This is a genomic window from Alteromonas nitratireducens (assembly GCF_040812025.1).
GTDB lineage: Bacteria > Pseudomonadota > Gammaproteobacteria > Enterobacterales > Alteromonadaceae > Alteromonas > Alteromonas nitratireducens.
This window is the reverse complement of record NZ_JBFNPK010000021.1, coordinates 1-44946: the sequence shown is the minus strand read 5'-3', so window position 1 is coordinate 44946 and position 44946 is coordinate 1. Positions and strand designations below refer to the sequence as shown.

Annotated in this window: 48 protein-coding genes and 1 rRNA gene; 47 read left to right on the top strand and 2 right to left on the bottom strand. The window is 47.1% G+C overall.

Annotated elements, in window-relative coordinates; all coding sequences use genetic code 11:
- From AB1N33_RS15045 to AB1N33_RS14840, 42 genes are all read left to right on the top strand, one after another.
- The coding region (locus AB1N33_RS15045; protein ID WP_411269965.1) for an IS3 family transposase at positions 1-87 on the top strand (87 nt) is incomplete at its 5' end.
- A gap of 54 nt (positions 88-141) precedes the next feature.
- On the top strand, positions 142-660 hold the full coding sequence (locus AB1N33_RS15040; protein ID WP_411272386.1) for a BLUF domain-containing protein: 519 nt from the start codon (positions 142-144) through the stop codon (positions 658-660).
- 215 nt (positions 661-875) lie between these two features.
- Positions 876-1244 carry a 50S ribosomal protein L14 gene (gene rplN / locus AB1N33_RS15035; RefSeq protein ID WP_411272385.1) on the top strand — a complete coding sequence of 123 codons (369 nt, stop codon included), beginning with the start codon at positions 876-878 and terminating at the stop codon, positions 1242-1244.
- A 12-nt stretch (positions 1245-1256) separates the two neighbouring features.
- Complete coding sequence (gene rplX, locus AB1N33_RS15030; protein WP_411272384.1) at positions 1257-1571, top strand: 50S ribosomal protein L24; 315 nt, start codon at positions 1257-1259, stop codon at positions 1569-1571.
- Positions 1572-1587: 16 nt separating this feature from the next.
- A complete protein-coding gene (gene rplE, locus AB1N33_RS15025; RefSeq protein ID WP_411272383.1) occupies positions 1588-2127 on the top strand; it encodes a 50S ribosomal protein L5 in 540 nt (179 codons plus the stop codon).
- Between the two features lie 13 nt (positions 2128-2140).
- On the top strand, positions 2141-2446 hold the full coding sequence (rpsN, locus tag AB1N33_RS15020) for a 30S ribosomal protein S14 (protein ID WP_411272382.1): 306 nt from the start codon (positions 2141-2143) through the stop codon (positions 2444-2446).
- Positions 2447-2458: 12 nt separating this feature from the next.
- Positions 2459-2851 carry a 30S ribosomal protein S8 gene (gene rpsH, locus AB1N33_RS15015; RefSeq protein ID WP_411272381.1) on the top strand — a complete coding sequence of 131 codons (393 nt, stop codon included), beginning with the start codon at positions 2459-2461 and terminating at the stop codon, positions 2849-2851.
- Between the two features lie 14 nt (positions 2852-2865).
- Positions 2866-3399 (top strand): 50S ribosomal protein L6, encoded by a 534-nt coding sequence (gene rplF / locus AB1N33_RS15010; RefSeq protein ID WP_411272380.1) that lies wholly within the window; start codon positions 2866-2868, stop codon positions 3397-3399.
- A 12-nt stretch (positions 3400-3411) separates the two neighbouring features.
- On the top strand, positions 3412-3765 hold the full coding sequence (gene rplR, locus AB1N33_RS15005) for a 50S ribosomal protein L18 (RefSeq protein WP_411272379.1): 354 nt from the start codon (positions 3412-3414) through the stop codon (positions 3763-3765).
- Between the two features lie 9 nt (positions 3766-3774).
- Positions 3775-4275 carry a 30S ribosomal protein S5 gene (rpsE, locus tag AB1N33_RS15000; RefSeq protein WP_411272378.1) on the top strand — a complete coding sequence of 167 codons (501 nt, stop codon included), beginning with the start codon at positions 3775-3777 and terminating at the stop codon, positions 4273-4275.
- Positions 4276-4281: 6 nt separating this feature from the next.
- Positions 4282-4461: a 50S ribosomal protein L30 gene (rpmD, locus tag AB1N33_RS14995; RefSeq protein WP_262993178.1), complete on the top strand. Its 180-nt coding sequence runs from the start codon at positions 4282-4284 to the stop codon at positions 4459-4461.
- Between the two features lie 3 nt (positions 4462-4464).
- Positions 4465-4899: a 50S ribosomal protein L15 gene (gene rplO, locus AB1N33_RS14990; protein ID WP_411272377.1), complete on the top strand. Its 435-nt coding sequence runs from the start codon at positions 4465-4467 to the stop codon at positions 4897-4899.
- A 5-nt stretch (positions 4900-4904) separates the two neighbouring features.
- Positions 4905-6224 carry a preprotein translocase subunit SecY gene (secY, locus tag AB1N33_RS14985; RefSeq protein WP_411272376.1) on the top strand — a complete coding sequence of 440 codons (1320 nt, stop codon included), beginning with the start codon at positions 4905-4907 and terminating at the stop codon, positions 6222-6224.
- Positions 6225-6249: 25 nt separating this feature from the next.
- Entirely contained in the window at positions 6250-6363 is a 114-nt protein-coding gene (gene rpmJ, locus AB1N33_RS14980; protein WP_013786217.1) for a 50S ribosomal protein L36, read from the top strand.
- A 171-nt stretch (positions 6364-6534) separates the two neighbouring features.
- Positions 6535-6891: a 30S ribosomal protein S13 gene (gene rpsM, locus AB1N33_RS14975; RefSeq protein ID WP_411272375.1), complete on the top strand. Its 357-nt coding sequence runs from the start codon at positions 6535-6537 to the stop codon at positions 6889-6891.
- Between the two features lie 15 nt (positions 6892-6906).
- Positions 6907-7299: a 30S ribosomal protein S11 gene (gene rpsK / locus AB1N33_RS14970; RefSeq protein ID WP_411272374.1), complete on the top strand. Its 393-nt coding sequence runs from the start codon at positions 6907-6909 to the stop codon at positions 7297-7299.
- 24 nt (positions 7300-7323) lie between these two features.
- Complete coding sequence (gene rpsD / locus AB1N33_RS14965) at positions 7324-7944, top strand: 30S ribosomal protein S4 (RefSeq protein WP_411272373.1); 621 nt, start codon at positions 7324-7326, stop codon at positions 7942-7944.
- A 20-nt stretch (positions 7945-7964) separates the two neighbouring features.
- On the top strand, positions 7965-8954 hold the full coding sequence (locus tag AB1N33_RS14960) for a DNA-directed RNA polymerase subunit alpha (protein WP_411272387.1): 990 nt from the start codon (positions 7965-7967) through the stop codon (positions 8952-8954).
- Between the two features lie 41 nt (positions 8955-8995).
- The gene (gene rplQ / locus AB1N33_RS14955; protein WP_411272372.1) at positions 8996-9397 is read left to right on the top strand and encodes a 50S ribosomal protein L17; all 402 of its coding nucleotides are present in this window, start codon (positions 8996-8998) and stop codon (positions 9395-9397) included.
- A gap of 232 nt (positions 9398-9629) precedes the next feature.
- On the top strand, positions 9630-10085 hold the full coding sequence (locus AB1N33_RS14950) for an adenylyltransferase/cytidyltransferase family protein (RefSeq protein WP_411272371.1): 456 nt from the start codon (positions 9630-9632) through the stop codon (positions 10083-10085).
- 23 nt (positions 10086-10108) lie between these two features.
- Entirely contained in the window at positions 10109-11569 is a 1461-nt protein-coding gene (locus tag AB1N33_RS14945) for a glycosyltransferase family 2 protein (RefSeq protein WP_411272370.1), read from the top strand.
- Positions 11566-12804 carry a glycosyltransferase family 4 protein gene (locus AB1N33_RS14940; RefSeq protein ID WP_411272369.1) on the top strand — a complete coding sequence of 413 codons (1239 nt, stop codon included), beginning with the start codon at positions 11566-11568 and terminating at the stop codon, positions 12802-12804. The genes AB1N33_RS14945 and AB1N33_RS14940 overlap by 4 nt, the downstream gene beginning before the upstream one ends.
- A gap of 83 nt (positions 12805-12887) precedes the next feature.
- Positions 12888-14831, top strand: a complete 1944-nt coding sequence (locus AB1N33_RS14935; protein ID WP_411272368.1) for a LicD family protein — start codon at positions 12888-12890, stop codon at positions 14829-14831.
- A 16-nt stretch (positions 14832-14847) separates the two neighbouring features.
- On the top strand, positions 14848-16152 hold the full coding sequence (locus AB1N33_RS14930) for a discoidin domain-containing protein (RefSeq protein ID WP_411272367.1): 1305 nt from the start codon (positions 14848-14850) through the stop codon (positions 16150-16152).
- Between the two features lie 35 nt (positions 16153-16187).
- Positions 16188-17249 (top strand): hypothetical protein, encoded by a 1062-nt coding sequence (locus AB1N33_RS14925; RefSeq protein ID WP_411272366.1) that lies wholly within the window; start codon positions 16188-16190, stop codon positions 17247-17249.
- 162 nt (positions 17250-17411) lie between these two features.
- The gene (locus AB1N33_RS14920; RefSeq protein ID WP_411272365.1) at positions 17412-18515 is read left to right on the top strand and encodes a hypothetical protein; all 1104 of its coding nucleotides are present in this window, start codon (positions 17412-17414) and stop codon (positions 18513-18515) included.
- Positions 18516-18636: 121 nt separating this feature from the next.
- The gene (locus tag AB1N33_RS14915) at positions 18637-21135 is read left to right on the top strand and encodes a glycosyltransferase family 2 protein (protein ID WP_411272364.1); all 2499 of its coding nucleotides are present in this window, start codon (positions 18637-18639) and stop codon (positions 21133-21135) included.
- A gap of 12 nt (positions 21136-21147) precedes the next feature.
- Positions 21148-22209: a glycosyltransferase family 4 protein gene (locus tag AB1N33_RS14910; protein WP_411272363.1), complete on the top strand. Its 1062-nt coding sequence runs from the start codon at positions 21148-21150 to the stop codon at positions 22207-22209.
- Between the two features lies 1 nt (position 22210).
- Entirely contained in the window at positions 22211-22846 is a 636-nt protein-coding gene (locus AB1N33_RS14905; RefSeq protein WP_411272362.1) for an acyltransferase, read from the top strand.
- 8 nt (positions 22847-22854) lie between these two features.
- Positions 22855-24546, top strand: coding sequence for a glycosyltransferase family protein (locus tag AB1N33_RS14900; protein WP_411272361.1), 1692 nt, complete (start codon positions 22855-22857; stop codon positions 24544-24546).
- Positions 24543-25433: a methionyl-tRNA formyltransferase gene (locus AB1N33_RS14895; protein ID WP_411272360.1), complete on the top strand. Its 891-nt coding sequence runs from the start codon at positions 24543-24545 to the stop codon at positions 25431-25433. The genes AB1N33_RS14900 and AB1N33_RS14895 overlap by 4 nt, the downstream gene beginning before the upstream one ends.
- Position 25434: 1 nt before the next feature.
- Positions 25435-26580, top strand: a complete 1146-nt coding sequence (gene rffA, locus AB1N33_RS14890) for a dTDP-4-amino-4,6-dideoxygalactose transaminase (protein ID WP_411272359.1) — start codon at positions 25435-25437, stop codon at positions 26578-26580.
- A gap of 20 nt (positions 26581-26600) precedes the next feature.
- Entirely contained in the window at positions 26601-27953 is a 1353-nt protein-coding gene (locus tag AB1N33_RS14885; protein ID WP_411272358.1) for a methyltransferase domain-containing protein, read from the top strand.
- Positions 27954-28152: 199 nt separating this feature from the next.
- Positions 28153-28788 carry a sulfotransferase family 2 domain-containing protein gene (locus AB1N33_RS14880; protein WP_411272357.1) on the top strand — a complete coding sequence of 212 codons (636 nt, stop codon included), beginning with the start codon at positions 28153-28155 and terminating at the stop codon, positions 28786-28788.
- Between the two features lies 1 nt (position 28789).
- Entirely contained in the window at positions 28790-30532 is a 1743-nt protein-coding gene (locus AB1N33_RS14875; protein ID WP_411272356.1) for a glycosyltransferase family 2 protein, read from the top strand.
- A 106-nt stretch (positions 30533-30638) separates the two neighbouring features.
- Positions 30639-31517, top strand: a complete 879-nt coding sequence (gene rfbA / locus AB1N33_RS14870) for a glucose-1-phosphate thymidylyltransferase RfbA (RefSeq protein WP_411272355.1) — start codon at positions 30639-30641, stop codon at positions 31515-31517.
- Between the two features lie 52 nt (positions 31518-31569).
- A complete protein-coding gene (gene rfbC, locus AB1N33_RS14865; protein WP_411272354.1) occupies positions 31570-32115 on the top strand; it encodes a dTDP-4-dehydrorhamnose 3,5-epimerase in 546 nt (181 codons plus the stop codon).
- Between the two features lie 9 nt (positions 32116-32124).
- Positions 32125-32994: a dTDP-4-dehydrorhamnose reductase gene (rfbD, locus tag AB1N33_RS14860; protein ID WP_411272353.1), complete on the top strand. Its 870-nt coding sequence runs from the start codon at positions 32125-32127 to the stop codon at positions 32992-32994.
- Between the two features lie 4 nt (positions 32995-32998).
- Positions 32999-34084, top strand: coding sequence for a dTDP-glucose 4,6-dehydratase (rfbB, locus tag AB1N33_RS14855; RefSeq protein WP_411272352.1), 1086 nt, complete (start codon positions 32999-33001; stop codon positions 34082-34084).
- 18 nt (positions 34085-34102) lie between these two features.
- Positions 34103-35287, top strand: a complete 1185-nt coding sequence (locus AB1N33_RS14850) for a nucleotide sugar dehydrogenase (protein ID WP_411272351.1) — start codon at positions 34103-34105, stop codon at positions 35285-35287.
- Between the two features lie 70 nt (positions 35288-35357).
- Positions 35358-36782: a mannose-1-phosphate guanylyltransferase/mannose-6-phosphate isomerase gene (locus AB1N33_RS14845; protein WP_411272350.1), complete on the top strand. Its 1425-nt coding sequence runs from the start codon at positions 35358-35360 to the stop codon at positions 36780-36782.
- A gap of 211 nt (positions 36783-36993) precedes the next feature.
- Positions 36994-37596, top strand: coding sequence for a YkgJ family cysteine cluster protein (locus AB1N33_RS14840; RefSeq protein ID WP_411272349.1), 603 nt, complete (start codon positions 36994-36996; stop codon positions 37594-37596).
- A 10-nt stretch (positions 37597-37606) separates the two neighbouring features.
- On the opposite strand, the gene AB1N33_RS14835 is transcribed toward AB1N33_RS14840, so the two are convergent.
- On the bottom strand, positions 37607-38503 hold the full coding sequence (locus AB1N33_RS14835; protein ID WP_411272348.1) for a LysR family transcriptional regulator: 897 nt from the start codon (positions 38501-38503) through the stop codon (positions 37607-37609).
- 98 nt (positions 38504-38601) lie between these two features.
- Here AB1N33_RS14835 and AB1N33_RS14830 point away from each other — a divergent pair, with 98 nt between their 5' ends.
- The 4 genes from AB1N33_RS14830 to nei are packed head-to-tail and all read left to right on the top strand — an operon-like array spanning position 38602 to position 43547.
- On the top strand, positions 38602-40278 hold the full coding sequence (locus AB1N33_RS14830) for an ABC transporter transmembrane domain-containing protein (RefSeq protein ID WP_411272347.1): 1677 nt from the start codon (positions 38602-38604) through the stop codon (positions 40276-40278).
- Entirely contained in the window at positions 40271-41311 is a 1041-nt protein-coding gene (locus AB1N33_RS14825; RefSeq protein WP_411272346.1) for an efflux RND transporter periplasmic adaptor subunit, read from the top strand. The genes AB1N33_RS14830 and AB1N33_RS14825 overlap by 8 nt, the downstream gene beginning before the upstream one ends.
- Positions 41308-42723: a TolC family protein gene (locus AB1N33_RS14820; RefSeq protein ID WP_411272345.1), complete on the top strand. Its 1416-nt coding sequence runs from the start codon at positions 41308-41310 to the stop codon at positions 42721-42723. Before AB1N33_RS14825 ends, AB1N33_RS14820 begins: the two co-directional genes overlap by 4 nt.
- Positions 42724-42728: 5 nt before the next feature.
- A complete protein-coding gene (gene nei / locus AB1N33_RS14815; protein WP_411272344.1) occupies positions 42729-43547 on the top strand; it encodes an endonuclease VIII in 819 nt (272 codons plus the stop codon).
- 25 nt (positions 43548-43572) lie between these two features.
- Here the strand turns inward: nei and AB1N33_RS14810 are convergent, their stop codons facing one another.
- Positions 43573-44364 (bottom strand): hypothetical protein, encoded by a 792-nt coding sequence (locus AB1N33_RS14810; RefSeq protein WP_411272343.1) that lies wholly within the window; start codon positions 44362-44364, stop codon positions 43573-43575.
- Positions 44365-44855: 491 nt separating this feature from the next.
- On the opposite strand from AB1N33_RS14810, the gene AB1N33_RS14805 reads away from it, so the two are divergent.
- Positions 44856-44946 (top strand): 16S ribosomal RNA (locus tag AB1N33_RS14805); the annotation flags it as partial.

The following is a 44946-nucleotide window of genomic DNA, read 5'->3' as shown; positions in this document are numbered from 1 at the left end:
GACTATTACAACAACGAACGTATTAAGCTGAAACTAAAAGGCCTGAGTCCGATACAATATCGAAATCAGGCCTTGGTCGCCGCTTAGAAATGAGTCCAACTTTATGGGGTCACTTCAATGGCCTGCTTTTTTTAAAGCTATATGAGTGCAATTAACTGGCTGATACTATACTTAAAACGTGTACCTTCGCCTGAGTTTATAACAATGGTATTTCAGCTTGCATACCTAAGCCATGCTATCCATCCCATGAAAGACAGCGACCTGGATATTTTGCTGGTAAAAGCGCGTGCCAGAAATCAGTCGAGTAATATTACGGGGTTACTGGTGTATTCTGACCAGACATTTTTTCAAATTCTGGAGGGACCAGAGGATAAAATAAAAGCACTTTTCGCTCGTATAAAGGAAGACCCGAGACATACTGGTGTTATTGAATTAGCACAACGTGTCATTCCCAGTGCGATGTTTAGTCAGTGGAGCATGGGCTTTATCAGAGAAAATACTTTTGCAGAAGTGCCATTGCCGGGGTACACCGACCTCCTGACATCACCCAAAACAGACCGTGAATATATGTTGCCTGCCGACGCTAGCGTCGCAAGTCTTTTTAATGCCTTTTACAACACCTACTGTGATGATCACGGGGCACAGTCAAAGTTACATTAATCAGACTGTATCGCCCTTAGGGAGCGTTTCCCAGGCCAGTTTACTGTCCACCCAAATCGCTTAAAATTAATTCACATTGCGGGTATCACTTCTCAATCTTTTCTGTTATCATTTCGCGCCCTTTTTATGGGGGTATGTATATAAAAGCAGCAAATTGTTGCTTTTAGCAGCGTAAACGACTCGGGAGAGTCTTCATTTATTAGCGGAGCACTAACATGATCCAAATGCAAACTAACCTGGACGTTGCAGATAACAGCGGCGCTCGCAGGGTTCAGTGTATTAAGGTTCTTGGTGGCTCGCATCGCCGTTATGCAGGTATCGGTGACATCATCAAAGTTACTGTTAAGGAAGCAATTCCTCGCGGTAAAGTTAAAAAAGGTGACGTACTGAACGCAGTGGTGGTGCGTACTAGAAAAGGCGTTCGTCGTGCAGATGGTTCTACTATCCGTTTCGATAATAACGCAGCTGTTTTGTTGAACAACAACAAGCAGCCAATTGGTACGCGTATCTTTGGACCGGTAACCCGTGAGCTGAGAAGTGATAACTTCATGAAAATCATCTCACTGGCCCCAGAGGTACTATAAGGAGTCACGATAATGGCTAACAAAATTCGTCGTGATGATGAAGTAGTCGTATTAGCGGGTAAAGACAAAGGCAAAACAGGCAAAGTCCTGAAAGTGCTGAATGCTGATAACCGTGTTGTTGTAGAAGGTGTAAACCTGGTCAAGAAACACCAGAAGCCTAACCCTCAACTGGGTCAAGCTGGCGGTATTATTGAAAAGGAAGCTTCTATTCACGTATCTAATGTTGCGATTGTTAACCCGGCAACGGGCAAAGCGGATCGCGTTGGTTTCCGTGTTGAAGGCGAGAAGAAAGTTCGTTTCTTCAAGTCTAACGGTGAACTTGTTTAATTAATTGGAGAGTACGATGGCGAAACTGCATGATTTCTATAAAGAAACAGTAGTAGCTGAACTTGCGAAGCAGTTCGGGTACAAAAGCGTCATGCAAGTCCCTCGGATTGAAAAAATCACCCTGAACATGGGTCTGGGTGAAGCAGTTGCTGACAAGAAAGTTCTTGAAAATGCACAGGCTGACATGGCTGCTATCTCTGGTCAGAAGCCTGTTGTAACAACTGCCAGAAAATCAGTAGCGGGTTTCAAAATCCGTGAAGGTTATCCGATTGGCTGTAAAGTAACCCTGCGCGGCGAGCGTATGTGGGAATTCCTGGAGCGTTTGATTTCAATCGCTATCCCGCGTGTTCGCGACTTCCGTGGTCTGAATCCTAAGTCATTCGACGGTCGTGGTAACTACAGCATGGGCGTGCGTGAACAAATCATCTTCCCTGAAATCGATTTCGATAAAGTGGATAAGGTTCGTGGTATGGATATTACTATCACTACCAGCGCGAACTCTGATGATGAAGCACGAGCTCTGCTGAGCGCGTTCAACTTCCCATTCAGAAAATAAGGGGTGTAGGGTTATGGCAAAAGAATCAATGAAGGCCCGTGAAGTAAAGCGTGCAAAGCTTGTTGCTAAGTACGCCGAAAAACGCGCCGCACTAAAAGCGATTATCAGCGATGTTAACGCATCTGAAGAAGAGCGTTGGGATGCTGTTCTGAAGCTACAACAACTGCCACGTGACAGTGCCAAAACTCGTCAGCAGAACCGCTGCCGTGTAACTGGTCGCCCACATGGTTACCTACGCAAATTTGGTCTTAGCCGTATCAAGCTGCGCGAAGCAGCGATGCGCGGTGAAGTCCCTGGCCTGAAAAAAGCCAGCTGGTAAGGAGTAGCTGATATGAGCATGCAAGATCCTATCGCGGATATGTTTACCCGCATCCGTAACGGCCAGATGGCACAGAAAGTTTCTGTGACTATGCCTTCTTCTAAGCTTCGCGTTGCAATTTGCGAAGTACTGAAAGCTGAAGGTTATATCACTGACTTCGCAGTCTCTGGTGACGTTAAGCCTGTTTTGGAAGTGACTCTGAAGTACTTCGAAGGCAAGCAAGTCATTGACACAATTGAACGTGTAAGCCGCCCTGGTCTGCGCATCTATAAGAAAAAAGATGAGCTGCCAAAAGTAATGGGTGGTCTGGGCGTTGCTATCGTGTCGACTTCTAGAGGTGTGATGACTGACCGTGCAGCGCGTAATGCGGGCATGGGCGGTGAGATCATCGGTTATGTCGCGTAATCGGAGGAGTTGAGATGTCACGAGTAGCAAAAGCCCCGGTTGACGTAGTATCAGGTGTAGAAATTTCTATCTCTGGTCAGGAAGTCACCGTTAAAGGTAAAAATGGCACACTGACCCGCGTATTCAACGACGCTGTTGAAGTAGTGCAGGAAGAAAACCAGTTAAAAGCGCTTCCTCGTGAAGGTTTCGCTGACGGCTGGGCACAGGCAGGTACTGCACGTGCGATCCTGAACGCGATGGTCCAGGGTGTATCTGAAGGTTTTGAGAAAAAGCTGCAGCTGAATGGTGTTGGTTACCGTGCACAAGCACAGGGTAGCAAACTGAACCTGACACTGGGTTTCTCTCATCCTGTCTCATACGAAATGCCTCAGGGCATTACAGTAGAAACTCCTAGCCAAACTGAAATCGTCGTGAAAGGCGCCGATAAGCAGATGGTAGGACAGGTTGCGGCAAACATCCGCGCGTACCGTCCACCAGAGCCTTACAAAGGCAAAGGTGTTCGTTATGCTGACGAATATGTGCGTCGTAAAGAAGCTAAGAAAAAGTAGGTGGGTGATACGATGGATAAGAAAACAGCTCGCATCCGCCGCGCAACACGCGCGCGCGCAAAAATTCGTGAACTGGCCGCGCATCGCTTGGTTGTAAACCGTACACCTCGCCACATCTATGCTCAGCTTATCGCGCCTAGCGGTGCTGAAGTATTAGCAGCGGCTTCTACTGTTGAGAAAGACCTTGCGAAAGGCCTGAAATCAACAGGCAACACTGAAGCAGCGGCGGCAGTCGGTAAAGCAATCGCAGAGCGTGCAATCGAGAAAGGCATCAAAACTGTCGCTTTCGATCGCAGCGGTTTCAAATACCACGGTCGCGTGAAAGCATTAGCTGATGCAGCTCGCGAAGCTGGTCTTCAGTTCTAGGAGTTTATAATGGCTAAACAAGAAGTTCAGAACGGTGAACTGTTAGAGAAATTGATTGCCGTAAACCGCGTATCTAAAGTGGTTAAAGGTGGTCGTATCTTCAGTTTTACTGCATTGACAGTAGTGGGTGACGGCAATGGCCGCGTTGGTTTCGGTTACGGTAAAGCACGTGAAGTGCCTGCCGCTATCCAGAAAGCAATGGAAAAGGCGCGTCGCAACATGGTTGACGTTGACCTGAATGGTCACACGCTGCAGCACCCAATTAAAGGTCGTCACTCTGGCTCTAAGGTTTACATGCAGCCAGCATCTGAAGGTACCGGTATCATTGCCGGTGGTGCGATGCGTGCAGTCCTGGAAGTAGCCGGTGTGCAGAACGTACTTTCAAAATGTTACGGCTCTACAAACCCAATCAACGTAGTTCGTGCAACCATCAACGCGCTGACAGAAATGAACAGCCCGGCGAAAGTTGCAGCGAAGCGTGGATTGTCTGTAGAAGAGATTTTGGGGTAATCAGACATGGCAACGATTAAAGTAAAGCAAACGAAGAGTGCGATTGGCCGCCTGCCAAAGCACAAAGCGACGCTGAAAGGCTTAGGCCTGCGTAAAATCAACCATGTCCGTGAACTGGAAGATACACCAGCTGTACGTGGCATGATCAACCGTGTTTCGTACATGGTTGAAGTAGTGGAGGAGTAAGACATGCGTTTGAACACAATTGCTCCTGCACCAGGAGCGAAACAATCAGGTAAGCGTACCGGTCGTGGTATCGGTTCAGGTCTTGGTAAAACAGGTGGCGTAGGTCACAAAGGTCAGAAAAGCCGTTCAGGTGGCCGCGTTAAGCCAGGATTTGAAGGTGGTCAGATGCCAATCCAGCGCCGTCTGCCAAAGTTTGGTTTCACGTCACGTAAGGGCATGGTTACTGACCAGGTTACACTGACTGAAATCGCGAAGGTAGAAGGTGATACTGTATCGCTTGAGACTTTGAAAGCCGCAGGTCTGGTTAAGAAAGACATGCAGTTCGTTAAAGTCGTTAAGAGCGGCGAAGTATCGCGCGCGGTAACGGTAAGTGGTTTGAAGGTTACTAAAGGCGCTCGCGAAGCGATTGAAGCTGCTGGCGGTAAAGTAGAGGAATAAGCTAGATGGCTAAACCAGGATTGGATTCAGGCGCAAAAAGCGGCTTGAGTGAGCTGAAATCAAGGTTGTTGTTCGTACTCGGTGCGATCATTGTATTCAGATTGGGTTCGTATGTTCCCATCCCTGGTATTGATCCGGCAGTACTTGCTCAGTTGTTCGAACAACAGAAAGGCACCATCGTTGAAATGTTCAACATGTTCTCTGGTGGTGCGCTTGAGCGTGCATCCGTTCTGGCTTTGGGCATTATGCCATACATTACTGCATCCATTATCATGCAGTTGCTCTCGGTGGTGCACCCACCGATGATGGAGCTTAAAAAAGAAGGTGAAGCAGGTCGTCGTAAGATCAGTCAGTACACGCGTTATCTGACGCTGGTGCTGGCGACGTTCCAGTCAATTGGTATTGCGACCGGTCTGCCTAACCTGATTAATGGATTGGTGATAAGTCCTGGCTTCGGATTTTACTTTACAGCGGTAGTGAGCCTTGTCACAGGAACCATGTTCCTGATGTGGCTGGGTGAGCAAATTACCGAACGGGGTATTGGTAACGGTATCTCGATTTTGATTTTTGCTGGCATTGTTGCCGGTCTGCCAACAGCGATAGGTCAGACCGCGGAACAGGCACGGCAGGGCGACATTAACATGCTGTTCCTGCTGCTGATTGGTGTGATTGTCATTGGTCTGACTTATCTGGTGGTGTTCGTTGAACGTGCACAGCGCCGGATCGTGGTGAACTACGCGAAGCGTCAGCAGGGCCGTAAGGTCTATGCAGCGCAGAGCACGCATTTGCCACTGAAGGTCAACATGGCTGGTGTAATTCCGCCGATTTTTGCCTCCAGCATTATTCTGTTCCCCGGAACCATTGCAGGATGGTTTGGTCAGAATGAATCAACGGCGTGGTTGCAGGATGTCGCTTTAATGCTGTCACCTGGTCAGCCACTGTACGTGATGCTGTACGCTGCTGCGATTATCTTCTTCTGCTTTTTCTACACGGCGTTGGTTTTCAACCCGCGTGACACTGCAGATAACCTGAAGAAGTCTGGCGCGTTCATCCCTGGTATCCGTCCAGGTGAGCAAACATCACGCTACATCGATAAGGTAATGACTCGCCTGACACTGGCTGGCGCACTGTACATAACCTTTATTTGTTTGGTGCCTGAATTCATGCTGATTGCCTGGAATGTGCCGTTCTACTTCGGTGGTACGTCGCTTCTGATTATCGTGGTGGTCATCATGGACTTTATGGCACAGGTGCAGACGCATTTGATGTCCAGTCAATATGAGTCTGTTCTGAAGAAAGCTAACCTTAAAGGCTACGGCCGCTAAGCTTAGCCTACTACGGAGTGATGTAATGAAAGTTCGTGCATCAGTTAAAAAGATTTGCCGTAACTGCAAAGTCATCAAGCGCAACGGTGTTGTGCGTGTGATTTGCACAGAGCCTAAGCACAAGCAAAGGCAAGGTTAATCTACGCGGTTAAAAATACGGCTGAAGTTGCCAGGGCCCGAAACGATAAGTTGACGGTTCTGGTTGCTTTCGTTTTGAGTATTTTCAACCTTTGTTTGCAATTTAGTCGACGGATAAGTATCCTAACGGGCTTTTTAGGTCGTCGACAAAAATTTAAGAGGAGTGCTGTTAATGGCCCGTATCGCTGGCATTAACATTCCTGAACACAAGCATGCCGTAATCGCTATCCAGGCGATCTACGGAATTGGCGCTACTCGTGCGAAAGCCATTTGTGCCGGTGCTGGTGTTGCAGAATCAACAAAAATTAAAGACTTAGACGAAGCTACCATCGATAAGCTTCGTGACGAAGTGGCTAAGTTCACTGTTGAAGGTGATCTTCGCCGTGAAGTGTCTATGAGCATCAAACGTCTGATGGACCTGGGTTGCTTCCGTGGCATCCGCCACCGTCGTAGCTTGCCTCTACGTGGTCAGCGCACTAAGACTAATGCGCGTACCCGTAAAGGTCCTCGTAAGCCAATTAAGAAGTAAGCGGGGGAATAAGTTATGGCAAAAGCACCAGCTCGTAATACGCGTAAACGCGCAAAACGTCAGGTTGCAGACGGTATGGCTCACATCCATGCGTCTTTCAACAACACTATTGTGACTATCACAGACCGTCAGGGTAACGCTCTGGCATGGGCAACATCTGGTGGTTCAGGTTTCCGTGGTTCACGTAAATCTACTCCGTTTGCTGCTCAGGTAGCTGCAGAGCGCGCAGGCGTTGCTGCACAGGAATACGGTCTGAAGAACCTTGAAGTGTTCGTTAAAGGTCCAGGTCCAGGCCGTGAGTCTGCGATCCGTGCGCTTAACGCCACTGGGTACAAGATCACAAACATTACCGATGTGACCCCAATTCCTCACAACGGTTGTCGTCCACCGAAAAAACGTCGCGTTTAATCGACGGACAGTTGGAGAAAGATCATGGCAAGATATTTGGGTCCAAAACTCAAACTAAGCCGTCGCGAAGGAACTGACCTGTTCCTGAAAAGCGGCGTTCGCGCAATCGATTCTAAGTGTAAGATCGATACAGCGCCTGGTCAGCACGGTGCCCGTCGTGGCCGTCTGTCTGACTACGGTGTTCAGCTGCGTGAAAAGCAAAAAGTACGTCGCATGTATGGCGTACTGGAAAAGCAATTCCGTAACTACTACAAAGAAGCTGCCCGTCTGAAAGGCAACACAGGTGAAAACCTGCTGCAACTGCTTGAGCAGCGTCTTGACAACGTAGTATATCGCATGGGATTCGCCAGCACGCGTGCGGAAGCTCGCCAGCTGGTTAGCCACAAGGCGATTATGGTGAATGGTCGCGTTGTGAACATTCCATCATTCAACGTTACTGCCGAAGACGTGGTTTCTGTTCGTGAGAAAGCGAAAAAGCAGGCTCGTATCGTAGCGGCTCTGGAGCTGGCTGACCAACGTGAGAAGCCAACCTGGATTGAAGTAGACAGCAACAAGATGGAAGGTACGTTCAAGCGTATTCCTGAAAGAGAAGACCTGTCTGCGGAAATTAACGAACAGTTGATCGTCGAACTTTACTCTAAGTAAAGCTTAACTAAAGAGGAAGCATTGTGGGTTCTGTGACTGAATTCCTAAAACCGAGATTAGTTGAGATCGAAAACGTCTCTCCTACTCGTGCCAAAGTAACTTTGGAACCCCTGGAGCGCGGCTTTGGCCACACTCTGGGTAACGCCCTGCGTCGTATTTTGCTGTCATCTATGCCTGGATGTGCGGTTACCGAGGTAGAAATTGATGGCGTTTTACACGAGTACAGCACCAAAGAAGGTGTTCAGGAAGACGTCATCGAGATCTTGCTAAATCTGAAAGGTTTAGCGGTTCGCCTTGAAGGCAAAGACGAGGCGACCCTGACTCTAGCGAAATCTGGCGCTGGCCCTGTTGTTGCTGGTGATATTCAGCATGACGGCGATGTAGAAATCGTGAACCCTGACCACGTTATTTGTACGTTGACAGGCGATGCTGAAATCAGCATGCGCATCAAAGTAGAGATGGGACGCGGTTACGTTCCTGCTTCTACTCGTCGCTCCTCTGAAGAAGATGATCGTCCCATTGGTCGTTTGTTAGTTGACGCGTCTTACAGCCCTGTAGAGCGTATTGCTTACACTGTTGAATCTGCGCGTGTTGAACAACGCACAGACTTAGACAAACTGATCATTGATATGGAAACGAACGGCACGCTGGATCCTGAAGAGGCCATCCGTCGTTCTGCAACCATTCTTGCTGAACAGCTCGACGCATTCGTAGATCTGCGTGATGTATCTGAGCCAGAAGCGAAAGAAGAGAAGCCAGAATTCGATCCGATTCTGCTTCGCCCGGTTGATGATCTGGAATTAACAGTACGTTCTGCAAACTGTTTGAAAGCGGAAGCTATCCAGTATATTGGTGACCTGGTACAGCGCACTGAGGTAGAGCTTCTTAAGACGCCTAACCTTGGTAAGAAGTCGCTGACTGAAATCAAAGATGTTCTGGCATCTCGTGGTCTGTCTCTGGGCATGCGCCTGGAAAACTGGCCGCCAGAGAGCATCGCTGAAAAAGATTAATCAGGTTTATAGTAAACTGATTTGTAGAGAAGGATAAAACTATGCGCCATCGTAAGAGTGGTCGTCAGTTGAATCGCAACAGCAGCCATCGTCAAGCTATGTTCCGTAACATGGCCGGCTCACTGGTCAAGCACGAAGTGATCAAAACGACGTTACCAAAAGCGAAAGAATTACGTCGCGTAATCGAGCCTCTTATCACGCTGGCTAAGCAAGACAGCGTTGCAAACCGCCGTCTGGCCTTCGCCCGCACTGGTGATAAAGAGGTTGTAGGTAAACTGTTCAACGAGCTTGGTCCTCGTTACGAAGCTCGCCCAGGCGGTTACACGCGCATTCTGAAATGCGGTTTCCGTGCTGGTGACAACGCGCCTATGGCGTTTGTTGAACTGGTTGACCGTCCGGAAGTAGAAGCTGCTGAAGAAGCGGTAGAAGCTACCGAAGAGTAAGACCTAACGGTATTTACGTAAAAACCCGGCCGTGTGCCGGGTTTTTTGTTTGTCCTTGTGTCATACGTTATATAGCCTTAAAGCACTTATTGTGTCACTTTTATGACATGCCGTTTTACGCTATCCTTGCCGGGCATTAAAAGGGCTCCGAGAATACTCCACATACAGCATAAGCCGGATACCATTTTCTTACACGCAGACGAATATGCTGGATGAAGAAGGAATTTGATCAATGAAAACCGTAGTGACTTACGGCACGTTCGACTTGTTTCACGTTGGCCATGTCAGATTATTAAAGCGCCTTAAAGCATTGGGCGACCGGCTTGTTGTCGGATTGTCAACCGATGAGTTCAATCACGTTAAAGGTAAAAAAGTCATCATTCCTTTCGAAGACAGAAAGGAAATATTGCTTGCCTGTCAGTACGTCGATGATGTCTTTCCGGAAACTTGTTGGGAACAGAAGAGAGACGACCTTATCAGGGAAAACGCTGATATCTTCGCAATTGGAGATGATTGGGCTGGTAAGTTCGACGATTTAGACGATATTGTTAATGTACTTTATCTCCCTCGGACAAAAGATATTTCAACGACAGAATTGAAAACAGTTCTGAGAGAAATAAATGAAGAAAAGTTGCGGGAAGTACGTAATGTCACGTCACACCTTCTCGACCTGGTTAACCAGATATAGGTAAAAACACGTTAAAGGCTGCCATGAAGGCAAAACTAAAAAGTATTATCAAAACTCGTTTCCCGGGGTTAGCTGGTAAGCTGTCCGGTAACCGCATACTTAACATCGACTTTGTGCTGGTGCAGGACAACAATGTGTTACTGTGCGGCTGGCTGGCGGACAAAACGGCTCCACTTCATGGTGTGTCGATGACCGCGAACGGTAAGCCGCTTGCAACCTTCTCGTTCGACCGTGACGACGTGGCAGCCGGTCTGCAGTTACCTTCAGTGGAATGCTGTACCGGTTTCCTGGCGGTGCTGGACGGCGTTGCCGGCAGTCTGGAAAATATTACCATCCAGTCGGATAACTATGCGTTTTCGCTGTCGCAACAACGTTATCGGCCTGTTAGCAGTGCAGCTGAAATCATCAGCCATGTGCCTACCGATCGGCAGGACGCATCAAAGTTTATTCAAAAGCAGGGTTTTGATATTGCAAAGGCCAGTGCTGAAGCCGTTACCATCGTGCGCCAGCTCGACCCTGACGTAAAAAAAATCAAGCAGATCCTGGATTCAACCCGCGTTAACGACGCTGACTTTTTTGACACGCTCGACAGCCAGGTGGTGCCGCAGCTTCAACGTATCTGGAAGAGCCGTATTAATAAATACGGGCAGAGCAGGATGCAACATTTTGGCGATAAGTCTGAAGCAGCTAAAGTAAGCGTTATAATTCCGCTGTACGGTCGATATGACTTTCTTCAGCATCAGATAGCTCAGTTTTCTGCCGATCCGGATATGGCCAACGCAGAGATTATTTATGTGCTGGATGATCCTGCACTGGAGCGTCAGCTTGCGTTAACTGCACATGGCGTTTTCGAAACGTTCCGCTTCCCGTTCAGTGTTGTATTTTCTGATAGTAACCGTGGGTTTTCTGGTGCCAATAATCTGGGTGCTGAATACGCGACAGGCGAGTTTTTATTGTTATTAAATTCAGACATTTTGCCAGCCCGAAAAGGCTGGCTGTCTGAGTTGCTAAGCCAATACCAAAGCGCAGATAACTGCGGCATGTTAGGCGCTACGCTGTTATACGAGGACGATACCATACAGCATGCGGGTATGGTGTTTGCCAAAGACTCACACTATCCCGGTATCTGGATGAATCATCATCCCTTCAAAGGGTTACCTGTTGACCTTGTTAAGCCCTCCGCTCTGTTTGAAACCCAGCTCGTGACCGGCGCATGCATGCTAATGAAGCGAAGTGATTTCAGCGAGGTTGGCGGCTTCGACACCATGTACATCCTGGGAGACTTTGAAGACTCTGATCTGTGCTTAAAAGTGCGCAGCCTGCAAAAGAAAATATATTGTTCCGGGTCCGTAAGGCTGTATCACCTTGAACGGCTGTCGCAAAACCTGGTAGACAGTGGCGATTGGAAGTTCAAACTTACACTGGCGAATGGCACGTATCAAAACAGTAAATGGGGTAGCGTAATTGAGGAGTTGGCACAATGAGCAGTAATGAAACCGTGCTGATTATTTCACATGGCCATCCTGACCTGAATAAAGGCGGGGCCGAAATTGCTGCCTACAACCTTTATAACGAGCTCCGGGCCCAGAATATAGACGCCTACTTCCTGGCCAGAACCAGCCAGACACCACATGGTGGCGCCGCATTCTCGTCAAGAAACGGTAAGCGGGAAATTCTTTTTCATACAACAATGGATGATGGCTTTTTATTCTCAAACATAAAAACCCGTCACATGTGGCAAGAGTTTCGCGATCTGCTGCTACTAATAAAGCCCACCGTGGTTCACCTGCATCACTATTTTCTGCTGGGAATAGAAATGCTGGAGGAAATTCGTCGTACGCTGCCACAATGTAAAATTGTGCTGACCCTGCACGAGTATCTTGCTATTTGCCATAACAAGGGGCTGATGGTGAAAACCAATGGCAAGCTTTGCTACAAAGCCTCAGCCAGAGACTGCCATGGCTGTTTTCCAGACAAACAACCCGGTGACTTCTTTCTTCGCGAGCAATACATTAAGCGCCTGTTTTCTGTGGTAGATCATTTTGTTTCGCCTTCTGAGTTCTTGAAAACGCGGTATCTGGAGTGGGGAATCGGTGATAAGCCGTTTACGGTCATAGAAAATGGTCAGCCGCACGGCACATTATCACCAGAAGCCGGTACTACGAATAATGCCGAATCGGTAACATTCGCCTTTTTCGGGCAGGTAAACCCGTATAAAGGCATTGATGTGCTGTTGGAAGCGGTATTGCTGCTGGACAAGTCGGTAGCCCGTAAAGTGAACGTAGAGATCCATGGTGCAAACTTAAACGTTCAGGAAACGACCTATCAGAAAAAAGTACAGAAATTACTTAAGAAAACACAGGGGCGCGTTATTTTTCACGGGCCGTATGAACCCCATGAATTACCGCAGCTATTGCAGCATGTAGACTGGGCCATCGTTCCTTCTGTGTGGTGGGAGAACTCGCCCATGGTAATACAGGAAGCATTTTCGCAGAAGGTGCCTCTTATTGTGTCAAACATTGGCGGCATGCAGGAAAAGGTGAAAGACGGTGTCGACGGTTTGCACTTCCGGTTTGGAAGCCCGGTCGACCTTGCTGCAACCATGACCCGTTGTGTAAGAGATCAGTCTATCCGGGCAGACTGCGCTGAGAACATCAAAACGCCGTTGTCTGCTTCGCAATGCGCTAAGGCCCATCTCGCTATTTATCGTGGTGAATAAAGCGGCCATGGCCGCTTTCATTATGACAATTCCGTTACAGTCATATAAAATCACGTTCCTTTGGTAATTTCACAAGATCACACATGCAACAACTGATAAGGAAGCTGGTTGGAAAACCGGTTCGTTGGGTCAGAAGGACCTCTTCAAAGTATTCACTACGCGCATTAGCGGAAGCCCGAAAAGCCGCTAAGGAAGACGCGATCTATCTTCCTGTGATCAGCCGTTTGCCAGGTCTGGTGTATGGTCCTTTTCGAAATGTATCGCCGTATCGTTTTTACATTAATAGCCCGGTAAAAAAAATCCGCTTTGAATTGGTTAATGAAACACCGGAAGTGCTGAACTTTAATCATGTCGGTGTGTGGATAAAGCAGGATGACGGAACGCTTGTTAAGTACAAAGGCCCGTTTTCGTGCGCGATGAGTTCAACAGCCGCAGTACTGCCTGATCCTAATGGTGCAATGCGCGGTGACGGCTCTAACTCGGTGTCTGTGCATTCGAAGCGGGAAGTCAAACCCTGGTGGGAGTGCGAGTTTCCGGACGCGGTAAATATCGTGTGCATTGAGCTGTTCAACCGCAAAGATATTTGGGGCAGCCGTAGCCGCGGACTTCTGTTTACCGCTTACAACGCGGAAGGTGCATGTATTACCCGCCAGTCTAAAGTAACAAAAAAAGGCGCAAACAATTACTTTGCTGAAGTCGCCCAGCCTCAGATTAATACCGCGTTAGCGTATGCGCGGGCAAATGGTGAAGCTAAGCTGGCCGACCGCATTGCGGAGCAGTTCTCTAACTGGCTGACAAAGCCTGACGCGGATGAGAGTCTGAAGGCGTCATTGCTAAGTGATCTTGCAACCGTAAACCAGCAGATATCCCAGCCAACGCCTGATCTTAGCGGAGAGCGCGAAACGGCGCTTACACTGCAAGTCCCGGCTGCCGCGCGTCATTTGCGTGTTGTGGCATTTGCCAAACGGGGTATTCGGCAAATTACGCTGAATACGTCAGCCGATGGTGATGACATGCTGTTGTCAGCCTCAGCGGCGTCGCAGATCCCCGAAGACATATTCGGCCTGCGCGATAATATTTGGGTGCTTCAGCCCCCGCATATTTTCCAGCGGTCTTTGCCTGTGGGCGATAAACCGAAGGAGGTTAAACTGTGGCATGGCGGGCATTACAGTGGCACCGCCTTTGTTCAGCGCCTGGTACAGTACAGTGAAGATGGCAGTACATGGCATATCATTGATTCAACGCTGGACAACCTCTCAGCCAGACTGACGCTGATTAGCGCGCAGGAATGGCTGCTGGGTATGAAGTGGACCCCGGAGTTTGCTGAAGAGCTGGGGCATTTCTGCGCGACATACCGTATTAGTCAGGCGCGTACAACCAAACCGTTATTCAGAAAACAGCGCCACCTGATGCCAGACTTCTTTAAAGGCATAGAAGCGGGCGCACACTCAGCGACGTATCTGCCGGCGGTGACGTATACACGACATGGTTTGACAGTGCCGTTCAGAGAGCTCGACTCCACCTTTCTGGCTGAGCGCATGTTTGCCTTCTGCCGTTTTCTGAAAGACACCTTCGGACTGGATGCCTTTCCCTGCTATGGTACATTGCTTGGGATGTACCGTGACGGCGACTTTTTGCCCCACGATGATGACATTGATGTTGCCGTGGTGGTTGATGCAGAAGAAGGCAAAAGTTATCGTGAAAGCTCGGCCATGTGGGTGGAAAGGCTTAAAGCCGCCGGCGTTCCCTGCCGTTTTCCCACCCCGTCCAGCTTAAATGTGCATTGCTATTTTGAAGACTTTGATATGGACTTATTCTTTATGTATCGCATGCCCGACAAGCCAGGCAAAATATGGACACATATGCAGGGTTATCAGGTTCGCGCAGTCAAGGGAAATCTGTTAGAGCCCTTAAGTACCTTTGAATTTAAGGGGTTTACCTTTAATGCGCCCGGAAAAATAGAAGGGTTTCTTCGCGATCGCTATGGTGATGGCTGGACGGTGCCGGATCCAACCTATGAACTATAAGCGACTAAGGAACAGCATGATCCGTTTTTTTAAAAACAAACATCGCCAGCCGGATGATCCACAATCTCTGCTGCCAGAGGATATGGCGTTAACGGTTAATCGCATCCGTGATTTTGTGAAAGCGAACCCGATTGTTGAATTTAAAGGAACGAAATCGAATGCGCCGCTGGAAGTAAAAACGTCCGAAAAAGGGCGCTTTGTGCGCTTCAGTCTGCAGACTGAGGTGTCATTTCATCTGGATGCCATTGAGATTTTTAATCGTGATGGCCGAAATATCGCGCCTAACAAAAAAACCATCATCAGCTCGGTGTACAACGACGAGGAAAAATATGATGGACGTGGGGCGCTGAACGGAAAAAAGAACGGTGGATGCGGGTTTCATACCCAGCGTGAGAAGAATCCATGGCTGGTGGTCGACCTCAAAACCATTCGTAATCTTGACAAAATTGTGGTGTATAACCGCGAAGGTACCTATTTTACGCGAGCGCTTAGCCTGAAAATTGAAGTGTCCAAAGACTTACGCAACTGGACAGAAGTGTACGACAACTGGCGCATGCTTAATGAATTTAAAAAGCAGAACCCATCAGAGTTTGAAAACGCAGTGTTACACGCGTTTATTCTCGATCCTGCGCCCAGTCAGGCTCTGCTTAGCAAATTGAAAAAAGCGGGCAGTCACAATCAGGCGCTGGCCTTTCAGAAATGTATCAGTGATGTGGTAAAGGAGCAGGGACTGGCGTTTGGACCTCACGGCTTTATGCGAACGTTTGAGCTGCGCAGTCAGGCTGAAAAAAATAAGGTGGCGAAAGAGCTCGGTAATCTGCTTCACTGGATAAACCATGAATTCGGTGTGCCCGCTTTCATTTCGTCAGGCACGTTATTAGGCATTGTCAGAGACGGTAAGTTTATCGACCATGATGATGATGTTGATATTTGTTACGTGGGAAAGGCGCAGGGTGAACACGCCATTCTGGAGGAGCGTGAGCGTTTGGTAAGCTTTCTTCGAGAGAAAGGATGCCGGGTGGCCCCATCTGGTATCGCACACTACTGGTGTACCACGCCTGGCGGGCAGGGGCTGGATATTTTTACCGGTTTTATCGAAGGTGAAAAGTGCAGTATGAACCCAATCAGCCGCAACGAAATTGACGTAACAGACGTGCTGCCGCTTAAGCAAATTGAGCACGATGGGGCTACCTTGTATATGCCGGCCAATCCGGAACGTTTGTTAGAAGTAAACTACGGACCCAACTGGCGCAAACCGGATCCGTTATGGAGCTTTAACTGGAAAAAAGCAAAGCAGGACTTTGCCTTTTTGTATTTCTGATGCTGCGGGTCTGAGTTCACGATGCAGGTAACACAGTGAAAAAGCAGACCTGGCTGCATATTGGCCCGCCCAAAACGGGTACTTCTGCGATTCAGCGCTGGCTGGTATCAAACCGTGACCTGCTCACAGAACACGGCATTTTTTATCCCGAACACGAGCTAGGGCCGAACGGCATTAGCTCTGGTCATCTACATTGTTTGCTGTCTCAAACAGACGCTGGCTGGGAGGTTGACGAGACCAAAGTGTCCCGATTGCTGAAGGCGTTTGAAGACAGTGGCTGTAACCGACTGCTGTTATCGTCTGAGTACTTCTTTTACCATATCGACACCCTGGTCAGGCTGTTGCCTGGTGTGCGCGTTGTTGCGTATATCCGCTGCCCGATGGAAACCTATGAGTCGGCATATAATCAGGGCGTAAAGCGCCATGGCAAAACCGAGCCGTTATCCTTCAGTAAAAACCTGCATACCACCACGCTCGACACGTTAGCGGCTGCCGCAAACACCCTTTCAGGTACGCGCTTTTATTTTCGTGCTTACCTGAATACAGACAAAGCAGACTTTAACCTGCTGGCCGATTTCGCTGATTTGCTTAACCTGCCCGTTGTTCCCGACAATACGTCAACGAACCCGTCATACAGTCTTGAGGCGCTGAAAGTAAAACGCTGGTTGAATCAATTTAAGTTAGCAGAGCTTGAAGCGGACATTGATGGCATATTGCAGGGTTTTCCTGACGGCACGCGACACTATACGCTGTTACCTGAGGATAAGCTGGAACGTCATACCAAACAGTGTATTAATGCGCTTAGAGAGTTTCATGCTGCATTTCATATCAAAGGGGCGAAACATCTCATTGCTTCAGTAAAAAACAGACAGACCCGTCAGATTGTGTCGCAGGATATTTCTCCGGACGCTGTGGTGATGGTTGCAAATTATATGTTTGATACCGCCCCCGATCTGTACGGCAAAATTTGCCAGTCGTTACCCGCGCCAACCGGCACGAAAGATGACAACGCGCTTCTCAGACAATTTACCCAACATCACAGCCCGTCACGCTGGCCCAGATTGCAAAAATTTATAAAGCGACTGTTTGCAAAATAAGTGTCACTGGCTAGCGTCGTCTTCGCTGACAAAACTGCAGGGGGAGAAGCACAGGAAAGTCGCATAGGAGGGTGTGCAAATCTACAATGGCAGGATGACTCACAGGGCGTTCGCGGTTACACTTAGTACACTTGGAATTAGTGTGGCGAATGCAGGAGTTTAATGGCCATCAACGTATACATTCATGTCGGTCCTCCCAAAACTGGCACATCTGCTATTCAGAATTGGTTGCAGGCAAATAACCAGGTGCTACTTGAACACGGCATTTATTACCCTGCGCATGCCATGGACGAAAATGGGGTAAGCTCAGGTAACCTGCTTGCTTTATTTGACAGGGATGACGATAAAAACCTCACGTTTAATGTCAGCAAAGCAACATCTGTTCTGAAAGATGCTCAGGCCCGTGGCGCCAGCGCATTGTTGCTGTCTTCAGAGTTTTTCTTCAAACGCCTCACCCCTGTGCTGGACTTTTTTCCCGGGGCGAGAGTGATAGCTTATTTGCGTGATCCGCTGGAAGTCATTGAGTCTGGCTATAACCAGGGTGTAAAACGACATTATCAAACCAAAAAGCTGAAAGTAGCAAAGGCGCCCAGAACACCTACGCTCGATTTGCTGGCAGAGCAGGTAAGGCAGTTTGGTGCAGACAGTTTTATTCTTCGCCCCTACGATTTTTCATTGTTTCATGGTGGCGATCTGGTCTCTGATTTTCTCTCGGTTTTTTCACTGGCGAAGCTGCACGAAAGCCAGTCGCCAATAATTAATTCGTCTTATGTGTTTGAAGCAATGGAATTTAAACGTTGGTTCAACCACATACAACATCAGCCGCTGCACCGCGCGCTAGATCGTTTTTTGCAGGGTTACACAGCGGGTACGGCCAAATATTCGTTACTGTCCGCTAAAAAAAGAACCGCACTAAGAGCATTTTTTAACAAAAGGCTGAAAACCTTTGTTGATGAATTCGCTGTGCCTGAGGGCGAGCAGTTTATTGAAGCTCTGAATAGTAAAGCGCCTAAACCCTATAAAAAGCAGGAAATCAGAGAGTCTGAGTTCGAAGCGTTGTTGCTGGAGTTTCTTGATGCAAGTGAAAGTGTTGTAGTGCACTTGCTGAATATCTATAAAGATCCTGTTCCTGACAGCCTGCAACAGTCGGCATATTATCCGACCTTTGAGAAAGTAATGGCAGCTTATGACAAGAAATATAAAAAAAGGTTAAAGTGGCAAAAACTACGCAGTGTTGGAAGCAAGCTTTTACCGAAAAGTTGGTGAATTAAATGTGAAATAAGGAAGCGACACGCTATAACAATGTATCCCTTATAAAAGAATATCTTCAAGATAAGTAATAATAGAAAAATCTTGCAAAAAGAGTGTAGAGAAAATGAGGAAATATATGACAGCTGGAAGTGCCTGTATTGATATAGCTGACAGAAAAACAATTCAGGGATGGGTAACATCTAATAAAAAGCGAGATTTTGGCTTGTATATCAATGATAAATTGATAACTCGCATTACAAATTTTATTAAGCGACAAGATGTCATCGATGCAGGCATTACGTCAGAGGATTGTGGTTTTGTCGTTGATGTAGTCGAACACATGGCAAACTTCGAAGGCGTAGCCAAGGTTGAGGTCAGAAATGGAACTGTAGTGTTGGCTGCGAAAGAAGTTATATTCGAAAAAGTAGTAAACTACATTGTTAACCCGTGGTTGAGCCTAGAGAATTTTAACAGTATCCAAAACTGGCAAATTAATGCTTCTCACCGTATTGGGGTGAGTTTGAATAGTTTTTTATCACCTTCACAGTTGCGATTTAGTAGTGATTGCTATACTCGGATTGTGATGGGCGACGTTCATGACACGGGTGAAAAGTGCCAGCTCGTCCCTTTACTTGAACCAATCCAACAAATTGAGTCATACCTCACTGTGGCATTAGTTGCAAAGGCATCGAATGACACTAATGTAACAATCATGGCTCGAAATATGACGGACGATAGCTTTATTGTCTGTGACACAGTTACAATTAGAAAAGACTGGCAGCATATTGCAGTGGAGTTGCCTGCGGATGCTGTTGCATCAATGAAAGCTGGTAATTGCGAGCTTGTATTAGAGTTGGTACATCATGGCAGACGTCATGTCGACATTGCCATGATGACACTTGCATCCGATCCTAATTTCTTACCTGAACAGCCATCAATAAAAACGGGACATTCGACTCATTGGCAATCCAAATCACTTCTCAAGAACGGTAGTTTTGAAACCTGGTCAAATGGAATTATGTTTAAGCATCTCCACCGTGGCCAAGAGTTAGCAGATAACTGGTTTGTCGAATTCAAGAAAACTAATCTAGGCAAGTTTGCGGTAGCTGCTGTTACAGACAACTCGCAAACAGATCCGCTGAAAGAGTCTCTTGATCAGAAATTTGGATTAAGAGTACGTACCAGGGAGCTAGATGGATACGCCAGGGTAGTCTGTCCGTTCGAAAAGGCTTATTTAAACTGTAACGATTACTATCTTTCTCTTGATATTGAGGCCTTAGGCTTGGCTCGTCGCGCGGTGCTACCTCGTATTTACATAATCGCGCGCGACGCCACGAGCGACAGAGTTGTAGCAGACCTAGCTCGTAAACAAACCGTTTTGGGTCGCGAGAGAATAGAGATTTTATTAAAGGCGAGCACCGTTGAGCAGATACTCGCAAATTCGGGAGAGTTGCCGACCCTGTGCCTGGCTTTTGATTTTTCTGATGAACAAGACTTTTGCCTCTATGAGGCTGAGCTTTCAACCGCGCGCCGGCTTCCAGAAGAGCAATTTAAGCAAGAAAAAAACAATACTGAGTCTTGTCAGTTTGAAGACCACAGTATCATAGAGCAGCTGCGTATCTTAAAAGGCATTGATTCATGGAGTTCGGATGAACCGGTCATGCCTGTGCGCCAGTCTATCGCCATGCATCACACGAATATTGGCCAAGAGGAGCAAGATGTACTCAGTTTTGCTGCGCAAGTTAGACGCTTGAAGCCTCACAAAATGTACCGGCCGTCCAGAGATTTTCCAACAGTCGACATTATCGTGCCCGTTTACAACGCTTGTGATGATGTATTCTTGTGTCTCTCGTCATTGATTGAAAAAACCGACTTACTGCATCGGGTTATAATTATCAATGACGGTGATGACCCAAGAACTGCGGAAATGTTGGCCGCATTTGATTGCGCTTTCGGTCATGTACAGCTTGTGACAAACAGTGAGAACATAGGTTATACCCGTTCCGTGAATAAAGGGATTAAGCATTCACGCGCGGACTGGGTTGTAGTGCTGAATAGTGACACCGTTGTTAGTCAGACATGGCTAAGCAAGCTCATGAATTGTGCGTTAAGCAGCGATAATGTTGGTATGGTAGGAGCATTGAGTAATGCTGCAAGTTGGCAGTCTGTGCCAGAAATCCACGATGCATCGGGGGATTGGCATCTAAACCCATTACCAAAAAATATGACAGTCGATGACATGGCTGAACTTGTTGAAAGCTTATCGAATAGGGACTACCCGCAAGTAGGCGTGATAAATGGTTTTTGTCAGCTAATCAATACGCGAATGCTAGATACGATCGGTTTATTAGATGAAGTTGCTTTTCCCTTGGGTTACGGCGAAGAAAATGACATGTGCGCGCGAGCAGTAAAAGCTGGGTATTCGCTGCTTATCGCAGATGACACTTATGTTTTTCATGCTAAATCCAAAAGTTTCGGTCACGAAAAACGAAAAGTCTTAGCTAAGCAAGGAGGGATTGAGTTGAAGAAAAAGCATCCTGATGTTGACTGGCAAAAAATAACCAAGGCTATTTTTGAAAATGAAGCATTGGTAACACTCAGAAATAAATTAAGTAAAGCGTTGAATGAGCAATAAGGAAGTATGAAGATGAAAGTGTTATACGTTTTACCGGTCAAGGGTGGCGGTGGCGGTGCACACTCAGTTGCACAGGAAGTCAACGAATTGGTCAAAATGGGGATAGACGCAAAGATAGCAGTTAATCAGAAGAACTATCCAAGTTTCGTTACATGTTATTCTGATATGCCAAACGTGAGTAAAAATGTAGTTGAGTTTAATGACGAGGATAGTCTTGCAACTCACTTGAAAGTTGTAGATACGGTGGTTTGTACCATTTTTACCTCAGTCAAATTGGTAAGAGATGCATTAGAGAGAATTAGTAATAAGCCTAGTGTGGCCTATTATGCACAAGATTATGAGCCACTTTTTGTGCTTCCGGATAATCCTCTCTGGAAAGAAGCATTTGACAGTTACACCCTTATTCCAGACATGACTGTGTTTGCGAAAACTGATTGGATAAGAAATGTTATCAGTGCGAACCACAACATTGAGGTCAAAAAGGTAAGCCCCAGCATAGATCACGATGTGTATTATCCAGGGTTAAACAAGTCAGGTTCTCAAATCTGGATTACTGCGATGGTAAGGCCCAGTACACCTCGTCGTGCGCCAAAGCGCACGATGAGAGTTTTGAAAAATGTCGCTGAAAAATATGGTGATAAAGTAAATATTAATATATTCGGCTGTTCGGATGAGGAAATTTTCCATTATCAGCTACCCCATGATTTTCAATATCACAATCACGGTGTTTTGAGCCGAAATCAGGTTTCTGCATTATTAAGAAAAAGCCATTTGTTTATTGATTTATCAGATTATCAGGCATTTGGACGGACAGGCTTGGAGGCAATGGCCTGTGGTTGCGTACCAATTGTGCCTGTGCTCGGCGGCACTGATGAGTATATCAAACACGAAGAGAATGGGTTTGCAGTTGATCCAAGAAATGAAAGCCTAATACTAAAGGTTATTGATAATTTTTTGAATTTGAGTCCAGAGAAGCGAGAAAAAATTATTAATGAAGCTCTGCATCAATCCCAAAATTTCTCGGTAAGGAACGCTGCTTTAAGTGAAATTAAGGTTTTGAGGGGGATTGCGTGAGATGGAAATGAAAGGGCTTACTTTACAAGTAGAAGATGGCAACGACATAGAGATTGACGGTGATGTAAAATTCAGTTTATCGAAGATAATCGTAAAGGGAACCGGAAATAAGATAAAGATAGGAAGTTCGTTGAATATAACGGGTCTAATTATTAATTTAAAAGGAGATAACAAAGAAATAATTATAGGCCCTAGTAAAAAAAATATTTCAAATTTAAAAATCGTCTCAATTAGAGGGCGTGACCAAAGAGTATTGATAGGTAAGAACTTTGGTTGTGGTGGTTGTGAAATACAAATGAATGATGGAAAAGAGGTTGTAATTGTAGGCGAAGACTGCCTTTTCTCTTGGGGGATAAAAATTCGAACTTCTGATGGTCATTCAGTAGTTGATCTCGATACCGGTCGCGCAATTAATCTTCCTGAAGATGTATCAATTGGAAATCATGTTTGGGTTGGTGAGGATGCGAGATTCCTCAAAGGTAGTATTGTTCCTGATAATTGTATCGTTGGTAGCGCCTCGGTTATCACTCGCGCATTTACTGCAAGCAACTGCGTTATTGCAGGCTTCCCTGCAAAAGTCGTCAAAGAAAATGTTACGTGGGATAGAAGAATGCCATATGAATATAACAGTGGATGAGGACCGCAATGTTATATAAAGATATTAAAAACTGGTTAGACCTTTCATCATTCTTATCTTCTAAGATTACTTATCAAGGTGGTTTGTTAGACACATTAAAGTTTTCTATTGAATACATCCTGAATGAGTCTTCTGGAAATGATTCAGAGCCGTCATTAGAAGAAAGGATTCTTGTCATTAAAGAAAACAAAGATTTTATAAGGGAAAACATAAATGCAGTAATCGAATCCACCGAGCTGCATGCGTATGAAAAAGTTTTTATTGCTTTACTAATCGGAAACCTCAATGAAGATCAATTGAACGATCTTGTGTCTTCAATTTCTGTTAATTCTATTCAGGATTATGATGATGTGGTAAAAGCGTATTATTTAGCTTGGAGTATTGAAAAGAAGTGGGATGGAATTTTAGATTTAGTCGAGGATTATGATACATCAGTTAAGTTGCGAATCTGTTTAGATGCTTTTATTCATAGCTGTAGCATTGAAAATTTGCTGGATGAGACTTACCAAGTAAAAGAAGGATTGCGCGTTTGTGTCGTAGCAGCACTCTTATCGCCGAATCCACTTAGTGCCCATTATAATCTAACAAATACCATTTTAAAGGTTCTTAGGAGTTATAAAGAGAGAAACGGTAACTGCGAATTCGGTCTCGCTTTAAGCGGTGAAGGGTCGCTCAATTTGGCTGGCAGGAAATTGAGGATTTTAGATGACAATAGAAGTGCTTTGCATTTAAAAAACTGGAGAGAACTATCTTCAATAGAGGAAAACTTCTTTAATGGCGCGTGTTTAGAAAAATCAAATGGTGTAGAATTTTTTGCATGGTTAGAGGCATTCAGTCCCGACGTCGTTTTATTTATTGGAGATGGGTTCGAGAGTAAGTTTTATCGCAGATTGATTTTTCAGCGTTATCCGGTTGCTTATTTTCCGATGAATGTGAGAAATGACCCAAAGGGTCATGTTGATGGTGTAATATCCAAAAAGGATATGTTTACAGAGACCATGAAGAGGAAAGGCGGAGAAGCACTCGTAAAAGAGGTGTCACCAGTTTTTGATCTTTATCTAAAACGGGGTGGCGGCGAGACTTTTGTTAAAAGAAATGCAGACGATATTGTTTTTGTAACACCGTTGCATAGTGGAAGAATAGAGAAATTAATATTAAATAATTTTACTGAGAGTGACATAAAAGCCCTTGTCAGGACTTTTGATAATAACCCCAATTTTGTTTGGGTCCTCGTTGGACAAGACAGTTTAAACTCAATACTTGTTAAGTGGCCAATTCTCAAGCGATATACTCTAAACAAGCAGTTACTGTCCGTCGGGTTTGTCCCGTGTCTGGTAGATTTTATTTCGACTTGCGATTGTGCGTTTGTGATGCCCTATATGCAAGGCGGGAACCAGGGTGTAAGTAGCGCGATGGCGACTGGGCTAGCAGTAATAAGTTCTGATTATTGCGACACTGCAGGTATTGCTCCTGAAGAAACAACATATAGCAATACTGAAGGTGCTTTTCTGCTAGTAGAAAGAATGTGTAGAGATTCATCATTTCTAGAGCGCGCAAAGAAGTTGTCGAGAATGTGTATACAAAACGCAACCCCAGATGCCGTTTCAGAAGAATGGGGGGCAGCGTTGTTTGATATAAAGTCAGTCGGTACAAATAGACTTAATTTAGATATTTTTTCAGTGGACGGTGCAAAAAAATGAGTACATTTGCAGCGAATTTTTTTCTGATGAATTCGAAAGGGCTTCATGCTCTAAATGCGTTTATCGAAGTCTTCGGTGAAAGTTCCGTCAGTTCCGTTGTATCTTCAAAAGATTTGAAATTAAAATCTGACTCCTTCGAAGAGATAAAGTCACTTTGCAAAAAAAAATCAATATCTTTTCATGAAAGAGGAGATAGAAGTATCAAAGAGCTTGATGAATCGGACACAGTTACTTTTGCTATAGGTTGGAGGTGGTTAATACCTAACTGTAATAAATTAATTGTATTTCATGATTCGTTATTACCAAAATATCGTGGATTTGCACCATTAGTTAACTGTCTTGTGAATGGCGAAACTGAGGTTGGTGTTACCGCACTATATGCAAGCGAAGATTATGATGCCGGTGAAATAATAGCTCAAAAATCATTAAAAATTTCTTATCCACTCAAAATTGCTCATGCAATTGAATTAATCGAGCCTTTGTATTCCGAACTCGTTATCGAAATTTTTCAAAAAATAATTTCTGGTAGTCACTTATCGTCGAAACGGCAGTGCACTAGCGCAGTCACTTACAGTCCTTGGTTAGACGAAGATGATTATTTTATAGATTGGCGATGGTCATCTGAAAAAATTATTCGTTTCATTGATGCTGTTGGTTTTCCGTACGATGGTGCTAAGTCCATAGTGGATGACCTCATTGTTAATATTTATGATGCTGAATTAGTGAAAGACGTTGTAGTTGAGGACAGAAAAAGACATATAGGAAAAGTAATTTTCTTTAAGGATGCTCCTGTAGTCGTGTGCGGGGATGGTCTAGTAAAGCTTAACCGAGTTTGTTCTGATTCAGGTCAACTGATTAATCTTAGGTTTAGAAGTAGGTTTAGATAAAATGTTAATGTTTAACAAGTTTCCGCAGATTGGGGACGAAATGGAATTCATAGGGAAAGCGCTGCAGAGCAACAAAATTTCTGGAGGTGGTGATTTTGCGGTTAAATGTGAAAATTGGTTTGTTGATCGTTTAGGCTGTCAAAAAGCTCTTTTAGTTCCTTCTTGTACAGCTGCGCTCGAAATGGCTGCAATTTTGCTCGATATTCAACCTGGCGATGAAGTCATACTCCCTAGCTACACATTTGTTAGCACAGCAAACGCTTTTGTCCTTAGAGGCGCTAACATAGTTTATGTAGATGTTAGAAAAGATACTATGAATATCGATGAGTCACTAGTAGAAGATGCGATTAGTGAGAGAACAAAGGCAATCGTAGTTGTTCATTATGCTGGTGTTGCCTGTGAAATGGACGCGATTATGGCTATTGCTGAAAAACATGGAGTATATGTTGTAGAGGATGCCGCTCAAGCTATGTTGAGTACTTATAAAGGGCGTCCGCTAGGGGCAATCGGGCATCTCGGCGCCTTCAGTTTCCATGAAACAAAAAATTATACAAGTGGTGGCGAAGGCGGGCTGTTAATAATAAATGATGGCAAATTTACTATAAATGCAGAAATTATCAGAGAGAAAGGCACTAACCGCTCTATGTTTTTCAGGGGGCAGGTTGACAAGTATACGTGGGTGAATATTGGTAGTAGTTATTTGCCTAGTGAAATTCAAGCAGCTTATCTGTGGTCCCAACTGATACATGCTGATCAGATCAATGACGCACGAAATTTTGCTTGGCAATTTTATTATGAAAAATTGAAGCCTCTTGAAGCCATTGGTCTAATAGAGCTTCCCAATGTTCCAGAAGGATGTATTCACAATGCTCATATGTTTTATATTAAGCTTGATAATCTAGAAATGCGAACCAAGTTTATCGAATATATGAGTCAGAGAGGAGTTATGGTTGTCTTCCATTATGTTCCATTACATAGCTCACCTGCGGGAAAACTATATGGTAGTTTTCATGGTTGTGATGTTTTTACAACTAAAGAAAGTGAACGTTTAGTCAGGCTTCCTATTTTCTATGGTATTAGCGAGTCAGATTTGAATAAAGTTGTTTCTGGGATTCAAAGTTTTTTTGATGTAGAAGTTAAGGAATAAATTAGATGCACGCGTCCTCCATGGAAAATATGGCTCGGTGTTTCAGACGGTATATTGACAAAAGCTTTATTGAACAAAAGTGCAAGCCCAAAGTGCTTGATATTGGTGGTGCAAACGTCAATGGCTCTTATCGAGACATTATTGAGGGGTTTGATTTTCAGTATCTTGCAGCTGATATTGTTAGCGGTGATGGGGTTGATGTAGTTATGTCTGACCCATATAAAATTCCAGTTGAAGATGAATCGATAGATATACTTATATCAGGTCAAGCTTTTGAACACGTTGAGTTTTTTTGGTTATTATTTCAAGAAATGGCGCGTGTAATAAAGCCAGATGGGTTCATATTCTTGATTGCGCCGTCCGCAGGCTTCATACACCGCCATCCCGTTGACTGCTATCGCTTTTACCCAGATGCCTTTTATGCACTGGGAAGATATGTAGGGCTTGAGATTGTAGAAGTGTTTCACGACCAAAGAGGTCCTTGGAAAGACCTCGTAGGGGTTTATGCCAAGGAATCTAAAACTTTGATTCCTATTGAAGATAGGCTAATAAATAGTTCAGATAGTAGGTTAGGAGAGGCAAAGGGAGAGACCATCCTCGATTTGAGTGAAGAAGTAAATGTCGTTAAAGGTGAACGGCCTTATCTTGATTTTCTTGCGCTCATTCATAATAAGCTACTTCCTGAGTCCTATTTTGAAATAGGTATAAGGCAGGGACATAGTGCGAGGCTAGCGAATTGCAACTCATTGGGGGTGGATCCTTCACCTCTGTTAAAATTCGAAATTGAGAATTTTTCACTTATTAAGGCAACGAGTGATGAATTTTTTGACGAACTGGCTGATGGTTTTGAACCACCAGATTTGGCATTTATAGACGGTATGCATTTGTTCGAGTATGCGTTAAGGGATTTTATCAATGTTGAGAGAAACTCTAATTCAACCACAGTTGTTGTGATAGACGACATTTTCCCATGTACAAAGGAACAAGCGTCTAGACAAAGAAAAACTAAGGTTTGGATGGGAGACGTATGGAAATTAAAGCAATGCCTTAGTGAATACAGGCCAGATTTAATTTTGATTGCCGTAGATACTTCACCTTCAGGTCTTCTGGTGATTATAGGTTTGGATTCAGATAATAGTGTTCTTACTGAAAAATATAATGAAATTGTAAAGAGATACTCAAGGGTGCAGACTCCTCCTGACTCGATTATTAATCGAGTTGATGCGATTTCTCCAACTCATTCCTTCATTAGAAATGCGTTGAACATCGTTAAAATCGCGAGAGATGACAATAAAGGTATAGACTTTATACGTGCTAAAACTAAGCAGGCATTTTTTAATACGCATGCAGCAGCCAAGGCACTATTCGGGTAAAGCATAGACGGCTATTTTTTTGGTTACTCACAAACTACAAAAAAACTGATGTGAATGCGATTGGATACTAGTGGTGTTAACAGTGGTGAATGAAAAGCGGCATAGTAGAGTTGGAGCTTTCTCGACGCTGCAAAGAGTTCATCGCTGGTGGCAAAACACCACCGGGCGCGTGCCGGCAAAGCATGAGAAGGTGGAATGGGTGTCCTATCACATTCCCAAAACAGCCGGTACATCGTTACGTTCGGCCCTGGAGGCGGCGTATGGCTGGGACGCAGTGTTTGGGTGTTACCGAAGCACTGGCGCGAAAGCGCTGAGTGCGGGTAAGTCAGTATGGTTACCCCGGGGTACTAAGGTTGTACATGGGCATGTCCGAACGCATCAAAATCATCACGAGATTTTTCCTAACGCCAAACGCATTGTCTGGGTAAGAGATCCCGTAGAGCGCGCATGGTCAATGCTAACGCGCTTATTGGCCAGACAGGACAGTCACGAACCAGTATATAGCGTGCTGAAAAGCCGATACATTGATAAAGGCATAAGCGATAAGGCGGAATTGTTTGAATGTTATCTGAAAGACAAGCAAATCAGTCGCTTTGCATTTGCATATAAGCTGTATTTCAGTGCAATTCCTATCTCTGATTTCGACTTTGTTGGCTCTGTGCACTCAATGGAAGACGACATGCGCCGACTGTCAGACGTGCTGAATATTGAGCTTTCTATGCACACAAGAAATCGACGCACCGCGGGCAAGGACATGCCGGATGCTGTCTGGTCGCTCAAACCATTATTCGAAGATGAGTATAAGATTGTCGCGCCGTACCTGAGGAAAGACTGACATGGTGAAGGTAAAAAAATACGCCATGATGACGGTGAAGGCTGGCGTTGGACTGATCCCTAAATCAGTCCGCGAGCACTTAAAGAAAAGTCCGGCATTATCGGCATTCTATAGCCGCGCACTGCAACGTTCCGGTTTGTTTTACGGTTTTCCCAGTAAGAAAAAATTAACCAGACTGTATCGCGACGTTGTATTGCGACAACGCACGGTGCTTACACAGCACTATGGTGTTAAAAAAACAGGCAAACCACTTAACGTACTGGTTATGCCGGGAGCCAGGGCTGCTGTTGCTACAACCCTTGACTCATTAAATGCCCAGGCTGAACGTGTAGGCGCCATATACCTGGTGTCGGAAGTGGGTGATAGCCCGGCTTCGACCTCCCGTATTCAGCATGTTGCGACCTTCACTGAACTTGCTGAAAGCGTGGGCAGCTCGCCCTTGCTGCTGCTTATGGCGGGTGACACGCTTCATGAAAACGCATTATCTGCATTTTGCGCACACGCTGACCAGGCAGATATCCTTTATTGCGATACCGATGAAGTTGAAAAGGGGCAGCGCGTTAATCCGCGACTATTGCCTGACTGGAACCCTGATTTACAACTCACCACGGCCTATGTTGATACCGGCGTCGTGCTGGCTAATCCGGCCGAGTCATTACAGGTGGCATTGGAACAGGCCCGGTCATTCTCTTGTGTTGCTGAGGTGGTAACGGCTATTTGGTTAAACACTCCCGCACTGAAAGTGCAACATATCGCGCTGTCGTTAGTGGCGCATAAGCCGTCCGGCCAGCGCACCCGTGATGCGCTCGGAGTAACCTCGGGCTGGCTTGATGACAGAGGTATTTCAAGCCTGTTTGATAAGCAAAATGGGGTTAATGCCTATCTATGGCCAGCAGATAATCAGCCGCTGGTCAGCCTGATTATTCCCACCAAAAATGCGCACGAGCTGGTGAAAGCATGTATCGATTCCATCACCGAAAAAACGCACTACACCCATTATGAAATTCTGCTCATTGACAATAACTCTGACGATCCGGATAGTCTGGCGTATTTTGAAGAGGTCGCAAAACACCCCAAAGTCAGGTTGCTTCGCTATCCACAGCCATTCAATTACTCGGCGATTAACAACTTCGCGGTATCGCAGGCCAGGGGCGACATTATTGGATTAATTAATAATGATGTCGAAGTAATTGGCGGGCAGTGGCTATCTTACATGGTGGGTCATGCTGTTCGCGCTGATATCGGATGCGTGGGCGCCAAACTGCTGTACTCAGACGGTCGTATCCAGCATGCCGGGGTAGTGATGGGGTATGGCGGTGGCGCGGGCCACGCCCATAAGTACTTCCCCCGCTATCATCCCGGATACCTCAACCGGTTGGTTGCAACACAGAATTACAGCGCGGTGACGGCAGCATGTTTACTGGTAAAACGTGAACATTATGAGGCCGTTGGCGGATTGAATGAACGTGATTTGACGGTGGCATTTAATGATGTGGACTTTTGTCTGAAAGTGCGCGAGCTGGGCGTGCGAAATCTGTATTGCGCAGAGGCCGAGTTGTTTCACCATGAATCGGTCTCGCGTGGCCTGGATGCCACCAAAGAAAAGCGGATGCGCTTTTTGTCTGAGCTGGATTATTTGCAGTCAACCTGGCAACAGGTCATTCAGCATGATCCGGCCTATAATCCCTTCCTGACGCTCAAACGAGAGAATTTCGCGGTGAAGGCCGAAGAAGAGTTCGAATAAGAGGGATAACACATTGCGCATCGCCGTGTGAGTGGGTATCGTATTACAGATAGAATTAAGCGCTTACAACGTGTGAAGAACACGTTTCCAACCCGAAAGGTAAACCATGAGAAAAGGAATCATTCTGGCGGGCGGGTCGGGTACCCGGTTGCATCCTCTGACCAAGGTAGTCAGTAAACAATTGATGCCCATTTACGACAAACCGATGATTTATTACCCGCTGTCGACACTCATGATGTCGGGGATACGCGATATTTTAATCATCACCACTCCCGAGGAGCTGTCACGTTTTATTGAACTGCTGGGGGATGGCAGCAAGTGGGGCATTAATCTGCAATATGCAGTTCAGCCGTCGCCGGACGGACTGGCGCAGGCTTTTTTGATTGGTGAGTCGTTCATTGACGGTGACGCCTGCGCACTGGTATTGGGTGATAACATCTACTACGGACATGATTTACGTCAGTCACTTAAAAATGCCCATGCGCAGACCCATGGTGCTACGGTGTTTGGTTATCACGTCAATGATCCTGAACGTTATGGTGTGGTTGAGTTTGATGATGACTGGAATGCGCTGACCATTGAGGAAAAGCCCAAAACACCGAAGTCGAATTATGCGGTCACCGGGCTGTATTATTACGATAACCGGGTTGTGGATTTTGCCAAAGAAGTAAAACCCTCTGCACGCGGCGAGCTGGAAATCACCGATTTGAATAACCTTTATCTGGTCGACGGTAGCCTGAAAGTGGAGTTAATGGGGCGCGGTTCAGCCTGGCTGGACACCGGTACCCTCGACAGTCTGCTGGACGCCTCTAACTTTGTTGCCGCTATTGAGAAGCGTCAGGGCCTTAAGATTTGTTGTCCCGAAGAGGTGGCGTATCGCATGGGCTACATATCAGCAGAACAGCTCGAAACACTCGCTGCACCACTGAGAAAAAGCGGCTACGGTGATTATCTGATAAAAATGATTAGCGGCAGGGTGAAGTAACTCACCCCGGTCATTAATGCCTGTCTGTTGATAAAAACTGAATAGATTACTTATGCAAGTTATTGATACTGAAATTCCTGACGTAAAAATTATCGAACCGCGTGTGTTTGGCGACGAGCGCGGCTTTTTCATGGAAACGTTCAGGGATGACTGGTTTCGTCAAATCTGTGCTGATGTGACATTCGTGCAGGATAATCACTCTAAATCCCGTCAGGGTATTTTACGCGGGCTTCATTACCAGTTGGAACAAACCCAGGGCAAGCTGGTTCGCGTAACCGAAGGCGAAGTGTTCGACGTTGCAGTAGATATGCGAAAATCCTCAGCTACCTTTGGAAAATGGGTAGGCGTTATTTTGTCTGCCGAAAATAAGCGTCAGATTTGGGTGCCGGCAGGTTTCGCACATGGCTTTTATGTCACGTCTGCGTCTGCCGAGTTTGTGTATAAGTGCACCGACTATTATCACCCGGAGTCGGAAGTGTCGGTTCGCTTTGACGATCCGGATATTGGTATAGACTGGCCACTGGTGAACGGTGAGTCGCCGTCTTTGTCAGCCAAGGACGAAGCCGGTTTGGCATTTGCTGATGCCCCGACGTTTTAAAGGACAGGTATGAAGATTGTCGTAATTGGAAAGTCTGGCCAACTGGCACATGAACTCGCCATGTCGGGAGATGATACGCTGACATTTCTCGGGCGGGACGATACCGATGTCACCGATCCCGCAGTACTGAATACTACGTTAAAAGCACTGGCGCCGGATGTGATCATTAACGCATCGGCGTACACTGCTGTCGATAAAGCCGAGCAGGAGCCTGAAGCCTGTCATCTGTTAAATGCACAGGCGGTGGAAAATCTGGCTGCGTACTGTAAAGACAACAATGCTTTTCTGGTGCATGTGTCAACCGACTATGTGTTTAATGGCGAGAAAGGCTCGCCCTATACGGTGGATGATCCTATTGAGCCTCAGGGGGAATATGGGAAGGCCAAGGCGCAGGGTGAGGCAGCGGTGCAAAAGTTATTACCACAGAGTAGTTGCATTATCCGAACCGCATGGGTGTATTCCTCTCACGGCAATAATTTTGTAAAAACCATGCTGCGGTTAATGGCAGAGAAGCCGAAACTGACTGTCATTGACGATCAGGTTGGCTCGCCGACCTGGGCGAAAGGTCTGGCTGCTGCCTGTCTTGAAGCGGCAGAACAGCGCATTACAGGCGTTTACCACTGGACGGATGAAGGCGTAGCATCCTGGTACGACTTCGCCCTGGCTATTCAACAACTGGGGCTGGAAAAAGGGTTACTTGCAAATGCAGTACCGGTAGAACCAATCCCTACATCGGCTTACCCGACACCGGCCAAACGCCCGCATTACAGCGTGCTGGATAAAACCCTTACCCGGGAAACATTCAAACAGACGTCCCTGACACACTGGCGGTCGCAGCTTGATACGATGCTCACCGAACTGTCACAGCAAAAGAATTAAACTTATGAGTACTAAAACCATCATCGTTACCGGCGGCGCGGGCTTCATTGGATCTGCGGTCGTACGACATCTGATCAAAAACACTGCCCATACTGTCGTTAATCTCGACAAGCTGACGTATGCCGGCAACCTGTCGTCACTTGACCCGGTCAGTGATTCTTCGCGTTATCACTTTGAACAGGTCGACATTTGTGATGCACCGAATGTGAAACGCGTACTGGATACGTATCAGCCAGACATCATTATGCATCTGGCTGCTGAGTCTCACGTTGACCGCTCTATTGATGGGCCGGGAGAATTCATTCAGACAAACGTAGTAGGTACTTACACGCTGCTGGAGCAGGCAAGGGCGTACTACAGCGCGCTGAATGAAGAAAAGAAAGCAGCGTTTCGCTTTCATCATATCTCTACTGATGAAGTGTACGGCGACCTGCCGCACCCGGATGAAGTGGAAGACGGTACTGAGCTCCCCTTATTTACCGAGACCACGCCCTATGCGCCAAGCTCGCCTTACTCGGCATCAAAAGCGTCTTCTGACCAGCTGGTGCGTGCCTGGCTGCGGACGTATGGGTTCCCTACACTGGTGACAAATTGCTCAAATAATTACGGGCCTTATCACTTTCCGGAAAAACTGATACCGCTGGTTATTCTCAACGCGCTGGCGGGTAAGCCCTTGCCGGTATACGGTAAAGGCAATCAGATTCGTGACTGGCTGTACGTAGAAGATCATGCGCGCGCACTGGTGCTGGTGGCGCTGGAAGGAAAAGTCGGCGAAACCTACAACATTGGCGGTCACAACGAGAAGCAGAATATTGACGTGGTGAAAACCATTTGTTCGATTCTCGATGAAGTTAAGCCCAAGTCATCGCCTTATGCAGACCAGATCACTTACGTTGCCGATCGTCCCGGGCATGATATGCGATACGCTATTGATGCGTCGAAAATTGAACGCGAACTGGGATGGAAGCCGGAAGAGACGTTCGAGAGCGGATTACGCAAAACCGTTCATTGGTATCTGGATAACGAAGCCTGGTGGCAGGCCGTACTGGATGGCAGCTACCAGGGCGAACGGTTAGGCTTATCGAAATAGCTGTGAGGAACCGACATTATGGATGCTACGCAAAAATATAAAATTGCTGTTGCCGGCACAGGCTATGTGGGGTTGTCTAACGCAGTGTTGCTGGCACAACATAATCAGGTCACCGCTGTTGATTTGGTGCCGGAAAAAGTAGAGTTATTGAACAGCAAAAAGTCGCCAATTGAAGATAAAGAAATTAGTGATTATCTGGAAAATAAACCTCTGAACTTAATAGCAACGTTAGATGGCAAAGCTGCGTATCGGGATGCTGACTTCGTTGTAATTGCCACACCAACAGACTACAACCCCGACACAAACTACTTCAATACAGGTAGTGTAGACGCGGTGATAGACACTGTAAAGCGTGTAAACCCACATGCGATCATGGTGATTAAATCAACAGTGCCAGTAGGATATACTGCGGAGGCAAGGGAAAAGCATCGGTCAGACAACATTATTTTTTCTCCTGAATTTCTTAGGGAAGGGCGTGCACTTTTTGACAACCTTTACCCAAGTAGAATTATTGTTGGAGAACGGAGCGACAGGGCGAGAACATTTGCTGAACTGTTGAAGCAGGGTGCGTTGAAAGACGATATACCAATATTGTTTACAGACAGCACGGAAGCGGAAGCCATTAAGTTGTTCGCCAATACTTATCTTGCTATGCGTGTTGCCTATTTCAATGAGCTGGACAGCTATGCTGAAAGCCACGGCCTTGATACTAAACAGATAATTGAAGGTGTGGGGTTAGACCCACGTATAGGTAATCACTATAACAACCCGAGCTTTGGTTACGGAGGATATTGTTTACCAAAAGATACCAAGCAACTTTTGGCAAACTATCGTGATGTACCGAATAATATGATTCATGCAATAGTTGAAGCGAACCGAACAAGAAAGGACTTTATTGCTGATTCGATTATTAACCGGAAACCAAAAGTAGTTGGGATTTATCGGTTGATAATGAAAGCAGGGTCTGACAACTTCAGGGCCAGTGCAATTCAGGGAATAATGAAACGAATAAAGGCGAAGGGGATTGAGGTCGTAGTCTATGAACCAGTTATTGACGGTGAGGAGTTCTTTCACTCAAGGGTAATTAAGGACTTGGCAGAATTTAAAAAGATCTCAGATGTAATAGTAGCCAACCGCGTTACCGATGAAATTAGTGATTTAATGGATAAAGTTTACAGTCGGGACTTATTTGGGTCTGACTAAAAAATACTAGGGTCACGCGTCATTTTATTTATGGTTGTTAAGTTTATATGAGCTCGACAAAAGGAAGAGTTTGATACCTGTGATCCTGGCCGGAGGCGGCGGAAGTCGCCTTTGGCCCAAGTCCAGACAGGCTATGCCGAAGCAGTTCCTGCCGCTGACATCGGAAAACTCGATGTTGCAGGAAACCCTGCTGCGCCTGAATAACTACCCAACCGACAACCCCATCATTATCTGCAATGAAGCGCATCGCTTTGTCGTGGCCGAGCAATTACGTCAGATAGACCAGCAGCACAGCGGAATCGTGCTTGAACCGGTTGGCTGCAATACGGCACCGGCGATTGCGCTTGCTGCATTGCAGGCAATCGCCGCAGGCGAAGACCCCATTTTGCTGGTGCTGCCGGCTGATCATCTAATTAAAGATACGACCGCGTTTTACCACGCTATCCAAAAAGCAGAATCACTGGCGCAAGCCGGTTATCTGGTAACGTTTGGGATAGTGCCGCAAACACCGCATACAGGCTACGGTTATATCCGGGCGGGCAGCGAGGCAGGCGAGGGTTTCCGTGTCGAAGAATTTATAGAAAAGCCGGCAATCGATAAAGCCGCCCGGTTTGTGGGCGCCGGGAACTATTTCTGGAATAGCGGCATGTTTGTGTTCAGGGCAAGCCGTTACCTGGAAGAGCTGTCTAAATTCTGCCCGACAATTCATGATGTGTGCCGGGACGCAATAAGTTGCGCCACTCAGGATTTGGATTTTATCAGAGTTGATCGTGACCTGTTTAGCAGATGTCCGGCCGATTCAGTCGATTATGCCGTGATGGAGAATACCACCCGGGCAGCCATGGTTGCCCTGGATGCAGGATGGTCTGATGTGGGAAGCTGGTCATCGTTATGGGAAGCCGGCACAAAAGACGCCGACGGTAATGTTATGTTGGGTGATGCGACGCAGTACCGTGTGAAAAACAGTTATATCAACGCACAAAGCCGGTTGGTTTCGGTTATTGGCCTTGATGATGTTGTAGTGGTAGAAACCAAAGATGCCGTGCTGGTTGCCAATAAAGAGGCTGCTGAAGAGATTAAGCAGGTTGTGAATAACCTGCAGACGGAATCGCGCCCCGAGCTGGAGTTTCACCGCGAAGTCTATCGTCCGTGGGGCAGCTACGATGTGCTGGACAGCGGTGCGCGTTTTCTTGTGAAACGGGTACTGGTGCGACCGGGCGAGAGTTTGTCGCTGCAGTATCATCATCATCGGGCAGAACACTGGGTTGTCGTCTCCGGCACAGCGCGTGTCACGCTGGACGGACAGACGCGTACGATGAACGAAAACGAGTCTGTCTACATTCCCATAGGTACAGTGCATGCACTCGAGAATCCGGGGGAAGTGCCGCTCGAGTTGATAGAAGTGCAGTCGGGTTCGTACCTTGGCGAAGATGATATTGTGCGGCTTAGCGATAAATACGGTCGGGAAGCTGCCGGTAAACCAGCCAAAAAATAACTGGGTTGTCAGCCCACGGCCAGGGCTTTCCCGATGCGAATAAAAAGTTATAAACCTGACAGAACAGACAGTTAAAAAGTTCTAATCATTTCGCTTGCCCGATTTTTTCTTTCTGAAATAAAATCGCCGAAATTTTGTAGCGGGTCGGCGTCTCTTGCGCAACTTCAGATCCGGATATCGTGTTTTTTCTTTGTGGAGAGTGGCGGAGTCTATGCAGCGGCTGCGTGAACTGTCAGGCCAGGTGCTGGCCATGTATGAAGAGATTTCATCAACGTTTAGTCATTATCAGGCATCGGCAGGTTTACCCTGCACGGCTGGCTGTGGTGCATGCTGTAATAAGCCTGATATTGAGGTTTCACCTCTGGAAATGCTTCCTCTTGCGTTGCATTTGTTTGATCAGGGGCTGGCCGAAACAACCCTTGAGTCAATTGAGCATTATCACGGCTTTGCATGTATGCAGTACCAGCGGCATTCGCTGGACGGACAAAAAGGCAGTTGCGGCATCTACCCGTGGCGCCCTGGCGTATGCAGGATGTTTGGTGTTGCCGGGTATCGCACTAAAGATCATATTCCGACATTGTCCGTGTGCAGGGAAATAAAGCAGCGTCTACCCGAACGGTATGCCGATGCTCTGATCATGACTACGGCGAATCCGCCGCCAATGATGGCACATTATCAGCAAAAGCTGGCGCAGCTGGATTTTACGCTGGGAGAGCAGCGCTTACCCATTAATGAGGCGCTGAAGTATTGCCTTGAGAAAATACTTACCCTTGCCGCTTATGCGCCAGACATAGACGATAATGCGGTAGCCTGAGCCGGGGCAGTTATGCCAGCAGGGCTTGCGCGGCATGCACTATTTTTTCAACCATATCAGCATTCACCGAGTTCGACCGGCTAACTGCAAAATACCGCTCTGTCAGCTCGGTCGCCTCGCCGATACATTCCACCTGATACTGCTGCGCGACGTGCGCGGATATACTCGATGGCGCGCAAAACGCACCAAATCCTTCACTGCCAAAGAGTTTCAGCAGGGCGCTGTCGTCAAATTCGGCGACAACCCTGGGGTAGATTTGCTGACCCTCAAGCCAGGAGCGAAGCCCCTGCACAATCCCTGACTTTTTACCCGGCATCAGTAATGGCTCATCGTTCAGGCTGGCCGGGAAGGTGGCTTTCAACGCATCAGCTCGTTCGGGCGTTGAGAAGAAGCTAAGATGGGATTCCCCAAGAAAGTAACTGATTGCATCTATCTGAGTACCCGGCGCAATGCCGTGGTCAGCCAGCACCAGATCGATCCGGTTGACCGCCATATCACTGATGAGATCGGAGAAGGTTGATTCACGAAAAATAAATCGGGTTTGAGGAGAATAGCGTATAACTTCACTAAGAAAATCAAACGCCAGCACTTTAGGAATGGCGTCGGTCAGGCCAATGACAAATTCGTCCGCCATATCCTGGCTGTCAGACTGAAGGAGTTTTGCAAGCTCGTGCCCCTTCTGAAAGATATCCTCAGCATGGTGAAAAACCTGCTTTCCTTTACTGTTAAGGTGCAGACGCTTTCCTATTCTGTCGAATAGCGGATACCCAAGGTTTCGTTCGAATTGTGACAACTGTCCGCTTACTGTTTGGGACGTGACGTGCAAAAAACGTGCAGCCCGAACCACACTGCCCTCGCGTGCTGTGATATAAAAGTAGTAGAGGTGATGATAATTGAGATGATGCATAGTAAGAAATATTCGAACTTATTTGCAGATATTATCAGATTTACTCTTAATTATGCCTGTCGTAAAGTGCGGATCAGGCCATTGAGGAACAAACTGTTATGAAAAAGCCAATTAATCTGGCTACGACCCGTGCACTTTTGTTTCAACTGCTGCGCCCGGAAAAAGGCTACTTTTCGGTTGCGATGGCGTATGGTCTGGCCATTGGCCTGATGACACTGGCAGTACCGATTGCCGTCCAGACGCTGATTAACAGTATTGCGAATATTGCATCAACCCGCGCCGTGATTGTGCTGGCGCTGGTGCTTTTCTTCACCCTGTTTATGTCAGGGGTATTCAGTGCGCTCAGAACCTGGGTGATGGAACTGTATGAGCGGCGTGTATACGCACGTCTGACCGCTGACCTCAGTCTTAAAACCATCATGGCGCCGCACAGTTTTTTTGAAGGGCGCCGCAACACCACCATTACGCAGCGCTATTTTGACATTATGATCCTGCAAAAAAATGTACCGGCGCTGTTTGTTGACGGCTTTGCACTGGTACTGCAAATGCTGGTGGGCTTTACGCTGGTGTCGTTCTATCACCCGGCGCTGTTCGTGTTTAATGTCATTATTGTGATGGTGATGTACCTTATCTGGCGGTTGTGGGGGCCGGGTGCTAAACGCACTGCGGTTGCGTTATCCCATGCGAAATATGACACCGCAAAATGGCTGAATGACATCGCGGGTGCCCACGAGTTTTTCAAATCGTCCCGTCATCTCGATTATGCCGGACGAAATACTGACCACTATATCCATAACTACATCGATACCCATAAAGCACATTTTCGTTTTACGTTCTCACAAACCATCATGTTCCTGGTGCTTTATGCCGCAGCCAGTGCGGCCTTGCTCGGCGTCGGGGGTTGGCTGGTTGTGCGCGGGCAACTATCTATTGGTCAGCTGGTTGCAGCCGAGTTGATTATGTCTGCGGTTTTTTTGGGGCTGTCCCGCTTTTCACAATACCTCAAACTTTATTACCAGCTTTATGGGGCGGCGGAAAAAATTGGTGCAGCCCTGCAGATGCCGCAGGAGGAATTGCACAGTGACTCACACCATACCCCGGATGAGGCAACGCTTACGTTCGAAAATGTTGTGCTGTCGCATAATGATGATCGCTGTGAAATTGCGCTTAAAATCGACGCTGGCAAAAAGGTGTTTGTGACCACTGACAAGAGCTGGGTGCAGCGCAAGCTGACGGCACTGCTTAAGCGCTTTGATAAACCTGAAACCGGCTGGATCATGCTGGGTGATATGAGCCTGTTCGATTATGACATCTACGAGTTACGCCAGGCGGTCAGTACCATTGACCGGGCGTTAATTGTTGAGTGTTCAATCGAAGAGTACCTGAAGCTGTCTGCGCCTGAGGCGACGCTGGCAGAAGTGCGTGACGCGCTGGCGCTGGTCGAACTTGACGATGTGGTTGAAACATTGCCGGACGGGCTGAATACCCGGCTGTCGGTGATGGGCCTGCCATTCCAGCCGCTGGAGCTGCTTTTGCTTAAACTTGCGGCAGCCATTTTATCTCAGCCCAAGGTGGTGATCCTGAATCAGCACTTTGACGCCATTCCAGGAGCATTGCGTCAGCGTTTGTTAACACGGTTAATGGGACAGCCTTTTACTTTGCTGTACTTTACGAACATGGCAAGTCCGGACTATTTAAACGGCACGCTTAAACTGGGTGATAGCGCCGTGATGAAGCTTCATAGCAACAGCAGCGAAGGAGCGCAGAATGACTAATACAGAACGTCGGTACCTTGCGCACGTCAGAACGTTAACGGCCATCCGTATCCCGAAATTACACCGCGTGATCTGCGGCATCATTGGTCTGTTTATTGTTTCTGTCGCCCTTATCCTGTGGTTTACCCCTTGGGTACAGACTGCCTATGGGACGGGCAGCGTTGATTCCCTGGATCCATCTGAGCGTACGCAGGCCATAAATGCGCTGGTCCCCGGACAAATAAAGCAGTGGCATGTGCGCGAAGGGATGAGTGTGAAAAAGGGTGATCCCATTGTAACGCTTATTGATATTGATGCCGGCCGTCTGGATAAGCTTCAGGCACAGTTAACTGCCACCCAGGCAGGATACGATGCCGATTTGGTTGCGGTGGCGAATGCCCAAAGCAATCTTGCACGTCAGCGCGCGCTGCTGGAACAGGGGCTGGTGTCACCACGTGAGGTAGAGGCGGCTCAAATCAGAGTGCAGGAACTGAAAGCCAAAGCGGCGAAATCTGAAGCTGACATCAATTCTGTCAGCATGGCGCTGTCCAGACAGGCAACTCAGACCAAAGTGGCACCGACAGATGGCACTATCGTCGGGCTGGTCGCCGGTGGCGGATCGACCTTTGTGAAGGAAGGGGATGTTTTGGCCCGGTTTATTCCGTCAGGGGTTGAGCGTACGGTTCGAATCAGCGTCAGTGGCCTGGACGCGCCGCTGGTGCAACCCGGCGCCAAAGCACGTCTGCAGTTTGAAGGCTGGCCGGTTATTCAGTTTAGTGGCTGGCCTGGTACCGCGGTTGGGACATTTGGCGGCGAGGTGGTTTATGTTGAGCCGGTAGCCGACGCTAACGGGCAGTTTCAGGTCTGGATTAAACCTGACAACGACGATTTACCATGGCCAAACGAAAACTCTGTCAGACTGGGCAGTCGTGTCAAAGCATGGGTGCTGCTCGAAGAGGTTCGTCTAGGCTATGAAATGTGGCGTCAGCTTAATAACTTCCCGCCAAAACCTACCGAGGTACTGACCAACACTAACGGAGGGCAAAGCCAGTGAGGCGTGTAGTAGTCGCACTTGGTATGCTGGTGGCTGGGCACACGCTGGCTCAGGAGACAGTTACTGTTCCTGAACTTGTTGCCACCATACAGGCGTCTCATCCTTACCTGGCCGCCGCCGCAGAGCAGGGGCGTCAGCGTCAGCTCGCTGTGCAGTCGGCGGACAGCGCGTTTGATCCATTAATCGAACAGGAAACCAATACGCGGGTCAGCGGCTATTATGATGGCGCGATTGCCTCTCAGCGGTTTGTGAAACCCCTTCAGTCAATGAATGCCCGCTTGTATTCGGAGTACCGCCTTGCTGATGGCGATTTTCCGGTGTACGAACAGGAATACGAGACCCTGTCAGGCGGTGAAGCAAGCCTGGGAGTGATGATGTCATTGCTGCGTTATCGTGAAATCGACAAACGCCGTTTGGGGCTTCGAAATGCGCAACTGGCTGTTGAGCAGTGGCGTCAGGACTACCAGAACGACGTCAATGAGATGATATTCAAAGGGGTGAAAGATTACCTTTACTGGTATGAAACTGCCTTACAGGTTCAGGCCGTTTCCGACTTATTGGATGCGTTGGCACGACGCCGCGATGCCATTGCCAGCCGGGTCGAGCAGGGCGACCTGGCAGAATCTGATCTGATTGAATTTGACGCAAATGCGCTCCAGCAGGAACTGGTGCTGGCAGAGCTGAAGAGAAAACTTGCCGTAACACAGCGGGCGCTGGCATTTTATCTGCGCGACGATCAGGGGCAGATGAAAGACACCTCGTCTATCAGAGCAGGGGAACTGGCCTGGCCATATCAGGCGCGTATGGCAGATATTGTTGCGCTTCGTCGCTCGCTGGCTTCGCATCCTGTTCTGGCAGCGCTGGAGCAGGAAAAGCGTATGCTGACCAACAAAGCGTCACTGGCGAAAACGTCTCTATTGCCAAAGCTTGACTTAAAAGCCTCTGTCGCCCGCGATATCGGTAGTGGTGCTGCCTCGCTGGATGGTACAGAAACAAAAGTCGGACTGAGTTTTTCCTACCCGCTCGGCAACCGCGCTGCGAAAGCTGAGCTGTCATCAATAGAATCGAAGCAGACGCAATTGGATCATAAGATTCAACTGGCGGCCGACAGCATTGTTCAGGCATTTGAGAAGGCCTATCAGCACTGGCAACAAACGGTGAAAATTGCAGAGATGCAACAGAAAAATGCGTCACTGGCAGACCAGCTCTATGACATGGAGATAAAACGTTACGATGCCGGTGACACTGACATGTTTGTACTGAATGCGCGTGAGTCTTCACAAATTCGCGCCCGAATGAAGCAAATCAAAGCAGACATCGATGTGTATCTGGCAGAGCTGGCGCTTTATCATGCCGCGGCGCGACTTGAGCTTAACATCCGTCTGTCATCAGACGGCAGTCTGCCTGGGTAGCCCGTATGCCGGAAGGTCCTGAGATCCGCCGCGAGGCCGACCAGATAGCCGCTGTAATTAAAGGGCAGCCATGTCTGCATATTGAGTGTACACTGTCGATATTGGCGGAGCCCATCAAAGCGTTGCAGGGACATACCATCACCGATGTCACATCACACGGCAAAGCCATGCTGATTACGTTCGATAATGATGTTGTCATATACAGCCACAATCAGCTGTACGGGAGATGGCGAACACAGGACAATCACACCCGGCCTGCAAGTTCGCGTCAGCTCAGGCTGGCTATTGATACGCCGAAGGGCAGTGCTCTGCTATATAGCGCCTCAGATATAAGCATCTGGCATAAGACCCGGTTATATCAACATCCGCTACTCAGAAAACTCGGGCCCGATATCCTGGATAACGCGACAACGGAAGATATGCTGAAACAGCGACTGGATGATGACCGGTTCTCAGGCAGACAACTGGCGTCGTTACTGCTGGATCAAGGCTTTGTTGCAGGTATGGGAAATTACCTTCGCTCGGAGGTCCTGTTTTTTTCCGGGCTATCTGCGTCGCGCAAACTCAGCATGCTGACTTCACAGGAGAAAGACACGCTGGCGATGCAGTTAAAAGCGGTTGCGATAAGAAGCTATAAAACGAAAGGGATTACACTTCCTTTGCCGTTACTTGAGCAGCAGAAAAAGCAGTACCAGCGTTTTGAGGACTACCGCTTTGCGGTATTTTCCCGTGCAGGAGAGCCCTGTATTTTCTGTAGCGAGATAATTGAAAGAACGATGGTGAGTGGACGCAGATGGTATTTCTGCCGGAAGTGCCAGCGTTAGTGCAGCATCCTTGCTGCCATTAGGATCAGTTGTTGCCGGTCAGGGCTGCAGCGAACTCCTCTTCAGTCAGTCCGGCTTCGCTGGCGAACTGCTTAAGTTTGGCGTTGTCCACGCCGGCGTTTTGCGCAGAATAAAGAATGCGCTTAACCTGTTCACGTTGCGCAGAGGCCTCGCGCACTGCATTTTCGACCACTTCATCCGCCTGGTTTGGAAACACCGCCAGCAGTGCATCAACTACGTATTCGCCAACAAACGGCACCGCCTCAAGCGCGGTCGTCATGATCTCAATAACTTTATTCGGATGTTGCTGGGACAGCGTCTGAACAATGCTGTCCGCTGAGTCAGGCTCAGTCAGTACGGCAACGCGAACAATTTCATCCAGTTCTTCCGGTGTACTGTTTGCCGCAGCCTGCACAACAAAATCGACATAGGTAGGCTCTGCAGTAATCGCCAGCTTAACAATAGACGGGCAGGAACTGACATCTTTATCTATGGCAAGCTTAACAATTTCACCTGTAGAGGCTGGCTGAGCTGAGATGGCGGCGAAAATAATCTCTCTGTATTTGTCGGGGTACTCATCCAGCGCTACATCGACAATATCAACAACCTGCTGAGGATAGTGGCTGGCAATAGAACGAATTGCCCTGCCGACAGACATATTCTGTTCTACTTGTCGTTTAAGGAACGAGGTTTGGAATGTATTTTTATCCGACACCTCAGTATCAGGTTCCGAAACACTGGTGACAGGAGACGCTGCGACCACTGCAGTACCACTTAATGTAGCCAGTAAAACTAGCAGGCTATACGTCAACTTCATTTTTCCACCTTAATTATGATTCGTTATTGTGGACTGTACGCTTAACTACACCCGCGCTGACACGTCGCGATATCAATCATTAGCGTTGTTATTATGTCCACTTTCTACTGCTATGATTGAAAATTAACCGCTTAGTTCAGTTTCGACAACTTTTTAGGGTATGGCTATTGACCTTTACTTATTAATCCCTAAAATTCGCCTCCGCTTCACAGGGACAACTTATGAAGCGCCATTGAGGTAATCAATGGGGTCGCACTTACTGTTTCGGCACGCGAAAATAAAGCTGAAAAAAAAGTGTTGACACTGAAACGAGATGGCGTAAAATGCGCGCCTCGCTTGAGACACGAAAGGTGAAACAAGCGAGCTAAAAGACTATAAGTTGTAACAACTTATTGCAAGTTTTAGCAAACGTTCTTTAACAATTTAGACAAGACAATCTGTGTGGGCACTCGTTAAGAGTGTAACAACGACAATTCATATTTCGATATATTTAATTGAAGAGTTTGATCATGGCTCAGATTGAACGCTGGCGGCAGGCCTAACACATGCAAGTCGAACGGTAACAGGAAGTGCTTGCACTTC

What these genes read in the sequence shown, in the direction of transcription:
- AB1N33_RS14900 (WP_411272361.1), top strand. Translation starts at nt 22,855, where the DNA reads ATGTTATATAAAGATATTAAAAACTGGTTAGACCTTTCATCATTCTTA.
- AB1N33_RS14920 (WP_411272365.1), top strand. Translation starts at nt 17,412, where the DNA reads ATGGCCATCAACGTATACATTCATGTCGGTCCTCCCAAAACTGGCACA.
- AB1N33_RS14835 (WP_411272348.1), bottom strand. Translation starts at nt 38,503, where the DNA reads ATGCATCATCTCAATTATCATCACCTCTACTACTTTTATATCACAGCA.
- rfbA (WP_411272355.1), top strand. Translation starts at nt 30,639, where the DNA reads ATGAGAAAAGGAATCATTCTGGCGGGCGGGTCGGGTACCCGGTTGCAT.
- rplE (WP_411272383.1), top strand. Translation starts at nt 1,588, where the DNA reads ATGGCGAAACTGCATGATTTCTATAAAGAAACAGTAGTAGCTGAACTT.
- rpsD (WP_411272373.1), top strand. Translation starts at nt 7,324, where the DNA reads ATGGCAAGATATTTGGGTCCAAAACTCAAACTAAGCCGTCGCGAAGGA.
- rplO (WP_411272377.1), top strand. Translation starts at nt 4,465, where the DNA reads ATGCGTTTGAACACAATTGCTCCTGCACCAGGAGCGAAACAATCAGGT.
- rplR (WP_411272379.1), top strand. Translation starts at nt 3,412, where the DNA reads ATGGATAAGAAAACAGCTCGCATCCGCCGCGCAACACGCGCGCGCGCA.
- AB1N33_RS14825 (WP_411272346.1), top strand. Translation starts at nt 40,271, where the DNA reads ATGACTAATACAGAACGTCGGTACCTTGCGCACGTCAGAACGTTAACG.
- AB1N33_RS14840 (WP_411272349.1), top strand. Translation starts at nt 36,994, where the DNA reads ATGCAGCGGCTGCGTGAACTGTCAGGCCAGGTGCTGGCCATGTATGAA.
- rplX (WP_411272384.1), top strand. Translation starts at nt 1,257, where the DNA reads ATGGCTAACAAAATTCGTCGTGATGATGAAGTAGTCGTATTAGCGGGT.
- rpsM (WP_411272375.1), top strand. Translation starts at nt 6,535, where the DNA reads ATGGCCCGTATCGCTGGCATTAACATTCCTGAACACAAGCATGCCGTA.
- AB1N33_RS14810 (WP_411272343.1), bottom strand. Translation starts at nt 44,364, where the DNA reads ATGAAGTTGACGTATAGCCTGCTAGTTTTACTGGCTACATTAAGTGGT.
- nei (WP_411272344.1), top strand. Translation starts at nt 42,729, where the DNA reads ATGCCGGAAGGTCCTGAGATCCGCCGCGAGGCCGACCAGATAGCCGCT.
- rpsN (WP_411272382.1), top strand. Translation starts at nt 2,141, where the DNA reads ATGGCAAAAGAATCAATGAAGGCCCGTGAAGTAAAGCGTGCAAAGCTT.
- AB1N33_RS14940 (WP_411272369.1), top strand. Translation starts at nt 11,566, where the DNA reads ATGAGCAGTAATGAAACCGTGCTGATTATTTCACATGGCCATCCTGAC.
- rpsK (WP_411272374.1), top strand. Translation starts at nt 6,907, where the DNA reads ATGGCAAAAGCACCAGCTCGTAATACGCGTAAACGCGCAAAACGTCAG.
- rpmD (WP_262993178.1), top strand. Translation starts at nt 4,282, where the DNA reads ATGGCAACGATTAAAGTAAAGCAAACGAAGAGTGCGATTGGCCGCCTG.
- AB1N33_RS14875 (WP_411272356.1), top strand. Translation starts at nt 28,790, where the DNA reads ATGGTGAAGGTAAAAAAATACGCCATGATGACGGTGAAGGCTGGCGTT.
- AB1N33_RS14950 (WP_411272371.1), top strand. Translation starts at nt 9,630, where the DNA reads ATGAAAACCGTAGTGACTTACGGCACGTTCGACTTGTTTCACGTTGGC.
- AB1N33_RS14895 (WP_411272360.1), top strand. Translation starts at nt 24,543, where the DNA reads ATGAGTACATTTGCAGCGAATTTTTTTCTGATGAATTCGAAAGGGCTT.
- AB1N33_RS14850 (WP_411272351.1), top strand. Translation starts at nt 34,103, where the DNA reads ATGGATGCTACGCAAAAATATAAAATTGCTGTTGCCGGCACAGGCTAT.
- AB1N33_RS14830 (WP_411272347.1), top strand. Translation starts at nt 38,602, where the DNA reads ATGAAAAAGCCAATTAATCTGGCTACGACCCGTGCACTTTTGTTTCAA.
- rplQ (WP_411272372.1), top strand. Translation starts at nt 8,996, where the DNA reads ATGCGCCATCGTAAGAGTGGTCGTCAGTTGAATCGCAACAGCAGCCAT.
- rplF (WP_411272380.1), top strand. Translation starts at nt 2,866, where the DNA reads ATGTCACGAGTAGCAAAAGCCCCGGTTGACGTAGTATCAGGTGTAGAA.
- AB1N33_RS14945 (WP_411272370.1), top strand. Translation starts at nt 10,109, where the DNA reads ATGAAGGCAAAACTAAAAAGTATTATCAAAACTCGTTTCCCGGGGTTA.
- rfbD (WP_411272353.1), top strand. Translation starts at nt 32,125, where the DNA reads ATGAAGATTGTCGTAATTGGAAAGTCTGGCCAACTGGCACATGAACTC.
- rpsH (WP_411272381.1), top strand. Translation starts at nt 2,459, where the DNA reads ATGAGCATGCAAGATCCTATCGCGGATATGTTTACCCGCATCCGTAAC.
- rfbB (WP_411272352.1), top strand. Translation starts at nt 32,999, where the DNA reads ATGAGTACTAAAACCATCATCGTTACCGGCGGCGCGGGCTTCATTGGA.
- rffA (WP_411272359.1), top strand. Translation starts at nt 25,435, where the DNA reads ATGTTAATGTTTAACAAGTTTCCGCAGATTGGGGACGAAATGGAATTC.
- AB1N33_RS14930 (WP_411272367.1), top strand. Translation starts at nt 14,848, where the DNA reads ATGATCCGTTTTTTTAAAAACAAACATCGCCAGCCGGATGATCCACAA.
- rfbC (WP_411272354.1), top strand. Translation starts at nt 31,570, where the DNA reads ATGCAAGTTATTGATACTGAAATTCCTGACGTAAAAATTATCGAACCG.
- rplN (WP_411272385.1), top strand. Translation starts at nt 876, where the DNA reads ATGATCCAAATGCAAACTAACCTGGACGTTGCAGATAACAGCGGCGCT.
- AB1N33_RS14905 (WP_411272362.1), top strand. Translation starts at nt 22,211, where the DNA reads ATGGAAATGAAAGGGCTTACTTTACAAGTAGAAGATGGCAACGACATA.
- rpsE (WP_411272378.1), top strand. Translation starts at nt 3,775, where the DNA reads ATGGCTAAACAAGAAGTTCAGAACGGTGAACTGTTAGAGAAATTGATT.
- AB1N33_RS14885 (WP_411272358.1), top strand. Translation starts at nt 26,601, where the DNA reads ATGGAAAATATGGCTCGGTGTTTCAGACGGTATATTGACAAAAGCTTT.
- rpmJ (WP_013786217.1), top strand. Translation starts at nt 6,250, where the DNA reads ATGAAAGTTCGTGCATCAGTTAAAAAGATTTGCCGTAACTGCAAAGTC.
- AB1N33_RS15040 (WP_411272386.1), top strand. Translation starts at nt 142, where the DNA reads ATGAGTGCAATTAACTGGCTGATACTATACTTAAAACGTGTACCTTCG.
- secY (WP_411272376.1), top strand. Translation starts at nt 4,905, where the DNA reads ATGGCTAAACCAGGATTGGATTCAGGCGCAAAAAGCGGCTTGAGTGAG.
- AB1N33_RS14935 (WP_411272368.1), top strand. Translation starts at nt 12,888, where the DNA reads ATGCAACAACTGATAAGGAAGCTGGTTGGAAAACCGGTTCGTTGGGTC.
- AB1N33_RS14915 (WP_411272364.1), top strand. Translation starts at nt 18,637, where the DNA reads ATGACAGCTGGAAGTGCCTGTATTGATATAGCTGACAGAAAAACAATT.
- AB1N33_RS14910 (WP_411272363.1), top strand. Translation starts at nt 21,148, where the DNA reads ATGAAAGTGTTATACGTTTTACCGGTCAAGGGTGGCGGTGGCGGTGCA.